We start from the raw sequence: 56,913 nt of genomic DNA on the forward strand, positions 1-56,913 counted from the left end.
GCGCACGTAGGTGCCGTTGTAGGACAGGTCGGTCAGCTGGAAGCTGCTGCCCTGCCGGTCGATGCGGGCGTGCGAGCGCGACACGCGCGCGTCGGTGATGCAGTAGGTGGCCTGCACGCTGCGCCCCAGCACGATGGGCATGGCGCCGATGTCGAACACGCGGTCCAGGTCCTGCCAGATCAGGCGCATGCCGTCGGGCTCGATGGAGCGCATGGGCTCGCCGAACTGCGTCGCGGCCGCGTCGGCGCCGGGCAGCGGCGCGGCGTCCAGGCGGTAGACGTGCACCGGCTCCGCGCGGCCGCGCACCGAGATGCGGTCCAGGCTGCGGAAGCGGCCCTTGGAGGCGTGGTGCAGGCCGGCGAGCACCTCGTCGGTGATCAGGGTCTCGCCGTCGCCGGCATGGTCGATGAGGCGGGCGGCCACGTTGACCGCGTCGCCGAAGCAGTCGCCGTTGAGCTCCACCACCTCGCCGCGCGCCAGCCCGACCTGCAGCCGCAGCGCCAGCAGCGCCGGGTGGTTCTGCCGCCGCGCGCGCTGCACGGTGCGCTCCAGCATGTCCTGCATGCGCTGGGCGGCGCGCACGCCGTCGCGCGGCGTCTCGAACGCGGCCATCAGGCCGTCGCCCAGCGTCTTGATCAGGTGGCCGCCGCTTTCCAGCACGGCTTCGCTGACCTGTCCCACGGTCTGCGTGACCATGGCGCTGGCCTCGGCGTTGCCGAGGGCCTCGTACAGCCCGGTGCTGCCACGCAGGTCAGCGAAGAGGACGGTGCGCTCGCGGATCGCGGTCATGGCAGAAGTTTAAGGGCGTGAAAAAGGCCGGCAGGGCCGGCCTTCATCACCGTCTTGTCCGCCGTTTGTGCCCCGCCTTGCTGCGCAAGTCGGGGCGCAAACTCCGTGCGGCCTGCAGGCAGCCCGCACCGCCTGGCGGCGGCCACGTCCCCGGCCAACCTTTACAGGTTGTCCAGGTACGTGCGGAGTTTGTCGCTGCGGCTCGGGTGCTTGAGCTTGCGGATCGCCTTGGCCTCGATCTGGCGGATGCGTTCGCGCGTCACGTCGAACTGCTTGCCCACTTCCTCCAGCGTGTGGTCGCTCTGCATCTCGATGCCGAAGCGCATGCGCAGCACCTTGGCCTCGCGCGGGGTCAGCGAGTCGAGGATGTCCTTCACCACGTCGCGCAGGCCGGCCTGCATTGCCGCCTCGATGGGCGCGGTGTTGTTGGTGTCCTCGATGAAGTCGCCCAGGTGGCTGTCGTCGTCGTCGCCGATCGGCGTTTCCATGGAGATCGGCTCCTTGGCGATCTTCATGATCTTGCGGATCTTGTCCTCGGGGATCTCCATCTTCTCGGCCAGCGTCGGCGCGTCCGGCTCGTAGCCGAACTCCTGCAGGTGCTGGCGCGAGATGCGGTTCATCTTGTTGATCGTCTCGATCATGTGCACCGGGATGCGGATGGTGCGCGCCTGGTCGGCGATCGAGCGCGTGATGGCCTGGCGGATCCACCAGGTCGCATAGGTCGAGAACTTGTAGCCGCGGCGGTACTCGAACTTGTCCACCGCCTTCATCAGGCCGATGTTGCCTTCCTGGATCAGGTCGAGGAACTGCAGGCCGCGGTTGGTGTACTTCTTCGCGATGGAGATCACCAGGCGCAGGTTGGCCTCGATCATTTCCTTCTTCGCGTCACGAGAGGCCTTCTCGCCCTCGTTCATCTTCTTGTTGATGTCCTTGAGGTCGTCCAGCGGCACGACGGCCTTGGCCTGGATGTCGATCAGCTTCTGCTGCAGCTCCTGCACCGGCGGCAGGTTGCGGCTCAGGATGGCGCTGTAGTGCTTGCCGGCCGCCACTTCCTTCTCGGCCCACTTCAGGTTCAGGGCGTTCGGCGGGAAGGTCTTGATGAAGTGTTCCTGCGGCATGCCGCACTTGTCGACGACGATCTTGCGCAGCTCGCGCTCGTAGCGGCGCACGTCGTCCACCTGGCTGCGCAGGATGTCGCACAGCTTCTCGATGGTCTTGACCGTGAAGCGGATCGTCATCAGCTCGCCGCTGATGGCCTGCTGCGCCTTGTTGTAGGCGGGCGACTTGTAGCCCTCCTTCTCGAACGCCTTGCGCATCTTGTCGAAGCTGGTGCTCATCGAGTCCAGCTTCACCAGCGCGGCGTTCTTCAGCTCTTCGAGCTTCTTGGTCAGCGCCTTGGAGCCGCCGTTGCCGTCGTCGTCGTCTTCCTCGTCGAACTCGTCGAAGTCTTCCTCGGCCACGTAGTCGTCGGCCTCGTCCTCGGCGACGAAGCCGTCCACCACGTCGGAGATCTGCATCTCGCCGGCGCGGATCTTGGTCGCGTACTCGAGGATGTGGGCGATGGTCGTCGGCGAAGCCGAGATCGCCAGCATCATGGCCTGCAGGCCGCCTTCGATGCGCTTGGCGATCTCGATCTCGCCTTCACGGGTCAGCAGCTCGACCGTGCCCATCTCGCGCATGTACATGCGCACCGGGTCGGTCGTGCGGCCGAACTCGGAGTCCACGGTGGACAGCGCGGCCTCGGCGGCTTCCTCGGCCTCTTCCTCGGTGGACGTGGCCGTCGTGTTGCCCTGGATCAGCAGCGTCGCGGCGTCGGGCGCCTGCTCGTAGACCGCGATGCCCATGTCGTTGAGCATGGAGATGATGGCCTCGAGGATTTCCTCGCTGACCAGCTTCTCGGGCAGGTGGTCGTTGATTTCCTGGTGCGTCAGGAAGCCACGCGTCTTGCCCATCTTGATCAGGGTCTTCAGCTCGGTGCGGCGCTTGAGGGCCTCCTCCTCGGTCAGCGCCGTTTCTTCCAGGCCGAACTCGCGCATCAGCGCGCGTTCCTTGGCGCGGCTGACCTTCATGCGCAGCGGCTTGGCCTTGACGACCTCTTCCGTGGTCGCTGCCGCCGCCGCCGGCTCTTCCGCTTCCGGCTCCTCGCCCTCGATCTCGGCGTCGATGTCGGAGAAGTCCTCGTCGTCCTCGGCGTCCTTCTTGCCGGCCTTCTTGGGCGTGGTTTCCGCCTTGGGCTTGCGGCCGCGCTTGGGCTTGTCGTCCTCGGCGGCCTTGGCCGTCTTGGCGGCCGGCTTGGCTGCCGCCGCCTTGGCGGTCTTGGCGGGCGCTTCGGCCGCGGCCTTGGCGGCCGGCTTCTTCTTGGGCTCTTCGGCGGCGGCGGGGCTGGCCTTGGTCGCGGTCTTCTTGGCGGTCATGCAGGTCCTTCGAGGGGGTTGCGCGGGTCAATTCGGAAATGCAGCAGCCACCGCGACCGGCCCGGGCCGGTCGTCAAGGCCGGCGGGGCGTGGTGGCGGTGGCTTTCGTCGCCAGGGTTTCGGTGAGGGACCCCGGCGTGGCGCGAACAAGCTGGCGTGATCGTTTGGCGTGCAGAGGTGGCGGATGTGGTGGCCTTCAAAACCTGTGCGGTTGCCCTGTGTCGCAGGGTGGCCGGGCCCGGCATCGCTCTGCCGTCACTCTTGTTGACGCGCGCGGAAAACGGCGGATTGTCTACCAGATCGACCCGCAGGTCAAAGCCGCCCCGGCGGCACGCCATGGCGCTCGCGCAGCCGGGCCAGCGCCTCCAGCGCGCGGCGGCGCTCGTCGTCGGTGGCGCCGTTGCCGTCCGGCAGCGCCGTGGGCGCGCGGCTGTGCAGCGCGGCGATGGCGCGGGCCAGGTCGCCGGCGGGGTCGTCCTCCTCGATGCCCAGGCCCTGCGTCGGCCGCACCAGGCGCTGCACGGCGTCGGCGAAGCCGTCCGCCGCCAGCCCGGCCTGCACCACGGCCCAGGGGCTGGCGCCATGGTGGGTGAGGTGGCGCTCCAGCCAGTGGACCAGGTCGCCGTGCGTGCCGGGCAGGTCGTGCAGCAGGCCGCGGTCCTCGTCGGCCAGCGTCTCCCACAGCGCGCTGTGCTGCAGCAGCAGGCGGACGGCGTGGTCGGTGGGCGTCGGCGGCGCCGTGCGCGGGCCGGCGGGGCGGGGGCCGTCGTCGCGGCCGCGGCGCTTCCAGTCCTGCCATTCCCCTTTGGGCTTCCAGGCCGTCCGGGGCTGCCAGCGCGGCCGGTCGGCCGGGGCCTCGGCGGGCGGCGCGGCGCCCGCCGGCTCGCCCAGCCACAGCGCTTGCAGCTCCGCCTCGGGCATCTGCCCCTGGCGGGCGATCTCGCCCAGCAGTTGGCGGCGCAGCAGGCCGTCCGGCAGCAGGCTCCACAGCGGGCGGGCCTGGTTGAGCATGCGGGCGCGGCCTTCCGGCGTGCCGAGGTCGCAGCCGTCGCCGGCCACGGCGATCAGCTGGCGCGACAGCGGCACGGCGCCGTCGATGCAGCGCTCGAAGGCCTCGGCGCCGAGCGCGCGGACATAGGAGTCGGGGTCGTGCTCGGGCGGCAGGAACAGGAAGCGCACGGTGCGCGTCTCGGTGGCATGGGGCAGGGCGGCCTCCAGCGCGCGGGCGGCGGCGCGGCGGCCGGCGGCGTCGCCGTCGAAGCTGAACACCACCGACTCGGTGAAGCGGAACAGCTTGTGTACATGCTCGGCCGTGCAGGCCGTGCCCAGCGTGGCCACCGCGTTGCCGAAGCCGTGCTGGGCCAGCGCGACGACGTCCATGTAGCCCTCCACGACCAGCGCATGGCCGCGCTGGCGCATCGCCTGGCGGGCCTCGAACAGGCCGTACAGCTCGCGGCCCTTGACGAACACCGGCGTCTCGGGCGAGTTCAGGTACTTGGGCTCGCCCCGGTCCAGCACGCGGCCGCCGAAGCCGATCACCTCGCCCTGCACGCTGCGGATGGGGAACATCACGCGGTCGCGGAAGCGGTCATACCTTTTCGCCCCCCGGCCGTCGGCGGGGTGCGGCCCGGTGCCCGGCGCGTGCCGCCCGTCCTCGCCGGGCTCGGCGTCCGGCGTGATGACGAGGCCGGCCTCGACCAGCTGCGGGTCGTCGTAGGCCGGGAAGCCGCTGGCCAGCGCGCGCCAGCCCTCGGGCGCATAGCCCAGGCCGAAGCGCGCGGCGATCTGGCCGGTCAGGCCGCGGCCCTTCAGGTAGGCGACGGCGCGCTCGGATTTGCGCAGCTGCGCCTTGTAGAAGTCCGCCGCGCGGGCCAGCACGTCGGTCAGGCTCTGCTGGCGGGCCTTCTCGGCCTTGGCGCGCTCGCGCTGCTCGGGGCTGCGCTCGTCCTGCGGCACCACCATGCCGACCTGCTGGGCCAGGTCTTCCACGGCCTCGATGAAGCCGGCGCCGGTGTGCTCCATCAGGAAGCCGATCGCGTTGCCGTGCACGCCGCAGCCGAAGCAGTGGTAGGTCTGGCGGCTCGGGCTGACGATGAAGCTGGGCGATTTCTCGCCGTGGAAGGGGCACAGGCCCTTGTGGTTGATGCCGGCCTTCTTCAGGTCCACGTGGCGGCCCACCACGTCGACGATGTCGACGCGGGCCAGCAGGTCGTGGATGAAGCCGGGCGGGATCACGCCGGCAGTTTAAGGAGGGGCGGGCGCGCGGGCCTGCAGCCGGGCCGCCCAGTCGCGCCGCGCGGGCCCGGCCAGCCAGTCCGCCAGCGCGTCGGGCGGCATGGCGGCGGCGATGCCGTGGCCCTGGCCCAGCCGGCAGCCCAGGCGCAGCAGCTCGCGGGCGTGGGCGCGGCTTTCCACGCCCTTGGCCAGCACGGCGCAGCCGATGTTGCGCGCCAGGCCGATGACGCTCTCCACCAGCGACAGGTCGCGCGCGTCGCCCAGCATGCCCTGCACATAGCTGCGGTCGAGCTTGAGGGTGTCGACGCTGAGCTGCTTCAGCGCCGCCAGCCGCGAGTAGCCGGCGCCGAAGTCGTCCAGCGCGACGCCCACGCCCAGCGCCTGGCAGCGCTGGATCAGGGCCTGCGCGGCGTCGGTCTCGGCCAGCGCGTCGGCCTCCGGCAGGTCCAGCTGCAGCAGCCGGGCCACCTCGGGCGGCTGGCGCTGCAGCAGCTCTTGCAGCCGCTGCGGGAAGTCCGGCCGGCGCAGCTGGCGGGCGCCGACGTTGACGCTGACCGGCAGGCCGTGGCCGTTCCCGCCGTCGATGCCGCGGCGCCGCCAGGCGGCCGCCTGCCCCAGCGCCTCCTCGATGACCCAGTCGCCCACCTGCACCGCCAGGCCGCTGCCGGCCATCGCCGGCAGGAAGTGCGCCGGCGTCAGCAGGCCGCGCTCCGGGTGCTGCCAGCGCAGCAGCGCCTCCACGCCGGCCACCTGGCCGGTGCGCAGGTCGATCTGCGGCTGGTAGTGCAGCAGCAGCTCGCCGCCGTCCAGCGCGCGCTGCAGGCGGGCCAGCGCGATCAGGTCGGCCTCGTCGCGCGGGGCCAGCGCCGGGTCGTGGAACTGCGCGCTGCCGCGCCGCGCGCCCTTGGCCCGGTACAGCGCATGGCCGGCGTGGCGCAGCAGGGTCTCGGGGTCGGCCTCGTCCTGCGGGTAGAGCGTGGCGCCGATGCTGGCGCCGATCTCCAGCACCAGGCCGTCGCCGACGCGGCTCTCGCGCAGCGCCACCGGCATGGACAGCACGGCCAGCAGCCGCGCGGTGGCGCGCTGCGCCTCCTCGGGCGTCTGCACGCGCATCAGCACCGCGAACTCGTCGCCGTGCAGCCGGGCGAGGTGGTCGGTCGCGTCGGGCCAGGCGCCGCGCGCGCCGCGCAGCGTGGCCTGCAGCCGGCTGCCGAGCTGCCGCAGCACGGCGTCGGCCACCGCCGGGCCGTGCGCGGCGTTGACGCCGGCGAAGTCGTCCAGGTCGACGATGGCCACGACCAGCCGGCAGCCGTCGCGGCTGGCGGCGGCGAGGGACTGCCGCAGCAGCCGCATGAACTCGTCGCGGTTGGGCAGGCCGGTGGCGGCGTCGAAGCGCAGGCTGCGCTGCAGCAGTTCCTGCTGGCGCCGCTGCTCGCCCAGGTCCGTCACGCTCAGCAGCCGCCAGCGCGGCGCGACGCCGTCCGGCTCGGGCACCGGGCTGAGGCGGGCGGCGAACACGTGCCGGCCGCCGTCGTCCAGCTCGGCATGCAGCTCGCCGTCCCAGGCCTGGCCAGCGCTCAGCCGCGCATGCAGCGCCGCCGGCTCGTGGCCGCTGCGCTGCAGGTTGGCGGCGCCCAGCGGCGCGGCGGTGCGGCCCACCAGCGCCTCCAGCGGGGTGTGCAGGATCTCGCAGTAGGCGGGGTTGGCCTCGACGACGCGCCACTGCATGTCCAGCAGCGCCAGGCCCTCGCTGGCCTGCCGGAACAGCGCGGCGGACAGGCGCTCGCGCTCCTCGGCGGCATGGCGCCAGCTGACGTCGGCCAGCGTGGCGACGAGGCCGCGGGCGCGGCCCCGGCGGTCGCGCCGCGGCACGTGGGCGCGCAGTTCGTGCCAGCGCCAGTCGCCGCCGTCGGCGGCCAGCCGCAGCGCCAGGCCGAGCTGGTCCTGCCCCGGCGTGGTGAGCAGCTCGCGCAGCGCGGCGCGCACCGCGCCGCGGTCGCGCGGGTGGGCCACGTGGACCCAGTCCAGCGGCGCGCCGCCGCCATGGCCGGCCCCGGCCACGGGCGCGGTCAGCGCCAGCCAGCGCGCCGAGGCATGGCGGTGGCCGTCCGGGAGGCGCCACTCGGCCAGCGCGAAGCCCTGCGCGTCGAGCGCGCGGCGCCAGCCGTTGTGGTCATCGGTCTGGCGGCGGCTCAGCGCGACGATGCACAGCGGCAGCACGGCCAGCGCCGCGCCGCTGGCCCAGGCGGCCGGCGACGCGGGCGCGGTCAGCGCCCACAGCGCCAGCAGCGCGGTGCCCAGGCGCGCGTTGCGGCGCGGCGCGGCCTGCAGCGCGTGCAGGCCCAGCAGCAGCGGCGGCGCCAGCAGCAGGTCGGCCTCGGGCCGCCAGGCCAGCGCCAGTTGCGCGGCGACGGCGGCGGCTGCGAGCAGCCGGCCGGCCCAGCGGCCACCGCGCCGCGGCGGCTGCGAGCTGGCCTGCAGCGCCGTGCCCGCGCTCAGCAGCGCCAGCGCCCAGGCGCCGGCCAGCGCCAGCGCGCCGCCGAGGGCGGCGCTGCGCGGCTGCCCGGCCAGCATCAGCAGGCCGAAGGCGAGCAGCCCGGCCAGCAGCGGCGCGGCGGCGCCCGCCAGCAGCGCGAAGCCCAGCCTGTCGCGCCAGTGGGCGAGCCGGCCGGTGAGGCCGAGCCGGCGCAGCAGCGTGCGGTTCAGCACCGCCGCCAGCAGCGGCAGCGCCAGCACGCCGGCCAGCGGCGCGGTGGCGCCGGCCAGGCCGGCCGATGCCAACCCGCCGCCCGGCAGCAGCGGCGCCAGGCCGCCCAGCAGCAGGCCGGCCATCAGCAGCGGCAGCGCCCAGGCGCCGAGTCGCCACAGGGTCGTCAGCCCGAGTGCCGCCACCAGCAGCGGGATGAACAGCGCGATGGCCGGCAGGGCGGCGGCGGGCTGCGGCAGGCGCAGCGGCGGCGGCAGCGCCGGGCCCGCCAGCGCCCAGGCGGCGGCGAGGCCGACACCCAGGCCGGCCAGCGCGGCCAGGCCGGCATGGCGCAGCCGGCGCCCGCCGCGGCGGGCCCGGATGCGGCGCGGGCCGGGCGGCTGCGTGGCCGGCGGCGGGGCGAGGGGATCGGGGGGCTGGAGGGCCGGGCGGCGGGGCCGCGCGGCGTCGCCGGCGTCGGGGCGCAGCGCCATCGGTCAGGCCGCGGCAGGAACGCCGCGGTGGCGGGGGCCGGACGGCAGGGCGGGGCGCATGCGCCGGAGTTTAGGCGGGTGCCTGTGCCAAAAGAAAAGGGCCACCCAGAAAGGGCGGCCCTGGTTTGCGGGGCGGCCGGCCGCTGCTGCGGCCGATTCCCGCCGGTGCGGGGTTCAGATGGTGAAGTCGGTCAGCTTGGCGCCGCCGGCAATCGCGGCCTTCAGCCATTTGGGTTGCAGGCCGCGGCCGCTCCAGGTTTCGCCGGTGGCCTGGTTGCGATACTTGGCCGCCACCTTGGACACCTTGGCAGGCTTGGCGGTGCGCATGCTGAGGTCGGCCACGGTCAGGCCATATTCGCTCATCAGCGCCTTGACCTTGGCGACCGCTTCGCCGCGCTCGCGCTCCTTGGTTTGGTTGATCTGCTGGTCGAGTGCTTCGCGCTGGGCCAGGAGTTCTTTCAGGGTGGACATGCTGCTATTCCTCTTGCGATTTGACCGGTGAGGCGCCCGACGTTGCGGCGGCGCGGCTCTGGAGACGGCCGGGCGGCTGCCCTGGATTATCTCCGCCCGGTAATTAAATCGCGGACCGGGGATTCAGGCAAGGGTTTTCGTCGGCCGCAGGCTACGGGTTTTCATCCGGTGCGGGCTATTTCAAGGCATTCGCGGGCCTCAGGCCGAGGGCGGCACGTAGCCCGCCACGGCCTCGGCGCCGGTGCCGAAGAAGAATTGCTCGGCCTGACGCATCAGATACTGGCGGGCGCGCAGGTCCGCGAGGTTGAGGCGGTTTTCATTGACCAGCATGGTCTGGTGCTTCATCCAGGCGGCCCAGGCTTCCTTGCTGACGTTTTCCCAGACCCGCTTGCCGAGTTCGGTATGGACGGGGTAGGGCGGGAAGTCCAGGCCCTCGGCTTCCTTCTTCAGATAGGCGCAGTGGATGGTGCGGGGCATGGCGGATCTCCTGGTCACGTGAACGATAAAACGGCCGGCACTGTAGCGTGCCGGCCGTATGGGTGGGCCCGGCGCGGGCTAGTTGAATCTCTTGACCAGCACGAGCGAGCGGCGGTCCCAGTTGTATTTGCGCTTGCGCTCCTCGGGCAGCCATTCGGGGTCGACTTGCTGGAAGCCGCGTTTGATGAACCAGTGCATGGTGCGGGTGGTCAGCACGAAGATGCTGTCCAGGCCCATGGCTTTGGCGCGCTGTTCGATTCGTTTGAGCAGCCGGTCGCCGTCGCCCTGGCCCTGCACTTCGGCGGACACGGTGAGTGCCGCCATTTCCGCGGTGCGGGCGTCGACATAGGGGTACAGCGCCGCGCAGCCGAATATGACGCCGTCGTGCTCGATGACGGTATAGAGCTCGGCGTCGCGCTCGATTTCGGTGCGGCTGCGCTTGACCAGCGTGCCGTCGCGCTCGAAGGGTTCGATCAGCTGGATGATGCCGGCCACGTCGTCCGAGGTGGCTTCGCGCAGGCTTTCCAGCTTCTCGTCCACGACCATGGTGCCGATGCCGTCGTGGGTGTAGACCTCCTGCAGCAGCGCGCCGTCCACCGCGAACGGGATGATGTGCGAGCGCTCCACGCCGGCGCGGCAGGCCTCGGCGCAGTGGCGCAGGTAGAAGGCCACTTCCGTGGGCTGCGGCGCCGGGCCGGCCTTGGCGAGCATGCGGTCGGCGTCGGCCACGGCGAGCTCGGTGTCGATGGGGCTGTCGGGGTCGTCCGGGTTCTCGGGCACGCCGGGCACCTCGCAGACGAACAGCAGCTTGTCGGCCTGCAGCGCGATCGCGGTGGAGGTGGCCACGTCTTCCATGCTCAGGTTGAAGGCCTCGCCGGTGGGTGAGAAGCCGAACGGCGACAGCAGCACGATGGCGCCGATGTCGATGGCGCGCTGGATGGCCGCGCCGTCCACCTTGCGCACCAGGCCGGAGTGCTGGAAGTCCACGCCGTCGACGATGCCCACCGGCCGGGCGGTCAGGAAGTTGCCGGAGACGACGCGCACGGTGGCGTTGGCCATCGGCGTGTTGGGCAGGCCCTGGCTGAACGCGGCCTCGATCTCGAAGCGCAGCTGGCCGGCGGCCTCCTGGGCGCAGTCCAGCGCGACGGCGTCGGTGATGCGGCGGCCGTGGCTGTAGCGCGGCGTCTGGCCCTTGGCGAGCAACTGCTCGTTGACCTGCGGGCGGAAGCCGTGCACCAGCACCAGCTTGATGCCCATGGCGTGCATGATGGCCAGGTCCTGCACGAAGCCGTTGAGCTTGCCGGCGGCGACCAATTCGCCCGGCATGCCGACGACGAAGGTCTCGCCGCGGTAGGCGTGGATATAGGGCGCCACCGAGCGGAACCAGGGCACGAAGGTGTGAGGGAAGACGAGGCCGGTCATGGCGCGGGATTCTCGGGCCTGCGGGACAATCTGGCCTCAATGAATTCAGAACTTCGTGAGAGCCGGCGCGCGCCGGCGCAGGGCCGCTCCCAAGGCGGCGCAGCCCCCTCGGGGGGCAGCTCATCGGCAGATGAGCGTGGGGGCCAACAAGTTCAGCAGCCGGCTCTTTCCATTTCCTTTCCCGAGTCGCTGCCGGTTTCTTCGCGCCGCGACGAAATCGCGCGGGCGCTGCGCGAGCACCAGGTCGTCATCGTCTGCGGCGAGACGGGCTCCGGCAAGACGACGCAGCTGCCCAAGATCGCGCTGGCGATGGGCCGGGGCCGGCTCAACGGCGGCGGGCTGATCGGCCACACCCAGCCGCGCCGCATCGCCGCCAGCAGCGTCGCCAAGCGCATCGCCGAGGAGTTGAAGACGCCGCTGGGCGAGGTGGTCGGCTACAAGGTGCGCTTCCAGGACCGGCTGTCCAAGGGCGCGTCGGTCAAGCTGATGACGGACGGCATCCTGCTGGCCGAGACGCAGAGCGACCCGCTGCTGCGCGCCTACGACACGCTCATCATCGACGAGGCTCACGAGCGCAGCCTGAACATCGACTTTTTGCTCGGCTATCTGCGCGAACTGCTGCCGCGCCGGCCGGACCTGAAGGTCATCGTCACGTCGGCCACGATCGACGCGGAACGCTTTGCGCAGCACTTCGCCTCCGGCAAGGGGCCGGCGCCGGTGCTGATGGTCAGTGGCCGGCTCTACCCGGTCGAGCAGCGCTACCGCCCGTTCGAGGAAAGCCGCGAGTACGACCTGAACAGCGCGATCACCGACGCGGTGGATGAACTCTGGCGCGAGGGTGGCGGCGACGTGCTGGTCTTCCTGCCCGGCGAGCGCGAGATCCGCGAGGCCGCCGAAGCCTTGAGGAAACACCACCCGCCCGGCGTCGAGGTGCTGCCGCTGTTCTCGCGGCTGTCCGAGGCCGAGCAGAACAAGGTGTTCGAGCCGCACGGCCAGCGCCGCATCGTGCTGGCGACCAACGTCGCCGAAACCTCGCTGACGGTGCCCGGCATCCGCTACGTCATCGACCCTGGCCTCGCGCGCGTGAAGCGCTACAGCTACCGCAACAAGGTCGAGCAGCTGCTGATCGAGAACATCAGCCAGGCGGCGGCCAACCAGCGCGCCGGCCGCTGCGGGCGGGTGTCCAACGGCATCTGCATCCGGCTCTACAGCGAGCAGGCGTTCAACGAGCGGCCGAAGTTCACCGACCCGGAAATCCTGCGCAGCAGCCTGGCCGGCGTGATCCTGCGCATGAAGTCGCTGCACCTGGGCGACGTGGAGCGCTTCCCCTTCATCGAGGCGCCGCGCCCCAAGGCCATCGCCGACGGCTATCAGCTGCTGGCCGAACTGGGCGCGGTGGACGACGCCAATGAACTGACCAGCCTGGGGCGCGAACTCTCGCGCCTGCCGCTGGACCCGCGCGTCGGCCGCATGATCCTGGAGGCGCGCTCGCGCCAGGCGCTGACGGAGGTGCTGGTCATCGCGTCCGCGCTGTCCGGCCAGGACGTGCGCGACCGCCCGCAGGAGCAGCAGCAGGCCGCCGACGAGAAGCACAAGAAGTTCGACGACGAGAAGTCGGAGTTCATGGGCTATCTCAAGCTGTGGAAATGGCTGGGCGAGTCGAAAGGCGAAGTTGTTGACCCCCAGGACGCCGCTGTGCGGCGTCCACCCCCCGAGGGGGCTGCGGCATCTCGGGGCGGCCCAGCGATGCCGCGCGGCCACAAGCTCTCGCACCGCAAGCACGAGCAATTGCTGCGCGAGAACTTCGTCAGCCCGCGCCGCGTGCGCGAGTGGCGCGACGTGCATTCGCAGCTGCACACCGTCGTCACCGAGCAGGGCTGGCGGCTCAACCAGAGCCCGGCCACCTACGAGCAGGTGCATTTGTCGATGCTCGCTGGCCTGCTCGGCAACATCGGCTGCAAGAGCGACGACGAGGACTGGTACCTCGGCGCGCGCGGCATCAAGTTCTGGCGCCACCCCGGCGCGCACCTGAGCAAGAAGCCGGGCCGCTGGATCGTCGCGGCCGAGCTGGTCGACACCTCGCGCCTGTATGGCCGCGGCCTGGCCAACATCGAGCCGCAGTGGCTGCCGCCCATCGCCGGCCACCTGATCAAGACGCAGCTGCTGGAGCCGCACTGGGAGAAGAAGGCCGCCGAGGTCGTCGCGCTGGAGCGGGCCACGCTCTACGGCCTCGTGCTGTATTCGGGCAAGCGCGTGAACTTCGGCCGCGTCGATGCGAAGACCGCGCGCGAGATCTTCATCCGCGAGGGCCTGGTCAACGACGAGCTGCCCGAAGACCTCGTGCGGCAACTGCCCTTCATCGCCCACAACCGGCGCCAGATCGCCAAGGTCGAGGCGCTGGAGCACAAGTCGCGCCGCCAGGACGTGCTGGTGGACGACGAGCTGATCCACGCCTTCTACGACCAGCACCTGCCGGCCGAGGTGTACTCCGGCACGACGCTGCTGAAGTGGTGGCGCGAGGCCAGCAAGGCCGAGCCGAAGCTGCTGCACCTGAGCCAGGACGAGCTGATGCGCCACGAGGCCGCGGGCGTCACCAGCGAGGCCTTCCCCAAGGTCATCCGCCTCGGCGGCGTGGATTGCGCGGCGGCCTATCTGCACGAGCCCGGCGACGCGCGCGACGGCCTGACGGTGGCGGTGCCGATCTTCGCGCTCAACCAGGTCAGCGAGGAGCGCGCCGAATGGCTGGTGCCCGGCATGCTGTCGGCCAAGGTCACGGCGCTGCTGAAGAGCCTGCACCAGAAGCCGCGCGCGCGGCTGACGCCGCTGCCGGACTTCGTCGCCGAGTTCATCGAACTGGCCCCCTTCGGCCAGGGCGCACTGGTCGAGGTGCTGCTGAAGGCCGTGCGCGAGCGCACGCAGCTGGCCGTGCAGCGCAACGACTTCAAGCTGGAGCAGCTGCCCGCCCACCTGTTCATGAACTTCCGCGTCGTCGACGAGCATGGCCGCCAGCTCGGCCAGGGCCGGCAGCTCGCCGCGCTGAAGGCGGAGCTGGGCGGGCAGGCGCGCTCGGCCTTCCAGGCGCTGGCGGCGCTGAAGCTGCCGGCCAAGGACGAAGCGCCCCGGCCGGCACCGGCGCCGGTGGCGGGCAAGGGCGTGCGGGCCGAGGTCGTCAAAAAGCCCGAGCCTGCCCGTGACGCGAGCGCCCCCTACACGGACTGGACCTTCGGCGAGCTGCCCGAGCTGCTGGAGGTGCGCAAGGGCGGCCAGACGCTGATCGGCTTCCCGGCGCTGATCGACAAGGGCGCGCACGTCGAGATCGAGGTCTTCGACGAGCCCGGGGTCGCCGCCGCGAAGCACCGCGCCGGCCTGCGCCGCCTCGTCGCGCTGCAGCTCAAGGAGCCGCTGAAGTTCCTGGAGAAGAACATCCCCGACCTGCAGCGCATGTCGGTGCTGTTCATGGGCCTGGGCACGGCCGAGGAGCTGCGCGACCAGGTCATCGCCGTCGCGCTGGAGCGCGCCTTCCTGGCCGACCCGCTGCCGACCGACGCGCCGTCGTTCCGCAAGCGCCTCGACGAGGGCCGCAGCCGCCTGAACCTGATCGCGCAGGAGGTGGCCCGCGCCGCGCACGCCGTGCTGCAGGAGTTCGCCAACGCCAGCCGCAAGCTCAAGGACGCACGCCCGGCCAAGGACGTGGCCGACGACATCGCCGCGCAGCTGCAGCGCCTGGTGCCCAAGCGCTTCGCGCTGGACACGCCGTGGCCGCAGCTGCAGCACCTGCCGCGCTACCTGAAGGCGGTCACCGGCCGGCTCGACAAGCTGCGCGCCGACCCGGCGCGCGACGCCCGGCTGATGGCCGAGGTGCGGCCGCTGGAGCAGCGCTACCTGCGCCGCCTGGCCGAGCTCAAGGGCGTCAGGGACGCGCGGCTGGACGACTTCCGCTGGCAGCTGGAGGAGCTGCGCGTCAGCCTGTTCGCGCAGGAGCTGCGCACGCCGCAGCCGGTCAGCGTGAAGCGGCTGGACAAGGTCTGGAGCCAGCTCAGCGGCTGACGCCGGAAGGCGCGGCGGCGGAAATCCGTCGCATTTCCGGCCCTGCACGCCCCTTCGGGGTGCGCCGGCCTGGGGTCCAATGCGCTTTCCGCCTGTTACAACCCGTCCGCCCCGCACCGTGCCCGAGACCCCGCCGCCCAAGCCGGCCCCGCCGTTGAGAGCCTTCGGCCGCTTCGAGCTGCGCGCCCTGCTGTCCAAGAGCGCGCGCAGCTTGGTCTGGTGCGTGTTCGACCCCGGCGCCGGCCAGGAGCTGCTGCTGTGCATGCCGCGCGAGCGGCCCGGCAGCGCCGCCGCGCTGGAGCAGTGGCTGCGCCAGGCCCGGGCCGGCGCGCGTGTGCAGCATCCCAACGTGGCCGCGGTGTTCGAGATCGGCCAGGTCGAGCACTGGCCCTACGTGGCCTATGAGCGCGCGCTCGGCGAGACGCTGGACGAGCGCCTGGCCCGCCAGCCCGCGCCGCTGCCGCTGGAGGCCGCCGGCTGGGTGGCCCAGTTGCTCGAAGGCCTGGCCTTCGCGCACGAGGCCGGCCAGGCGCACCGCGACCTGCAGGCCGCCGCGATGCTCATCGACGGCGGCGACAAGGTCCGGCTCATCGGCCTGGAGGTGGCGCAGGAAGCGCCCGCCGCCGGCTACGACACCGCCACCCGCCGCGCGGCGCGCGAGTCCGCCGAGGAGGACGTGCTGCGCGCGGGCCTGCTGCTGCACCGCCTGCTCAGCGGCAAGCCGGTGCTCGGGCAGCACGACCTGCACCGGGTCGTGCAGCAGAATCCAGCCCGACGCCCCGCAGGCGGTCCGCGAGATCGTGCGCCTCGGCTGGGAGACGCCCCACCCCATCCCCGACCCGCTGCGCGCCATCTGCAACCGCGCCACCGACCGCCAGCCGCGCCAGCGCTACCAGCTCGCGCGCAGCTTCTGGCGCGCGCTGGATGGCTGGCGCCAGTCCGCCGCCCACGACGACGGCGGCCCGCTGGTGCTGCTGCTGGACAGGCTGCAGCGCATCGGCCACCTGCCCACCACGCTGACCGGCCTGCACCGCTTCACCAGCGGCTCCGGCCTGGAGGCGCAGCACGCCAGCGCGCTGTCCGAGCTGGTGCTGCAGGACATGGCGCTGAGCCTGGAGCTGGTGCGCCGCGTCAACAACGCGCTGCGGCAAAGCGGCCACCAGTCCGGCGATGGCGGCGAGACGGTGCTGAACATGCAGCGCGCCATCCAGATGCTGGGCCTGGACGGTGTGCAGCTGGCTGCCAATGCGCTCAAGCCCTGGCCCGGGCCGCTGGCGCCGGACGCCGCCGCGATGCTGCGGCAGGCCATGGACCGCGTCACCCGGGCCGGGCAGGTCGCGCAGGCGCTGCGCCCGGCGGGCTATGACGCCGAGGTCGTGCAGTTCGTCGCCGTGATGCAGAACCTCGGCCGCCTGCTGCTGCACTACCACTTCCCGGACGATGCGCAGCAGATCCACCAGCTGATGCAGCCGCCCGAGCCCACCGCCGAGCAGCCCCACCCGGCGGCCCTGGGCGAGCAGGCCGCGGCCTACGCCGTGCTGGGCTGCGACCTGGACGCGCTGGGCCAGGCCGTGGCCCGCCACTGGGGCCTGGGCGACGAACTGCTGAAGATGGCCCGCCGCCAGCCGCCGGACGCGCCGGTCCATCCCCCGCGCAGCGACGCCGACAGCATCCGCCTGACCTGCAGCCTGGCCAACGACCTGGTGGACGCCCTCGGTCAGCCCGAACCCCAACGCCGTGCCGGCCTGGAGGCCGCCATGCGGCGCTACGCACGCGCGCTGGGGCTGGGGCCGCGCGAGGTGCTGGAGGCGCTGGAGCCGGGCCGCCAGGCCGCCGGCGCCGAGCCGCCCCAGGCCGACGCCGACGCTGCCGCCTGACCCGGCCGCCGCTGCATCCGCTGTAGGGCCAGTCCCACAACGCGCAGCGCCGCCGGCCGACCGGCGACCCGCCTGCCGTCCGACCGGCACCGGCCCGGGCGCCACGAATACTGCTGCGGCACGCTGCAAAGACCCCGAACCCGCGGCGGCGGGAACCGCCGCGGGCAACGACACAACAGAAGGAGCACCCATGACTTCACCCTGGAAGACCGGCCGCGCCGCACTGGCGCTCGTCGCCGTCGCCGTCGCCGCGCTGGCCGCCTGCGCCTCCACCGACGCGCCCCGCGAGCAGATGGCCGTGGCCAACGCTGCGGTCGAGCAGGCCACCGGCAGCGCCGCCGAGGCGCCCGTCGAGCTGGCCGCCGCGCGCGACAAGCTGACCCGCGCCAACGCCGCGATGGCCAGCAAGGACTATGCGCTGGCCCGCCAGCTCGCCGAGCAGGCCGCGGCCGATGCCGCGCTCGCCCAGGCCACGGCCCGCTCGGCCCGCTCGGCCCGCGCGCTGTCCGAGGTGCGCGACAGCATCCAGCAGCTGAAGACGCAGCTCAACACGCCCTCCTGACCGATGCTCGAAAGGAACCCCATGCGAACCACCGCCACCCTGACCACGCTGGCCGCGGCCGCGCTGCTGGCCGCCTGCGCGAGCACCCCCACCCTCACGCCGCAACTGCAGCAGGCCCGCGCCGCCGTGCGCAGCGCCGAGACCGACCCGGCCGTCGTCAAGTACGCGCCGCTGGAGCTGAAGAAGGCCGCCGACTCGCTGAACCGCGCCAATGACCTGAGCGCCAAGCGCGAAGCGCTGGCCGACATCGACTCTGCCGCCTACGTGGCCGCCGCCCAGGCCCGCACCGCCCAGGCCCTGGCCCGCGCGCAGACCGACGAGGACGCCATCCGGACCGCCGAGGCCGACCGCGAGCGCGCCCGCGCCGACGCCAACGCGCGCCGCGCCAGCGCCGCCCAGGCCCAGGCCGAGAGCGCCCGCGCCGCCGCCGCTGCGGCGAGTGCCGCCGCCAGCGCCGCGCGCCAGCAGGCCGCCAGCGCCAGCGCCGATGCCGACGCCGCGCGTCAACAGGCCGCCAGCGCCCAGGCCCAGGCCGCCGCGCTGCAGAAGGAACTGGCCGACCTGCAGGCCAAGCAGACCGACCGTGGCATGCTCGTCACCCTGGGCGACGTGCTGTTCGAGTTCGGCCGCGCCGAGATCAAGCCCGCCGCGCAGGCCTCCCTGGCCAAGCTGGCCGACTACCTGAAGCAGCACCCCGACCGCCGCGCGCTGATCGAGGGCTTCACGGACAGCGTCGGCAGCGACGCGGCCAACCTGGCGCTGTCCGAGCGCCGCGCGCAGTCCGTCGCCGATGCGCTGGTGGCGCTGGGCGTCGATGCGGGCCGCCTGGACAAGCGCGGCTACGGCAAGCAGTACCCGGTCGCCAGCAACGCCAGCACGTCGGACCGCGCGATGAACCGCCGCGTCGAGGTCTACATCTCGAACGACAACCAGCCGGTGCGCGCCCGCAGCTGACGCTGACGCGCGATACGCGCCAGAAGGACAAAGGGGTGGCTTGGCCGCCCCTTTTCTTGTTGGCGCCGCAGCAAACGGTGCGGGGCAGGGTCTGGCGGGAAGAGGGGGGTGACGAGCCTGACCCCGGCACTGGTCGCAACGCTTAGGGCTGCTTGGTTCCCCACCTGACCCGGTTGGGCGCGCTTCCATGCGGGAAGGCCCGTCGGGTGTGATTCTAGCCGGGCGCGGCGCGCCCCCGGCCGGCCGTTCAGCGCAGGTGCAGGTCGTCCTCGCTGAAGCGGATGCCCAGCGGCTCGATCAGCAGCTGCTTTTCGCCCGCTTCCACCGTGCCGGCCACCCAGGCCGGGATGCCGCAGTCGCGCGCGATCTGCGCGCTGCGCTCGGCATCGCCTGCCGCGACGAAGAGCGCGAAGCCGGCGCCCATGTTCAGCGTGGAGTAGGCCTCGCGGTCGTCCTGGCCGCACTGGCGCTGGATGAAGTCCAGCACCGCCGTCTTCGGCGGCACGGTGTGGATGCGGTAGGTCAGCGCCGACGGGTGGCGCAGCAGCTTGCGCCAGCCGTGGCCGGTGATGTTGGCGCAGTAGTGCGGCGCGATGCCGGCCTGCCACAGCGCCTCGGTCACGGGCGAGTACAGCGCGGTGGGCGCCAGCAGCGCCTCGCCGTAGCTGACGCCGGGTTCGATCTCGGTCAGGTAGCCGTTCGGCAGCCGCTCGGCGAGCTTGCGCGCCAGGCTCAGGCCGTTCGCGTGGATGCCGCTGGAGGCCAGCAGCACGATGGCGTCGCCGGGGGCCAGCTTGTCGCCGACCGACAGCCGTTCCTTGGGGTTGATGAGGCCGGTGCAGGAGGCGGCCAGGTCGATGCGGCCGTCCTCGACGATGCCGGCCAGCGCGGGCGTCTCGCCGCCGCCCCAGGCGACCCGGCAGGTGTCGCAGGCGGCCTGCCAGCCGGCCACCAGCGCCTGTGCGCGCTGCGCGTCGCCGAACCAGTCGCTGCCGCCGGCCGCCCAGTAGGCCTGCACGACCAGCGGCGTCGCGCCGACGGTGATCAGGTCGTTGACGGCCATCGCGATCGTGTCCTGCGCGATGCCGGCGAAGAAGCTGCGCCCGGTCAGACGGGCCATGTCGTCGGCCACCAGCGTCTTGGTGCCCAGGCATTCGACGATGGAGGCGATGTAGAACGGCCCCACGTCGACGACGTAGGCCGACTCGCCGCGCGAGGCCTTCACCTCGCTGAAACCGTGGCCGGCCAGGTGGGCCGCGGTGGCTGCGGCGGCACGCTGGGCGGTGATCTTCAGCGGGTCGATCAGGTCGTAGTTGACGCCGGCTTGGTCGTAGGTGAGGGGGGCTTGCGAGCTCATGGGCCGGGATTATCCCCGGGTGCCCACCCCTAGAATCCCGGCCCATGAGTTACCAGGTCCTGGCCCGCAAATACCGCCCGCAGAGTTTCGAGCAGCTCGTCGGCCAGGAGCATGTGGTGCAGGCGCTGGCCAATGCGCTGACGCAGGGCCGGCTGCACCACGCCTACCTGTTCACCGGCACGCGCGGCGTCGGCAAGACCACCGTGTCGCGCATCCTCGCCAAGAGCCTGAACTGCACCGGGCCGGACGGCGCCGGCGGCGTCACGGCCCGGCCCTGCGGCGTGTGCCCGGCCTGCCGCGACATCGACGCCGGCCGTTTCGTGGACTACGTGGAACTGGACGCGGCGTCCAACCGTGGCGTCGAGGAAATCTCGCAGCTGCTGGACCAGGCGGTCTACAAGCCGGTCGTCGGCCGCTTCAAGGTCTACATGATCGACGAAGTGCACATGCTGTCGAACACCGCGTTCAACGCGATGCTGAAGACGCTGGAGGAGCCGCCCGACTACCTGAAGTTCGTGCTCGCGACCACCGACCCGCAGAAGGTGCCGGTCACCGTGCTGTCGCGCTGCCTGCAGTTCAACCTGCGGCCGATGGCGGCGGCGGACGTGCAGAGCCACCTCGGCAATGTGCTGGGCGCCGAGAGCGTGCCGGCCGAGCCGGGCGCGCTGCGGCTGCTGTCGCGCGCGGCGCGCGGCTCGATGCGCGACGCGCTGTCGCTGACCGACCAGGCCATCGCCTTCGGCGCCGGCAGCCTGACGGAAGCCGGCGTGCGGCAGATGCTGGGCAGCGTGGACCGCGGCCACGTGACGGCCATCGTCGATGCGCTCGCGGCGGCCAGCGGCGAGGCCGTCGTCGCCCAGGCCGATGCGCTGCGCGGCGCGGGCCTGTCGGCCGCCGGCACGCTGGAAGACCTGGCCACGCTGTTCCAGCAGATGGCGCTGGCCCAGGCCGCGCCCGCGGCGCTGGACGACGCCGACCCCGAGACCGCCGAGGTCCGCCGCCTGGCCGCGCTGCTGCCGGCCGACGAGGTGCAGCTGATGTACAGCATGGCGCTGCACGGCCGCGCCGAGCTGCCGCTGGCGCCGGACGAATACGCCGGCCTGCTGATGGTGCTGCTGCGCATGCTGGCCTTCCGCCCGGCCGGCACGGCGCCGAAGCCGCTGAAGGCCGCCGCGCTGGTGCGCCCGCCGGCGGTGGCCAAGGCCGTCGTCGCGGTGCCGCTGCCCCGGGTCGCGCCGCCCGAACCCGTGCCCGTGCCCGTGCCCGTGCCAGCCCCCGCGCCGGCGCCGGCGCTGCGGGCCGACGTGCCGGCGCCCGTGCCGTCGCCCGCCGCGGCCGAGCCGGCCGCGCCACGGCTCAGCGACCGCCTGCGCCCCCGACCCGTCGAGCCCGGGCCCGACGCCGAGGACCCGGCCCCGTTCGACGGCGGCCCGCCGCCGGACGATGCGCCGCCGCCGTGGATGGAGGCCGACGACGCGCCCGCTGCGACGGCCGCCGACCGCGAGCCCGACGCGCCCCGGCGCGCCACGCTGCGCGAGACGCCGGAAGGCGCGCTTTGGGCCGAGCGCATCGCCGCGCTGAACCTGCCCGGCATGACCGGCGAGCTGGCCCGCCAGGCCCAGGCGCTGGCCCGCACCACGGCGGACGGCCGCGAGGCCTGGACGCTGCGCGTCGAGCGCGAATCGCTGCGCCAGCCGGCGCTGGTCGCCAAGCTCGAAGCGGCGCTGGGCGCCCGGCTGGACATCGAGGCCGGCGTGGCCGAGGACTCCATCGCGCTGCGCACCGTGGCCCGCGCCGAGGCGCAGCAGCGCGCGGCCGAGGACCTGGCCCGCCAGCACCCCATGACACGGACCCTGCTCGCGCAGTTCCCCTCGGCACGCATCCTGCCGGGGTCGGTCCAACCCCTGACCACCACCTGAGGAACACACCATGATGAAGGGCCAACTCGCCGGCTTGATGAAGCAGGCCCAGGCGATGCAGGACAACCTGAAGAAGGCGCAGGAAGAACTCGCCGGCATCGAGGTGGAGGGCCAGAGCGGCGCCGGGCTCGTGAAGGTCGTCATGACCTGCAAGAACGAGGTCCGCCGCGTGGCCATCGACCCCAGCCTGCTGGCCGACGACAAGGACATGCTGGAAGACCTGGTGGCCGCCGCGTTCAACGACGCCGTGCGCCGCGCCGAGGCCACCAGCGCCGAGAAGATGGGCAAGCTCACCGCCGGCATGCCGCTGCCGCCCGGCATGAAGTTTCCGTTTTGAGCCACCCCCGAAGCGCTTCTCGCCTGCGGCGGCGGTCGTTGGCTGACGGCGCGGTTTCGCCTTGAACGCGCTGGACACGCTCGTCGAGGCGCTCAAGCGCCTGCCCGGCGTGGGCCAGAAGTCGGCCCAGCGCATGGCCTACCACCTGCTGCAGCATGACCGCCAGGCCATGCCGAGGCTGGCCGGCGCGCTGACGGCCGCCGCAGAGGGCATCGGCCACTGCCAGCGCTGCCACACCTTCAGCGAGACGCCGGTCTGCGGCGTCTGCGCCGACCCGCAGCGCGACGCCCGGCTGCTGTGCGTCGTCGAGACGCCGGCCGACCAGGCCGCGCTGGAGCGCACCGGCTCCTACCGGGGCTGCTATTTCGTGCTGCTGGGCCGCCTGTCGCCGCTGGACGGCGTGGGCACGCGCCAGATCGGCGCGGCGGAGCTGCTGGCGCGCGCGTCGGAGGACGGCGTGGAGGAGGTCATCCTCGCCACCAGCTTCACCGCCGAGGGCGAGGCCACGGCCCATGTGCTGGGCGAGGCGCTGCGCGCGCGCGGCCTGAAGGCGACGCGCCTGGCGCGCGGCGTGCCGGTCGGCAGCGAGCTGGAATACGTGGACCTGGGCACCATCGCCCACGCCCTGTCGGACCGGCGATGAGCCGGCCCCCCGCAACCGTTGCACGAGCGACACCATCCCCTTCAGGAGCGCGCCCATGACCCTCGCCCAGATCTGCCTGCTGGTGGCCTGCCTGCTGCCCATCGCCACCGCCGCGCTGGCCAAGTCCGGCGGCGTCGGCAAGCGGCGGCGCGACGGCGGCTTCGACAACCACCAGCCACGCGCGTGGCTGGCCCGGCAGCAGGGCTGGCAGGCGCGCGCGAACGCGGCGCAGGCCAATGGCTGGGAGGCGCTGCCCGTCTTCGCCGCCGGCCTGTTCGTGGCCCACCAGCACCAGGCCGCGCAGGCCACGGTGGATGCGCTGGCGCTGGGCTTCGTCGCCGCGCGCCTGGCCTACGTCGGCCTGTACGTGGCGGACCGGGCCACGCTGCGCTCGCTGGTGTGGACGGCGGGCCTGGGCGCCAGCGTGGCGCTGTTCTTCGTGCGCTGACGGCGCGTCGTCCCGGTCAGCGCGCGGCGCTGGCGACGATGTTGCGGCCCTTGCCGCCGCGCTCCTTGGCGGCGGTGCGCGTCGGGGCGGACCGGGCCTTGGCCTTGCCCTTGGTGCTGCTGACGCTGGCCAGCTTCGTGGCCGCGGCCTTGCGGGTGGCGGCCGGGCGTGCCTTGGCCACGGCCGGCCCCGGCCGGTAGGCGGCGTAGACCACCACCGCCTGGCCCGGCTTGAAGCGCGCGCCGCGGCCCACGCGGTTCCACTGCGCCACCTGCGCGGCGCTGACCTTGTAGCGCGCGGCCACGGCCGCCACGGTGTCGCCGCGGCGGGCCTTCAGCGTCATGCGGCGCGCCGGCGGCGCATCGGGCGCGAGGCTGAGGCTGGCGGTGTCGGCCAGGCGCTCGGAGACGTCGTCGTGCACATGCGCGGCGCGCGGCACCAGCAGCGTGGAGCCGGCCTTCACCAGCATCTTGGGCGGGATGCGGTTGATCTCGCGCAGCGCCGGCTCGGCCATGCCGGTGCGCCGCGCGGCCTCGGCCGGGCTCATGGTCTTGGGCACCACCCAGGCGGTCCAGCTGGCCAGCGGGCCGTTGTGCCGGGCCAGGTTCTCCGCGAAGGCGCTGGCCTGGTCGTAGGGCAGCAGCACCTGTTCGGTGGCGGCGGCCAGGATGACCGGCTTGTTCATCTGCGGGTTGAACTGCTGGAAGGTCTCCAGCGACAGCCCGGCCAGGCGGGCGGCGAGTTCGACGTCGATGTCGCGCTCGATCTTCACGCTCAGGAAATAGGGGTGGTTGGCCACCGCCGGCAGGCTCAGCGCGAAGCGCTCGGGCGCGAGGACGATGTTCTTCACGGCCTGCAGCTTGGGCACGTAGTAGCGGGTCTCGTCCGGCATCTTCAGGCTGGCGTAGTCGGCGGGCAGGCCCAGGCGCTGGTTGCGCGCGACGGCCTTCTGCACGTTGCCGGGGCCCCAGTTGTAGGCGGCCAGCGCGAGGTGCCAGTCGCCGAACATCTTGTGGAGGCGGCCGAGGTAGTCCAGCGCGGCGCGGGTGGAGGCGAGCACGTCGCGGCGGTCGTCGCGGAAGATGTTCTGCTTCAGGTCGAAGTCGCGCCCGGTCGCGGGCATGAACTGCCACATGCCGGTGGCCTTGGCGCTGGAGACGGCGTGCGTGACGAAGGCGCTCTCGATGAAGGGCAGCAGCGCCAGCTCGCTGGGCATGCCGCGCTTCTCCACCTCCTCGAGGATGTGGAACAGGTAGCGGCTGCCGCGCGTGGCCATGCGCTCGACGTAGTCGGGCCGGGCGCCGTACCAGGCCTCGGCCTTGCGCACCCAGTCGTCGTCCAGGTCCTGCAGCTGGAAGCCGCCGCGCAGGCGGCCCCACAGGTCGGCGTTCACGTCGGGCGCGTCCAGGTCGATCTTCTCGCCGGGGCGCAGGTTGTCCTCCAGCAGTTCGGCGGCCATCGCGCGCACCGGGGCGGGCGCGGCGGCGGGCTCCGGTGCCGGCTCGGCAATGGCGGCCGGCGCGGCCGCGGGCAGGGCGGCATCGGCCGCGGGGGCCGGCGCGGGCGGGGCGGTGGTGGTGGCGCAGGCGGCCAGCAGCAGGGCCAGCGCGAGGGGGGTGAGGCGGGGCAGCAGGGTCATCGGAATGTGTTCTTCCATTCGCGCAGCGTGGCGAAGACGTCGACCGGGCTGGGCGCGGCCGGGGTGTTCAGGGGGGCGTGCCGGCGGGCGGCATCGCGCAGCGCCGGTTCGGCGCAGCGCAGGAAGGGGTTGACGCGGAGCTCGGTGTCCAGCCGGCCTGGCAGCGTCGGCCGGCCGGCGGCGCGTTCGGCCTCGCACCAGGCGGCGTAGGCGGCGAGCGCGGCGTTGCCGGGGTCCACCTCGCGCGCGAAGCGCAGGTTGGACAGCGTGTACTCGTGCGCGCAGCACAGGCGCGTGGCGGCCGGCAGCGCGGCCAGTGACTGCAGCGAGGCGTGCATCTGCGCCGGCGTGCCCTCGAACAGCCGGCCGCAGCCGGCGCTGAAGAGAGTGTCGCCGCAGAACAGCAGCGGATCCTGGCCGGGCACCTCGGCTGCGAAGTAGGCGACGTGTCCGGCCGTGTGGCCCGGCACGTCCAGCACCGCGAAGCGCAGGCCCAGCAGCTCGACGGTGTCGCCGCCCTGCACGGGCCGCACCGGGCCGGGCAGCCGCTCGCGGGCGGGGCCGCAGACGGGGCCCTGCAGGCGCGGGCGCAGCGCGGCCACGCCGCCGACGTGATCGCCGTGGTGGTGGGTCAATAGAATGCCGGCGAGCGTCAGGCGCCGCGCATCGAGCGCCGCCGCCACCGGTGCGGCGTCACCGGGATCGACCACCAGGGCCTCGCGGCCGTTGTCCAGCAGCCAGAGGTAGTTGTCGTCGAAAGCGGGGAGCGGCGTGAGCGTCAAACTGAGCGTCAAGGTGGCGCCAACCCATGACTGAGAAAGCGCCGAGTATAGATTTGGCGGCCTGGCTGCAGACCCCGCCGGGGCGCTACCTGCTGGACTGGGAGCAGGCCCAGGTGGATGCGGCGGTAGCCGACCTGTTCGGCTTCCATGCGCTGCAGCTGGGCCTGCCGGAGCTGGACGGCCTGCGCGCCAACCGCATGCCGCACCGCTGGCAGGCCGGGCGCGACCTGCACTGCGACCCCGAGCTGCTGCCCTTCGAGAGCGCGAGCCTGGACCTGCTGCTGCTGCCGCATGCGCTGGAGCAGGCCGGCGACGCGCACGCGCTGCTGCGCGAGGCCGAGCGGGTGCTGCGGCCGCAGGGGCGGCTGATCGTCTTCGGCCTGAACCCGGCGAGCCTGTGGGGCCTGCGCCAGAATGTCGGCCGCCTCGCGCCGCGCGGCGAGCCCTACCTGCCGCGCCGCGGCGAATTCCTGGGCTACTGGCGGCTGCGCGACTGGCTCAAGCTGCTGAGCTTCGACGTGGAGGCGGCGCGCTTCGGCGTCTACCGGCCGCCGCTGCGCAGCCAGGCCTGGCTGGACCGCTGGCAGTGGGTCGAGGGCGTGGGCTCGCGCTGGTGGCCGGTGCTGGGCGCCGTCTACTTCATCCAGGCGGTCAAGCGCGTGCCGGGCATGCGCATGATCGGCCTGGCCAGGCCGGCGCGCGCGGCGGCCACGGCGGCCCCCGCCGTCGCGCTGAACAACGCGGCCCCCTCCCGCGGGCGCCGCCAGCGGCCCTGCACGATCGAACGGCGGGAACGCCGAACAGCACCATCCCCCATCGCCATGACGGAAAAAACATCTTTGAGCATCAAGCGCCCGCAGGTCACCATCTACACCGACGGCGCCTGCAAGGGCAACCCCGGCCCCGGCGGCTGGGGCGCGTGGCTGTCCAGCGGCGGCCACGACAAGGAGCTGTTCGGCGGCGAGGCCGGCACGACGAACAACCGCATGGAGCTGACCGCGCCCATCGAGGCGCTGGCCTCGCTCAAGCGCAGCTGCGACGTGGTCATCTACCTGGACAGCGAGTACGTGCGCAAGGGCATCACCGAGTGGATCACCAACTGGCAGCGCCGCGGCTGGAAGACCGCCGACGGCAAGCCGGTCAAGAACGACGACCTGTGGAAGCGGCTGGACGCGCTGAGGAAGCTGCACCACGTGGAGTGGCGCTGGGTCAAGGGCCATGCCGGCGACCCCGGCAACGAGCGCGCCGACGCGCTGGCCAACCAGGGCGTGGCCTCGCTGGGTAAAGTGCGCGCCACCCCGTGAGGAGCACCAGGACATGAGCATCAAGAGCGACAAGTGGATCCGCCGCATGGCCGAGCAGCACGGCATGATCGAGCCCTTCGAGCCCGGCCAGGTGCGCGAGCAGGACGGCCGCCGCATCGTCAGCTACGGCACCAGCAGCTACGGCTACGACATCCGCTGCGCGCCCGAGTTCAAGGTCTTCACCAACATCCACTCGACGGTGGTGGACCCGAAGAACTTCGACGAGAACAGCTTCGTGGACGTCAACAAGGACGTCTGCATCATCCCGCCCAACAGCTTCGCGCTGGCGCGCACGGTGGAGTACTTCCGCATCCCGCGCAACGTGCTGACGGTCTGCCTGGGCAAGAGCACCTATGCGCGCTGCGGCATCATCGTCAACGTGACGCCGTTCGAGCCCGAGTGGGAGGGCTACGTGACGCTGGAGTTCAGCAACACGACGCCGCTGCCGGCCAAGATCTACGCGGGCGAGGGCTGCGCGCAGGTGCTGTTCTTCGAGAGCGACGAGGTCTGCGAGACCAGCTACAAGGACCGCGGCGGCAAGTACCAGGGCCAGGTGGGCGTGACGCTGCCCCGGGCCTGAAGGCTCTCAAGCTCTCAGTCCCACTTCCACTGCCAGATCAGGTCCAGCGCGTTGTCGTCGCCGCTCTGCGCGCGCAGCGTGAAGCGCTGGGCGATGCGGTAGATCAGCTGCCAGGAGCCGGTGGTCGCGTTCAGGCCGCGCTCGTAGCCCAGGTACCAGCGCCGCGAGATCTGCTTGCCCAGGCGCACGATGGTGGAGCGGGTCTCGCCGTCGCCCTGCGACAGCGACAGCTCGTCCAGCCCGAGCTGGCGCAGCGCGCGCCCGGTGGCGCCTTCGCCCTCGCCGCTGAGCAGCGCGACGGCCGCGCGCTGCAGCAGCGCCGTGTCGGTGCGGCCCAGGCCGTCGGGCTCGCGGCCCAGCAGCAGCCAGGACAGCTTGTCGGTGTCGCTCATCTCCGGCTCGGAGTACAGGTTCACGCGCGGCGCCTGCGCCGTGCCGCCCACGCGCACGCCGACGCGGATGTCCAGGTTGGGCCGCACGGCCAGCAGGTCCAGCGACGGGTTGTCCAGCGCGCCGGTGAAGGTGATGTCGCCGCGCTCGATCTCCATCTTCTGCCCGTAGGCCGCGTACTGGCCGCCGTCGGCGGCGAGCTTGCCGGCCATGCGCAGCGGGCCGTCCTGCTGCGTGATCAGCAGCTGGCCGCGCAGCGTCGTGGCCAGGCCCCGGCCGCGCACCTTGAAGTCGTCGCCGAAGTCCAGCGCGAGGTGGACCCTGGCGTTGCGCGCGGCCTGGGATGCGGGCGGCGCCGCCGGGCCGGCGTCGCGGCTGCTGCGCACCACGGTCACGTCGTCGGCCAGCGTCGGCGCGTCGCCGCGGCTGAAGTCGAACAGGCCTTCGTCGGCGCGCAGCCGGCCGGTGAGGGCCAGGCCCTGCTCGTCCAGGTCCAGCCGGGCCTCGCCGCTGGCGACGACGCGGCGGTCCACGCGTGACAGCACGCGCAGCTTGTCGGCCTTCAGTGCGATGTGCGCGACGGGCCGGGCACCCAGCTCGGCGCGGCCGGTGGCGCGCAGCCAGCCGTCGCCGCCGCGCGCCTCCAGCTGCGTCAGCTCGGCGTGCTGGCCCTGCAGCGCCAGCTGGAAGCGGCCCTCGGTCACGTCCACGCCGAACAGCAGGTTGCGCAGCGCCAGGCCGTCGCCCTCGACGGTGCCGGTCAGGTCGGGCGCACCGGCGCGGCCGGCCAACTGCACCGTGGCGGCCGCGCGGCCGCCCAGGCGCCAGCCGGCCGGCACCCAGGCGCCCCAGGTGGCCAGCTGCGCGACGTTGGCCTGCAGCACGCCCTGCACGGGGGTCTGCGCATCCGGCCACAGGCCGGTGGGCCGCAGCGTCAGCGCGCCGCCGAAGCTGCCCAGCTCGGCGCCGGCCAGGCCCTGCGCGAACTGCCACACGCCGTCGCGCACGTTGACGGCCAGGCGCAGGTCGGTCAGGCCCAGCGCGCGGGTGCCGAACTCGTCGGTGACCTGCAGGTCGCCGCCCTGGCGCTCGAGCATCAGCTCGGCGGTGAGCCGGTCGGTCAGCAGCAGCGAGGCGTGGCCGACGACGCGCAGGTCGCCGCCCCAGCCGAAGTCGGGCTGCCAGCGCGCCAGCAGCGGCGCGGCGGCCAGGTCTTCCAGCTGCAGCTCGGCGCGGGCCTCGGGCCGATCGCCGCCCTGCCAGCTCAGCGCCTGCCAGCGCACGAAGGCGCCGCCCACCTCGGCGCGGCCCGGCTCGGCGGACACGCGCAGCCCGCCCGCCGTGGCCACGCGCAGGGTCAGGCCGCTGGCCGCCAGCAGCGGCGGCGTGCCGGGGCGCAGCGGCGCCACGTCCAGCCGGGCGATGCGGCCGGTCCAGGCCTGGCCGTCCCAGCCGCCCTGGGCCTGCACGCCGGCGCCGAGGTTCAGCTGCTGCGCGCCGCGCGGCACGCGGCCGGCGAGCTGGGCGCTCAGGCTGTGCGCGCTGCGCCGGCCCTGCAGGTCCAGCTTGACGAGCTTGAGCTGCGCCTGCGGGTGCTTCACGCCGCTGGCCGCCAGCGCGAGGTTCAGTGGCGCGTCGCCGTCCGCGCCCGGCAGCGGCAGCGACCAGCTGGCCTGCGCGCGCTCCACCGCCACGCCCAGCGCGCTGGCGCCGGCCAGCGCCAGCCGGCCGCTGCCGCCCACGCGCCACCCGGCCGGCGTGGCGCGGTGTGCCAGCTGCAGCTCGCCGTCGCCATCGGCCTGGCCGGCGACGGGCGCCTGGCCGAACAGCGCCAGCAGCGGGTTCAGCTCGGCCAGCCGGGGCGCCTGCAGCGTGAACCGGGCCGTGGCGGCGGCCGGCCGGGCCTCGCCGCTGGCCTGCGCGTGGCTGCTGCCCAGGCGCGCGTCGGCGTCGAACGCGGCGGGGTCGGCCGCGCGCGGGCGGCTGAGCCTGAGCCGGCCCGCCAGCGGCAGGCCGGCGAGCTGGCTGGGCAGCACCTGCGCCTCGGCGCTGCCGGCCAGCGTGTCGAGGCCGGCGCCGCGCAGGTCCAGCTGCGCGTCGGCATTCAGCCGCGTCGCGGGCAGGCCGGCCCAGGCCGAGCCGGGCTCGCCGCGCCACAGCAGCCGCGGGTCGAACCGGCGCATGCGGGCCTGCAGCCGGGCGGCCAGGTCGGGCGTGCCGTGCGGGCGGTCGTGGAGGTCCACCTCGCCGCTGGCCTGCAGCTCGGCGTCGCCGCTGGCGAGCTGCGCGCGCTCGATGCGCCAGCTGCTGCCCTGCGCATGCCGCCGGCCCTGCAGCTGCGCGCGCAGCTGCAGCGGCCGCTGCTGCAGCGTGCCGCGCAGGTCCAGCCGGGCCGACAGCGGCTCGCCGGCCGCGCCGCCGGCCAGCGCCAGCGGGCCGTCCAGCCGCGCGGGCGCGGCGCGCGCGTCCAGCGCCTCGGGGCGCAGGCCGTGCACGCGGGCGTCGAGCTGCCAGCGGCCGTCGGCGTCATGCCGGCCCTGGCCGCTGATGCGGGCGCCGCCGCTGAGCTCGGCGTCCAGCGACGACAGGCGCAGGCGGGTCGGCTGGTCGGGCCGGCCGGCCACGGCCAGCGCCAGCCGCGTGACGGGCAGGGCGCCCTGGTCCCAGCGGCCGGCGGCGGCGTTCAGCAGGTCGGCGTGCAGCGTGGCCTCGGCGTCGTAGGCCGGGGCGCGCAGCGTCGCGGTGCCGGTCAGCGCGGTGCGCGGCAGGCCGGGCGCGAGGGCGGACAGCGCGGCGAGGTCGAAACGGTCGGCCCGCAGCGCCAGCGCGCCGACGGGCCAGGGCGCGAAGGGCTGCAGCTCGCCCTCGGCGGTCAGCGCCTGCCGCGCGGCCTGCAGTTCGGCCTGCACGGCGAGCCGGGCCAGCGGCCCGCGCGCGCGGAGCTCGGCGCGCCAGGGCAGGCCGGCGCCGGCCTGTTGCTGCACGCTGAACGTCGCGTCGGCCTGCAGCGGCGCGGCGCTCTGGACCCGGGCCTCGCCGGCCAGCAGCAGCTGCTGCCAGCGCGCGGCGGCGAGCCGGACGCGGTGGCTGCCGTGGCGCGGCAGGTCGATCTCGGCGTCGAGGCCTTGCAGCGGCGGCTGGTCGGCCGCCCAGCTGAGCCGGGCGATGGCGAGCCGGCCGATGCGCAGGCCCAGCGGCAGCGACAGCTCGGCCGGCGCCGCCATCGGCGTGGCGGGGCTGGCGGGCCGGGTGCGGATGTCGACCTCGTCCACCGCCAGCTCGCGTGCCGACAGCAGGCGGCGGCGCGCGCTCAGGTCCAGCCCGGTCCAGCGCAGGCCGCGCAGTTCGGCCTCGCCGCCGGCCCAGGCCAGCCGCAGCCGCCGGGCGCGGAAGTCGCCCAGCAGCGGGCCCTCGGGCGCCTCGACCTGCACGCCGGGCAGGCGGGCGAGCAGCCAGGCGCTGCCGGCGGCGCCGTGCAGCAGCCAGGCGACGAAGGCCGCCGCCGCGGCGGCGAGCGCGGCCAGCGCGATCGCGGCGTTGCGCAGCAGGCGAAGGGGGCGCAAGGGACGGCTCACAGCGTGATCCCGACCGAGAAGTGCAGCCGCCATTTGCCGGTCTCCTGCGCGCGGGCGAGGTCCACGCGCAGCGGGCCGACCGGGCTGCGCCAGCGCACGCCGGCGCCGTAGCCGAGCACCGGCCGGTAGTCCTGCCAGCGCGACGCGGCGTTGCCGGCGTCCACGAACACGGCGCCCCACAGGCTGGGGAAGCTGGCGACGATGGGCCGCGCGATCTCCAGGCTGCCGGTGGCCATCACCCGGCCGCCGACGGTCAGGCCGTTCTCCACCGGCCCGAGGCTGCGGTAGGCGTAGCCGCGCACGGACTCGTCGCCGCCGGCCAGGAACAGCAGCTTCTCCGGGACGCCGACGCGCTCGCGCGCGACGACCTGGGCCAGGTCCAGCCGCGCCGCGCCGAACCAGCCGCCCAGCGGCCGGTAGACGCCCAGCTTGAACTGCAGGCGGCCGAACGGGCCGCTGTCGTCGCTGCCGCTGCCGCTGCCGCTGCCGCTGCCGCTGCCGCTGCCGCGCACCTGGCCCACGCCCACCAGGGCCAGCGCCTGGTGGCCGTCGGTGGGCAGCAGCGTGCTGTCCAGCCGGCGGCGTATCCATTGCTGGTTGATGGAGACGGCCAGGTTGGTGTGGCTCTGGCCGGCCGCCGTCTCGCGGGCGCGCAGCAGCTCGACGTAGCTCAGCCGCTCGTCGCGCGTGGACTCGTAGAGCCGGCCCACGCGCAGGCCGAGGTTGGTGGCGATCCGGTCGCCGCTGCGGTCCTGCTCGAACTGCAGCGAGGCGAGGTTGCGGTGCAGGCCGGGCTGCGGGTGGGAGCTGAGCTCCAGCTCCAGGCCGCGCAGGTCGCGGCTGATCTGCAGCTTGGAGCGCGCGCGCATCGCGAGGCCGAACGGGCGGCGGTGCAGGTGCTCGACGCCGATGCTCTGGCCGTTGTTGGCGTGGTAGCCCACGGCGACGGTGGCCTGCTGCAGCGACGACTCGACCACGGTGACGCGCACGGGGCTGGTGCCGTCGGCCGCGACGACCTCGGGCAGCAGCTCCACGCGCACCGAGTCGAACAGCAGCGTCTTGGCCAGGCGCTCCTGGAACTCGGCCAGTTGCTGCTCGGTGTAGGGGTCGCCATGCTTGAAGCCGGTCAGGCGTTCGACGACGCTGGCGCCGTGGTGGGTCAGGCCGTCGATGCGCAGCTCGCCGAGCCGGGCGCGGTTGCCGCCGGCCATCACCAGGCGCAGCTCGGCGGCCTGGCTGCCGGCATCGACGCGGGCCGAGGTCTCGCCCCAGTGCGCCGCCGGGTAGCCGCCGGCGCGCGCGCGCACCAGCAGCTCGCTCTTGCCGGCGGCCCACTGCGCCTGCGTGAATGCGGCGCCTTCGCCCAGCGGCCAGGCGCGGCGCAGGCTGTCGCGCAGCGCGGCGGCGTCCTCGGCGGCCAGGCCGTCCCGGAACTCGATGTCGATCTGCGCCACCCGCGTCAGCGGCCCCGGGGTCACGACCAGGCGCAGCCGCGAGTTGTCCTCGCCGACGCGGCTGACGTCGGCGCTGGCGTTGAAATAGCCCTCGGTCTCCAGCAGCGCCTGGGCCTGCGCGGGCGCGGCCGCGGCCAGCCGGGCCAGCTCGACGCGGCTCAGCGCGGCCTCGCTGGCGCGGTAGCGGGCCAGGTCCAGGTGCTCGCGCAGCAGGGCCAGCAGGCGGCCATCGCGCGCGCCGTCGGCGAGCTCGATGTCCAGGCTGTAGGCGGCGGCCGCGTCGGGCGCGCCGGCTACCGGGCCGGGCGCGGCGGCGGGCGGCGTGGCGCAGCCGGCCAGCAGGGCCGACGCGGCCAGCAGCAGCGCGGCGAGGGCGGCCGGGCGCGTCATTTGCTCAGCAGCCGCATCGCGCCTTCGAGCCCGGAGAGGCTCAGCGGGAACATGCGCTGCTGCATCAGCTGCTGGATCAGCGCGATGCTCTGCCGGTACTGCCAGACGCCCTGCGGCTCGGGGTTGATCCAGGCGTAGCGCGGGAAGGCGTGGGTCAGGCGCTGCAGCCATTCGGCGCCGGCCTCGTCGTTGTTGTATTCGACGCTGCCGCCGGGCTGCAGGATCTCGTAGGGGCTCATCGTCGCGTCGCCGACGAAGATCAGCTTGTAGTCGCGGTTGTACTTGCGGATCAGGTCGAAGGTGCTGAGCTTCTCGGCGAAGCGGCGGCGGTTGTTCTTCCAGACGAAGTCGTAGACGCAGTTGTGGAAGTAATAGAACTCCAGGTGCTTGAACTCGCTCTTGGCGGCGCTGAACAGCTCCTCGACGCGGTGCACGTGCTCGTCCATCGTGCCGCCCACGTCCATCAGCAGCAGCACCTTGACCTTGTTGTGGCGCTCGGGCTGCATGCGGATGTCCAGCAGGCCGGCGTTGGCGGCCGTGCCGTGGATGGTGCCGTCCAGGTCCAGCTCCAGCGCAGAGCCCTCGCGCGCGAAGCGGCGCAGCCGGCGCAGCGCGACCTTGATGTTGCGGGTGCCGAGCTCCAGCGTGTCGTCGTAGTCGCGGTAGGCGCGCTGCTCCCAGACCTTGACGGCGCTCTTGCCGCCGCCCTGGCCGCCGATGCGCACGCCCTGCGGGTTGTAGCCCGAGTTGCCGAAGGGGCTGGTGCCGCCGGTGCCGATCCAGCGGTTGCCGCCCTCGTGGCGCTCTTTCTGCTCCTCGAAGCGCTTCTTGAGCGTCTGCATCAGCTCGTCCCAGCCCATCTTCTCGATGGCGGCCTTCTGCTCGGGCGTCAGCTGGAGTTCGAGGTTCTTCCGCAGCCATTCCAGCGGCACGTCGGCGCTGAAGTCGGTCAGCAGCTCCACGCCCTTGAAATAGGCGGCGAAGGCGCGGTCGAACTTGTCGTACTGGGTCTCGTCCTTGACCAGGCAGGCGCGGGCCAGGTGGTAGAAGTCGTCGAGGCGGGCGACGCCGCCGTCCTCCGCGCCGCCGATGACGCCGGCCCGCAGCGCCTCCAGCAGCGTCAGGTACTCGGGCACCGTCACCTTCAGCCGGGCGGCGCGCAGCGTGTAGAAGAACTGGATCAGCATGGCCGGCCGATTATCGAAGCGTCCGGCCGCCCGGCTTGCGGCCGGCCGGCCCGCCGTGGCGCCGCAGCCAGCCGAAGAACTCGCCGTACCACAGCCGGCTGTTGCGCGGCTTCAGCACCCAGTGGTTCTCGTCCGGGAACCACACCAGCCGCGCCGGCACGCCCAGCGACTTCAGCGTGTTGTAGTAGGCCAGGCCCTGGGCGTCGGGCACGCGGTAGTCCAGCGCGCCGTGGATCACCAGCGTGGGCGTGCGGAAGTTCGCGGCGAAGGCATGCGGGCTCTGCGCGGCGACGCGGGCCGGGTCTTCCCAGTAGGCGGCGCCCAGCTCCTTGCGGTGCCAGGCGTAGGCGTCGTCCGCGTACATGGCCTGCCAGTCGTAGCAGCCGGCGTGGCAGACGTAGGCCTGGTAGCGGCCGGGCGCCACGTGGCCGTTCATCCACGCGACCATGTAGCCGCCGTAGCTGCCGCCGGTGGCGGTGATGCGCTGGCGGTCCACCCAGCGCTGCTTCAGCAGCCAGTCGGTGCCGGCCTCGATGTCCTGCAGCTCGTACTCGCCCCAGTGGCCGGTGATGCTGTCCAGGAACTCGTGCCCGAAGCTCGACGAGCCGTGGTAGTTCACGCAGGCGACGACATGGCCCTGGCTGGCGAACACCTGGTGGTTCCAGCGCCAGTGCCAGCTGTCGCCGAAGGCGGTGTGCGGGCCGCCGTGGATGACGTGCATGGCGGGCCACTTCTGCTTCGCGTCGAAGCCGGGCGGGTAGACCAGCCACATCTGCACGTCGTCGCCGCGCGCGCCGGTGACGGTGAGCTCCTCGTGGCGGCCGAAGCGGTATGCGGCCAGGCGCGCGTCGTTCAGCGCCTCGATGCGGCGGGCGGGGCCGTCGCCGTCCAGCACCGACAGCCGCGGCGGGAATTGCACGCCGTCGTGGTTGACGACGGTGAAGCCCGCCGCCTGCGCGAAGCCGCCGACGTGGCCGCCCGCGAACACGATCTCCGCGCGCCGCTCGCCGAGCGCGAAGCGCCACAGGTGGCGGCGGCCGCGCTCCTCGGCGGCGAACAGCAGGTGCTGGTCGTCCTCGGCCCAGCGCAGCGGCGCGGCGGCCTCGCGGTCCCAGTCGGCGCTGAACACGGCCCAGCGGCCGTGCTGGTCCAGCACGGCGAGCCGGTCGGGCTGGTTGTGGCCCCGCGCCTGGTGGCTGGCGAGGAAGGCCAGGTGGGCGCCGGCATGGCTGTAGCGCGGCGCGCTGAAGTGCCAGTCGCCGTCCTGCAGCAGCGTCTGCGCGCGGCGCGTGCGCACGTCGATCTCGGCCAGCGCGAAGCGGGCGCCGAGCTGCTTCTGCGCGGCGGGGTCGAACGCGAAGGCGATACGCCGGCCGTCGGGGGCGATGTCGAAGCAGTCGGCGTCCGGCTCGGCGCGGCTGAGCTCCCAGGCGCTGCCCTCGAACAGGTCGCGCACGCGGCCGCTGTCCACGTCCAGCACGTGCAGGTGCGGCATGCGGCCCATGGGCAGGTTGTGGTCCCAGTAGCGGTACAGCGCCTCGTCGGTGACGTAGGCGGTTTCCTGGCGGGCCCGGGCCTCGCGCAGCGCCTGGCCCTGCGCGGCGGCCTTGAGGCCGGGCCAGACCCAGGACACGAAGGCGATGCGCCGTCCGTCCGGGAACCACTTGAAGGCCTGCACGCCGGTCGGCACCGTGGCCACGCGGCGTGCCTCGCCGCCGTCGGGCGCGATGACGTAGAGCTGCGGCTCGTCGTCCTTCGCGCCGCCCTGGGTGCGCCGGGCGGTGAAGGCGATCAGGTCGCCGCGCGGGCTCCATTGCGGGTTGCCGTCCTTGTCGCCGGCTTCGGTCAGCCGGCGCGGCGCGCCGCCCAGCGTGGAGAACAGCCACAGGCTGGCCCGCGCCTGGTTGTCGGCCATGTCGTGTCGGGTGACGCTGGCGACGGCCTGCGCGCCGTCGGGGCTGAGGCTGGGGTCGCCGATGCGGTTCAGGGCCCAGAGTGCGTCGACGTCGAAAGCGGCCTGGGCGGTGGGTTTCATGGTCGGGGTCGGGTCAGTTGCCAGTTCAGATGTGCCTTGACTTCGGGCCACTCGCCCGCCGCCAGGCTGTACATGACGGTGTCGCGCACGGTGCCGTCGCGGCGCAGCGCGTGGTGGCGCAGCACGCCGTCGCGCCGGGCGCCCAGGCGCTCGATGGCGCGCTGCGAGGCGTGGTTGTAGTTGTCGGTGCGCCAGCCCACCAGCTGCGCGCCCAGCGTCTCGAACGCATGCGTGAGCAGCAGCAGCTTGGCGGTGGTGTTGACGGCGCTGCGCTGCACGCGGCGGGCGTACCAGGTGTAGCCGATCTCGACGCGCGCGATGGCCGGCACGATGTCGTGGTAGCTGGTGCTGCCCAGCACCTCGCCGCTGGCGGCGTCCAGCACCGCGAACGGCAGCCGGTGGCCGGCCGCCTGGCCTTGCAGTGCCGCCTCCACGTAGCCGCGGGTCTCGTCGAACGCGGGCACGCTGGTGAAGCGCAGCGTCCAGAGCGCGCCGTCGGCGGCCGCGGCCTGCAGGCCGGGCACGTGGTCAAGCGCCAGCGGCACCAGGCGGATCGGGCCGGCCGCCAGCGTGACGGGCAGCACCGGCTTCACGGTCTGTCCCGCAGCATCAGCCGCCGCGCCGCGAAGCGGCCCACGCCGCAGCCGCCGACGATGAGCACCAGGCCGATGAGCTGGCGCGTGTTCCATTCGCTGGTGGCGATGAAGTCGATGCCGAACTGCCGGCCCAGCCACCAGCCGGCCAGCGCGCCGGCCACGAAGCCGACGGCGTCCGCCAGCGCCTCACGCATCGCGCGGTTGAAATCCTGGGCCATCAGCGGTTCGTGCGTTGCATGAAGACGAGCTTCTCGAACAGCGTCAGGTCCTGCTCGTTCTTCAGCAGCGCGCCCACCAGCGGCGGGATGCCGACCTTGTCGTCGCCGGCCTGCAGCGCGCTGACCGGCACGTCCTCGGCCACCAGCAGCTTGAGCCAGTCGATCAGCTCCGAGGTGCTGGGCTTTTTCTTGAGCCCGGGCAGGTTGCGCACCTCGTAGAAGTTCTTCAGCGCGGCGGCCAGCAGGTCCTGCTTGAGCGTCGGGAAGTGCACGTCGACGATCTTCCTCATCGTCCCGGCGTCCGGGAACTTGATGTAGTGGAAGAAGCAGCGGCGCAGGAAGGCGTCGGGCAGCTCCTTCTCGTTGTTGGAGGTGATGAAGACCAGCGGCCGGTGCCGCGCCTTGACGAGCTGGCGCGTCTCGTAGACGTGGAACTCCATGCGGTCGATCTCGCGCAGCAGGTCGTTCGGGAACTCGATGTCGGCCTTGTCGATCTCGTCGATCAGCAGTACCACCGGCCGCTCGGCCTCGAAGGCCTGCCACAGCACGCCCTTGACGATGTAGTTCTCGATGTGGCGCACGCGCTCGCTGCCCTCGACGGCGGCGAGCTGGCTGTCGCGCAGCCGGCTGACGGCGTCGTACTCGTACAAGCCCTGCTGCGCCTTCGTGGTGCTCTTGATGTGCCATTGCAGCAGCGGCATGTCCAGCGCGCGGGCGACCTCCTCGGCCAGCATGGTCTTGCCCGTGCCGGGCTCGCCCTTGATGAGCAGGGGGCGCTGCAGCGTGGCTGCGGCATTGACCGCGAGCATCAGGTCGGCGGTGGCGACGTACTGGTCGGAACCTTGGAATTTCATGGGGAAAACCGGGGCTGGAGGGAGGCGGAATCAGTATAGGAGCCCTCCTATAATCGCCGCCGCTCCAGAACCCGACACCCACCGAGACATGAAAAAACTGCTGCAGATCTCGCTCGCCCTGGCCGCCGCATCCGGCGCCGCCGCTGCCCAGGCGCAGGATGTCAAGGCGGGTGAAAAGAAGATCGCCATGTGCATCGGTTGCCACGGCATCCCGGGTTACCAGGCCAGCTTCCCCGAGATCCACAAGGTGCCGATGATCGCGGGGCAGAACGCCAAGTACATCGTCGCCGCGCTGCAGGGCTACGCCAAGGGCGACCGCCGGCACCCGACGATGCGCAGCATCTCCGCGTCGCTGAGCGAGCAGGACATGGCCGACATCGCCGCCTTCTACGCGCAGCAGGCCCAGCTGCCCGCCGCGCCCGAGAGCGTCCCCGCCGCGCCGGCCAACGTGGCCGAGCTGCTGACCAAGGGCGCCTGCGTGTCCTGCCACGGCGCCAACTTCAGCAAGCCCATCGACCCGACCTACCCCAAGATCGCCGGCCAGCACGCCGACTACCTGACCGTCGCGCTGAAGTCGTACAAGGTCGAGAAGAACGCCAACGTCGGCCGCAACAACGGCGTCATGCAGGGCCAGGTCAAGCAGTTCAGCAACGCCGAGCTGAAGGCCATCGCCGCCTACATCGGCAGCCTGCCGTCGGAGCTGGCCACCGTGCCGCAGAGCAAGCTGCGGCACTGACCGGCGGGCATCCGGCCCGGCACGACGAGCCGCCCCGCCGGGCGGCTTTTTTGCGCCCGCGCGCGAAAGCGTGGACAACTGCACGTCGCGGTGGCGGCCCCGCCAGGATGCGGCGCGGATACTCGGTGCAACGAAACTGCGCCGTCATGTTGAAGAAGATCTCCACCGCCGAGGTGAGGCTGGGCATGTACATCCAGTCCCTGGAGGGGACGTGGCTGTCCCACCCCTTCTGGAAGACCCGGTTCGTCATGAGCGACGCCGCCGACCTGGCGGCGCTGCGGGCCAGTGGCGTGCCGGCCGTGTGGATCGACACCGACAGGGGGCGTGACGTCGCGCCGGCCCCGGCCGTCCCGGCCGAGGTGGCCGAGCCCGCGCCGGCCGTCGTGGCGGCGCCCGCGCCGGACCCGCCGAAAGCGCCGCAGGCGCGCGTCAGCATGGAGGAGGAGCTGAGCCATGCCGCGCAGGTGCTGGGCCGTGCCAAGGTGGCGGTCATCGCGCTGTTCGGCGAGGCGCGGCTGGGCCGGGCCATCGACAGCGAGGGTTGTCTGCCCATCGTGGACGAGGTCACCTCGTCGCTGGCGCGCAACCCGGCCGCCTTCGTCAGCCTGGCCCGGCTGAAGACGCGGGACGACTACACCTACATGCACTCGGTCGCCGTCTGCGGCCTGATGGTGGCGCTGGGCCGCCACATGGGCCTGCCGGACGAGCAGGTGCGCGAGGCCGGCCTGGCCGGGCTGCTGCACGACGTGGGCAAGATGCTGATGCCGCTCGAGGTGCTGAACAAGCCCGGCGCGCTGACCGATGCCGAGTTCGCGGTGATGCGCACCCACCCGCGGCGCGGCTGGGACCTGCTGAAGGACGGCGCCAAGGTGCCGGCCTCGGTGCTGGACGTGTGCCTGCACCACCACGAGAAGATGGACGGCACCGGCTACCCGCACAAGCTGGCGGGCGAGCAGATCAGCCTGATGGCGCGCATGGGCGCGGTGTGCGACGTGTACGACGCCATCACCTCGGTGCGCCCCTACAAGAACGCCTGGGACCCGGCCGGTTCGCTGCAGCGCATGGCGCAGTGGAAGGGGCAGTTCGACCCGCTGGTGTTCCAGTCGTTCGTGAAGAGCATCGGCATCTACCCGAGCGGCACGCTGGTGCGGCTGCAGTCCGGCCGGCTCGCGGTGGTGGTGGACCAGAGCGCCGCCACGCTGGTCGCGCCGCGCGTGAAGGTCTTCTACTCGACGAAGTCCAACATGCCCATCCCGGTGCAACTGATCGATCTCTCCGCGCCCGGCGCCACCGACCGCATCGCCGGCCGCGAGCCGCTCGAAAACTGGAACTTCCAGCACCTGGAAGAGCTCTGGAACCCCGCCGCCCGGCGCTGACCAGGGGTTTTGCCCCGCGCTCCTAAACTGCCGCCCATTCGAGTCGACTGGGAGCCTGCGATGAAGCGATGGATGGGGGTGGCGGTGTTGGCGGTGGCCTGCGGCGCGTCGGCGCAGACGCTGCGCTGGGCCGGCCAGGGGGATCCGCAGACCATGGACCCGCACTCGCAGAACGAGACGCTGACGAACAACGTCAACGGCCAGATCTACGAGCGCCTGACGAACCGCAACGCCAGGCTGGAGCTGGTACCGGGCCTGGCCGCCGAATGGACGCAGGCCGGCCCGCTGACCTGGCGCTTCAAGCTGCGGCCGGGGGTGAAGTTCCACGACGGCACGCCGCTGACGGCCGACGACGTGGTGTTCTCCATCCAGCGCGCCAAGGAGGCGACCTCGCAGGTCGCCGTCTACGCCAACGCGGTGGGCGTGCCGCGGCGCATCGACGACCTGACGGTGGAGTTCCGGCTCGCCACCTTCAATCCGGTGTTCCTGCAGCACATCGACCAGCTCTGGATCATGAGCCGCAAATGGAGCGAGGCGCACCGCGTCACGCGGCCGCTGGACTTCAAGAGCAAGGAGGAGAGCTTCGCCGCCATCAACGCCAACGGCACCGGCCCCTACGTGCTGGTCAGCCGCCAGCCCGGCATCAGGACGGTGCTGCGGCGCAACGCGAACTGGTGGGGCCGCTTCCAGGGCAATGTGCAGGAGGTCGTCTACACGCCCGTCGCCAGCGACGCCACCCGCCTGGCCGCGCTGGTCTCGGGCGAGGTGGACCTGATGAACGACCCCGCGCCGCGCGACGTCACGCGGCTGCGCAACACGGCCGGCGTGAAGGTCATCGACGGGCCGGAGAACCGTCTGGTCTTCATCGGCATGGACCAGGCGCGCGACAGGCTGGCCTATGGCAACGTGCCCGGCCAGCGCAACCCGTTCAAGGACGTGCGCGTGCGCCGCGCGCTCTACCAGGCCATCGACATCGAGGCGCTGCGGACCAAACTGATGAGCGGCCTGGCCATTCCCACCGGCGGGCTGACGCCCTCGTCCAACGCCTCGTTCGACGACCCGGCGCTGCAGGCCCGCCTGCCCCACGACCTGGCCGCCGCGCGCAAGCTGATGGCCGACGCGGGCTTCGCCAACGGCTTCGAGGTGACGCTGGACTGCCCCAACGACCGCTACATCAACGACGAGCAGATCTGCGCGGCGCTGGCGGCGATGTGGGCGCAGCTCAAGGTCAGGGTCAAGGTCAACGCGATGCCGCGCGTGCTGTACTTCCCCAAGCTGGAGAAGCTGGACACCAGCCTGTTCCTGTACGGCTGGGGCGGCTCGGTGACGGACGCCGAGGCCATCCTGACGCCGGTGTACCGCCGCCGCGGCGACAAGGGCGTGGGCAACTACAACTTCGGCAATTTCCGCAACGACCGCGCCGACGCGCTGGCCGCGCAGAGCAGCGTCGAGCCGGACGCGAAGAAGCGCGAGCAGCAGATCCGCGGCGCGCTGGCCGAGCTGCGCGAGCAGGTCAACGTGATCCCGCTGCACCGCCAGGTCATCCCATGGGCGGCGCGCGCCGGCGTCACGGCCGTGCACCGGGCGGACAACTGGGTGGAGCTGGCCTGGGTGCAGGTGAAGTGACGGACTGAAGGCGCTGGGGGGCTGCCGGCGGGCGCATATCGGTCCTCGTTTTGCTTCGTTGGCCGCCGGGCGGTGCGGCCCTAGCCTTGCTCGGTTTTCGCATGAGAGCCGACATGAGCAGCCCTGTCCTCGATGAACCCCAAGCCCTCACCCAGGCCCGCGAGGCGGCACGCGCCGCGGGCCTGCCCCATGCCGGCTCCCTGAGCCCGCGCGATGCCTGGAACCTCGTCCAGGCCGGCCAGGCCGTGCTGGTCGACGTGCGCAGCAACGAAGAACGCCACTTCGTCGGCCAGGTGCCGGGCAGCCTGCACGTCGCCTGGGCCACCGGTACCGCGCTGAACCGCAACCCGCGCTTCGTCAGGGAGCTGGAGGCCAGGGTCGGCCCCAGGTCCGGCAACGAGCGGCCGGTGCTGCTGCTGTGCCGCAGCGGCAAGCGCTCGGCGCTGGCCGCCGAAGCCGCGGCCAAGGCGGGCCTCGCCAACGTCTTCAACATCCAGGAAGGCTTTGAAGGCGACAGCGATGACCACCAGCAGCGCGGCCACTTCAATGGCTGGCGCTTCCACGGCCTGCCCTGGGTGCAGGACTGATGGCCACCGCAGACGACCTCGGCGACGTGGTCGACGGCCTGCGCCAGGCACGCCGACGCTGGCGCGAAGCCCACCGGCGCTGGGACACCGGCGGCCGCGAGCTGCCGTCGCGCGAGCTGCTGGCGGGCGTGGTAGCGCAACTGGCCGGCGCCCTGTTTCCGATGCGCCTGGGCCCGCCCGACCTGCAGCCCGAGGGTGAAGACCACTACGTCGGCCACACGCTCGGCGTGGCCCTCACGCGGCTGCGCCAGCAGGCGCTGCTGGAGCTCGGCCACGAGGCCCGCCTGCGCGGTGCCGAGCCCCCTGCCGACACCGCCGCGGCAGAACTCGTCACCACCTTCGCCCGCCGGCTGCCGGTCGTGCGCGAGCTGCTGGACAGCGACGTCGTCGCCGCCTTCCAGGGCGACCCCGCCGCGCGCAGCGTGGACGAGGTGCTGCTGTGCTACCCGGGCCTGCACGCGCTGATCAGCCACCGCCTCGCGCACGAGCTGTATGTGCTCGGCCTGCCGCTGATCGCGCGGGTCGTCGCGGAGCTGGCGCATGCCGCGACCGGCATCGACATCCACCCCGGCGCCACCCTCGGCCCGGGCTGCTTCATCGACCACGGCACCGGCGTCGTCATCGGCGAGACCGCCATCCTCGGCCGTGGCGTGCGCCTCTACCAGAACGTCACGCTCGGAGCCAAGAGCTTTGCCGTCGACAGCGAGGGCCACCTCGTCAAGGGCCAGCCGCGCCATCCCATCGTCGAGGACGAGGCCGTCATCTACGCCGGCGCCACCGTGCTGGGCCGCATCACGATCGGCCGCGGCTCGGTGATCGGCGGCAACGTCTGGCTCACGCGCAGCGTGCCGCCCGGCAGCCGCATCTCGCAGGCCAATCTGCAGGCCGACCCGCAGGCCATCGAACCCGGCGCCGACGCCGTGCCGCCCGCGGCCGCCTGAGCGCTTGCGGCATCCCCCCTTTTCCCACCACCGCTCCAGGAGCCCCCGCCCCCATGGCTGAACGACTCGAACAACGCGCGCTCGGCGACGCCGCCGCGCGGCAGCTCGCCAACGCGACCAAGACCGTCCCGCAACTCTCCACCATCACGCCGCGCTGGCTGACCCATCTGCTGCAGTGGATCCCGGTCGAGGCCGGCATCTACCGCCTCAACAAGGTCGCCGACCCCGAGGCCGTCAAGGTCGCCTGCGCCAAGCGCGACGAGGCCGAACTGCCCGTCACCTTCGCCGACTACGACGCGCAGCCGCGCGAGTACTTCCTGAACGCGGTGGCTACCGTGCTGGACGTGCACACCCGCGTGTCCGACCTCTACAGCAGCCCGCACGACCAGATCAAGGAGCAGCTGCGCCTGGTCATCGAGACCATCAAGGAGCGCCAGGAGTCCGAGCTCATCAACAACCCCGACTACGGCCTGCTGGCCAACGTCGCGGACGCGCAGCGCCTGTCCACGATCACCGGCGCGCCCACGCCCGACGACCTCGACGACCTGCTGGCCAAGGTCTGGAAGGAGCCCGCCTTCTTCCTGGCCCACCCGCTCGCCATCGCCGCCTTCGGCCGCGAGTGCACCCGCCGCGGCGTGCCGCCGCCGACCATCATCCTGTTCGGCAGCCAGTTCCTGACCTGGCGCGGCCTCCCGCTGATCCCGAGCGACAAGCTGCCGGTCAACGACGGCAAGACCAGCATCCTGCTGCTGCGCGTAGGCGACAAGCGCCAGGGCGTCGTCGGCCTGTACCAGCCGGGCCTGCCGGGCGAGCAGGGGCCGGGGCTGTCAGTGCGCTTCATGGGCATCAACCGCAACGCGATCGCCTCCTACCTGATCAGCCTGTACTGCTCGCTGGCGGTGCACAGCGACGACGCGCTGGCCGTGCTCGAAGACGTGGAAGTGGGCAAATACCATGAATACCCTGACACCTACCGTTGACGGGGTGGAGAGCCCGTTCGACGTGGCCGCGCTGGGCCGGCTGGCCAATGAGTTGTTCGGCCGCCTGAACACGGGGAGTGTGCCGACGGCGCAGTCTGCCGGCGGCCTCGACGTGCCGGCCAACCCGCTGCCCGGCGGCGTGCCGGGCGGGCCGCTGCCACAGGCCACGACGACGCAGTTCGCCGGCCTCGGCGCCGCCGCGCCCGGCCTCAACCTCGCGCCCACCGGCCCCGACCAGGCCGCCGCGCTGGCCCGCCCGTCGCCCGCCCGCGCGCCGCATGCGCAGGCTGGCAATGGCGTGCCCGACGTGCTGCTGGCCAGCGTGCCCGGCCTCGACGGCCGCGTGGGAAGCCAGCTGATCGGCGTGCCGCAGGCCATCGCGCCGCCGGCCCGCGAAGCCGCAGCACCGGCGGGCTACTACTTCCTGGCGCCGGCTGCCGGTGCCACGCCGCAGCAGCCCTCGCTCTATGTGCTGGACCTGAACCGCCACCCCGGCGCCCACGGCCATCACGCGGGCGAGCTGCCGAACAAGCACCAGTTGCAAGGCCAGCGCCAGCCCTTCGACGTGCACGCCATCCGGCGCGACTTCCCCATCCTGGCGGAGCGCGTCAACGGCAGGCAACTCGTGTGGTTCGACAACGCCGCGACCACCCAGAAGCCCAAGGCCGTCATCGACCGGCTCACGCATTTCTACGCGCACGAGAACAGCAACATCCACCGCGCCGCCCACACGCTGGCGGCGCGCGCAACGGATGCCTACGAGAACGCCCGCAAAACGGTCGCGCGCTTCGTCAACGCCCGCTCGCCGGACGAAGTCATCTTCGTGCGCGGCGCGACCGAGGCCATCAACCTGGTGGCCAACACCTGGGGTGAGCAGCACGTCGGCGCGGGTGACGAGATCGTCGTCTCCCACCTGGAGCACCACGCCAACATCGTGCCCTGGCAGCAGCTCGCCGCCCGCAAGGGCGCGCAGCTGCGCGTGATCCCGGTGGACGACACGGGCCAGGTCATCCTCAGCGAGGCGACCAAGCTCATCGGCCCGCGCACCAAGCTGCTCGCGGTGACGGAGGTCAGTAATGCGCTGGGCACGGTGGTGCCGGCGCAGGAGCTGGTCGGCATCGCGCAACGCCAGGGCGTGACGACGCTGGTGGACGGTGCGCAATCGGTGTCCCACCTCGCAGTGGACGTTCAGGCCATCGGCTGCGACTTCTTCATCTTCAGCGGCCACAAGGTCTTCGGGCCCACGGGCATCGGCGCGGTCGTCGGCCGCAAAGAGGTGCTGGACGCCATCCCGCCGTGGCAGGGCGGCGGCAACATGATTGCCGACGTCACCTTCGAGCGCACCGTGTTCCAGCCGGCGCCGATGAAGTTCGAGGCCGGCACCGGCAACATCGCCGACGCGGCGGGCCTGGGCGCGGCGCTGGACTATGTGTCGCGCATCGGCCTGCACCACATCGCCCGCTACGAGCACGACCTGCTGGCCTATGCGACCGAGGCCATCCGTCCCATCCCGGGCGTGCGGCTCATCGGCACGGCGGCCGACAAGGCCAGCGTGCTGAGCTTCGTGCTCGCCGGCCACGACACGGCGGCCGTGGGCCGCGCGCTGGCGGAGGAGGGCATCGCGGTGCGCGCCGGCCACCACTGCGCCCAGCCCATCCTGCGCCGCTTCGGCGTGGAAGCCACCGTGCGGCCATCGTTCGCGTTCTACAACACCTGCGACGAGATCGACCACTTCGTGTCGGTGCTGCGCTGGCTGGCCCGGGCGTGAGGGAAGGGTGGCGGAAGCTGTGAGATTCGAACTCACGGGCCGTTTGACCGGCCGACGGTTTTCAAGACCGTTGGGTTAAACCACTCCCCCAAGCTTCCGAGGGCGCGCATTCTACGGGTCGGCGGCCTCAGCGGCCGGGCTTCTGGGCCTGGTCGCAGTCGACCTGGATGAACTCGCGCGCCAGGCCGTCCACGCGCGCGGCGGTCAGGCGGCCGCCCCAGACGCAGCCGGTGTCCAGCCCCAGCAGGTCGGGCCGGTCCAGCAGCCCCAGCGTGGACCAGTGGCCGAACGCGATGGGCACGCCGGCCGTGCGGCGGCCCGGCACGTCGAACCAGGGCTGGAAGCCGGGCGGCGCGGCGGCGGCGCCGTCCTTGGCCTTGAAGTCCATCGTGCCGTCGGCCGCGCAGAAGCGCATGCGCGTCAGCGCGTTGACGGTGAAGCGCAGCCGCGCGGTGCCGCTCAGCGCCGCGTCCCAGCGGGCCGGTTCGTTGCCGTACATCTCGTGCAGGAAGCCGGGCAGGTCGGGGCCGCGCAGCACGGCCTCCACCTCGGCGGCATGGGCCAGCGTGTCGTCGCGGCTCCATGACGGCGGGACGCCCGCGTGCACCATCAGCCAGCCGGCGCCGCTGACGGCCAGCCGCTGCCGGCGCAGCCAGTCCAGCAGCGCGGCGCGGTCCGGCGCCTCCAGCAGCGGCGCCAGCGTGTCGTGGCGGTGCGCGGGCCGCACGCCGTGGGCGACGGCCAGCAGGTGCAGGTCGTGGTTGCCGAGCAAGCAGGTCGCGGCATCGCCCAGCGCCTGCAGCCGCCGCAGCGTGGCCAGCGACTTCGGCCCGCGGTTGACGAGGTCGCCCAGCAGCCAGAGCCGGTCGCGCGAGGGCGAGAAGTGCAGGCGGGCCAGCAGGCGCTCGAAGGCATCGCAGCAGCCCTGGAGGTCGCCGATCAGGTAGTTCATCGCCCCGGATGCTAAGCGCCCGGCGCTGTCGGGATTCTTGACAGCGCCGCGCGCGCCGCCGGGAGCCGGCCGCCAAGCCGTTGTGGCGGAACGGGAATCCGCCCGTGGCGTGGAATTTGCGTCGGGGCCGGCGCCCCGGCCGCCGCGGGCGGGGCTTCACCATTCCAGGAGACACCCATGCACAACGACAACCCCGCGCCGCGCGCCCGGCTGCTGAGCCTGCTGGTGGCGGCGGCCTGTGGCGGCCTGTCCGCCACGGCGGCCGCCGACCCGGCGATCACGCTGACGGCCGCCTACGCGCTCAACGGCGTGGCCGTGCCCGATGCGCTGCCCGAAGGCTCGATCTTCGCGACGCCCGAGGGCGCCGACTTCTACCTGAACCGGGGCGAAGGCGGCTCCAGCGTCTTCTTCCACACCTACGGCTTCGTGGGCAGTCCGACCTACTTCGGCGCCCGCGCGTCCGGCGAGGGCCTGGACTTCTATGCGAAGACCAGCGCGCTCTACAGCGGCACCTACACCAACACCACCGGCAGCGCGGTGATGCTGAACTTCGGCTTCAACCTGGAAGGCGGCGAGGTCGCGCTGTGGGGCGACGGCGATGGCATGGCCAACCTGCGCCTGCAGATCCGCCGCAACGGCCAGGTCGTCAGCCAGGGCGACACGCTGGTCACGCAGTCGGGCGCGAACTTCAGCTGCTTGGAGAGCGACATCGGCGCGCTGGGCGCCTGGGCCGGCTGTGCGGCCGCGACGTCGAACCACGTCCACGGCGCGGGCGGCGCCTACTCGGTGGACATGGGCCTGGTCGCCGCCGGCGAGACCATCACCATCGACTACGACATCGTCTCCACCGTCAGCGGCCAGTACGTGGGCGGCGCGGTCGGCTCCGGCGACTGCTATGGCGGCTACGGCGGCTATGGCGAGGCGGTCGCGCTGGCCGAGGACACGCCCCACATGGCCTGCGTCATCTACAACGGCATCGCCCGCTCCGGCGACCCGTTCGACGGCAACGGCCTCGGCCCCAGCGCCGACTTCTCGCTGACCGCCACCGCCGTCGCGTTGCCCGAGCCCGGCAGCCTGGCGCTGCTGGCGGCGGCCGGTGGTGGCGGCTGGCTGGGCTGGCGCCGACGGCGCGGCGGCAGGCCCGGCTGAGCCCGGCGGCTTGCGTTCGGCGGCACCTGCGGGTGCCGCTTTTCGTTCCCCCTAGACTCGCGCGCCATGGCTCGCTACGCATTCATCTGGGAGCTCGGTGGCGCCTACGGCCACCTGGGCCGCATGATCCCCGTCGCCCGCGAGCTGCAGCGCCGCGGCCACGAGGTGGTCTTCATCATCCGCGAGCTGGTCGAGGCCGAGCGCCTGCTGGGGCCGCATGGCTTCCGGTGGTTCCAGGCGCCACTGTGGATGGGCCGGGTGATGCGCCTGCCCGACCCGCTCAGCCACGCCGAGCTGCTGATGGGCTTCGGCTTCCTGGACCCGCCGGCGCTGCTGGGCATCTGCCGCGCCTGGCGCCACCTGCTGGCGCTGCTGCGCGTGGACGCGCTGCTGGTCGACTACGCGCCCACGGCCGTGCTGGCCAGCCGCGGCCTGGGCCTGCCGTGCATCAACCTGGCCAACGGCTTCCAGCTGCCACCGGCCGCGCGCCCGCTGCCGCCGCTGCGCTGGTGGCAGAAGGCGCCGGCGGCGCGGCTGCTGGACTCCGAGCAGCAGGTGCTGCACGTGGCCAACCAGGTGCTGTACGAGCTGGGCGCGCCGCCGCTCGACGGCGTGCTGGACCTGCTGTCCGTCGGCGCCGACGTGCTGGCGACGCTGCCCGAGCTGGACCACTACCCGAACCGCGCCGGCGGCGATTTCGTCGGCCCCATCTTCGCGCTCGGCCGTGGTGACGACGTGCACTGGCCGGGCCGGGGCGCGCTGAAGGTGTTCGCCTACCTGAAGCCGGACTACGGCGCGCTGGACGCGCTGCTGGCCGTGCTGAAGGGGCTGGACGCCAGCGTGCTGGTGCACGTGCCGGGCGTGTCGCGCCGCACGGTGGAGGCCTTCAGCGGCGAGAACCTGCGCATCTCGCGCCAGCCGCTGGACATCGAGCAGGCGCGCCGCGGCTGCGACGTGGCCGTGCTGCACGCGGGCGTCAGCACGGTCTGCGCGCTGCTGCTGGCCGGCAAGCCGCTGCTGCTGTTCCCGCAGCAGCTGGAGCAGACGATGTTCGCGCGCGGCGTCGAGGCGCTGGGCGCCGCGGTGGCCCTCCCGGAGGCGGCCGCGGGCCAGTTCCCCCGGCTCGTCAAGCGGGCGCTGGCCGATGCGTCGCTCGGCGAGGCGGCCCGGCGCTTCGCGCAGAAGTACGCCGGCTTCGACCAGGCTGGCGCCATCCGCACCGTCGCCGACCGCTGCGAGGCGCTGCTCGCCCCGGCCTGACCGGACCCGGGAATGCGCGATGGGCGCGATCGCGGCCATCTGCTAGTCTCCCGGCCTTCGTTTTTGCCCCGCGCCGCCATGGCTCCTCCGTGGTCGGCGCCCTCGATGGATACCGCACTCGTTCTCTTTCTGATCCTTCTCAACGGCCTGTTCGCGATGTCGGAGATGGCCCTGACCGCCAGCCGCAAGGCGCGGCTGCAGGTGATGGTGGAAAGCGGCGAGGGCGGCGCGCAGGCGGCCATGGACCTGCACGACAACCCCACCAAGTTCCTCTCGACGGTGCAGATCGGCATCACCGGCATCGGCGTGCTGAACGGCATCGTCGGCGACGCGGCCTTCTCCGGCCCGCTGTCGCAATGGCTCAGCGAGACCTTCGGCCTGCATCCCAACGCCACGCAGATCGCCGCGACGGCGCTGGTCGTCGTCATCATCACGCTGCTGACCATCGTGTTCGGCGAGCTGGTGCCCAAGCGCATCGGCCAGATCTACCCCGAGACGGTGGCGCGCCTGGTGGCGCCGGCGATGAACTTCATCTCGCTGGTCGCCCGCCCGCTGGTGCGCGCGCTGAGCTTCCTGACCGAGGCCACGCTGCGCCTGCTGGGCCTGCGCAACAAGGGCGCGCGCGGCGTGACGGAAGAGGAGATCGCCGCCAGCCTGGAGGAGGGCCTGGACGCGGGCGTCATCGAGCAGCACGAGCACCAGATGGTGCGCAACGTGTTCCGCCTGGACGAGCGCCAGGTGGGCTCGATGATGATCCCGCGCGCCGAGATCGCCTGGCTGGACGTGGACGCGGCGCCCGCCGAGGTGCTGGCCGTGCTGCGCGAGCACGGCTTCAGCCGCTATCCGGTGTGCCGCGGCGGCCTGACCGAGGTGCTGGGCGTGGCCAATGCGCCCGCGCTGCTGGCCGGCATGCTGGAGGGCCAGCCGCTGGACCTGACGGCCGGCCTGGAGGCGCCGCTGTTCGTGCCGGAGACGCTGTCGGGCATGGAGTTGCTGGAGCATTTCCGCGTGTCGGACGCGCCGCTGGTCTTCGTCGTCGACGAGTACGGCGAGGTGCAGGGCGTGATCACCGTGCGCGACGTGCTGGAGGCCATCGCCGGGGAGTTCAACGCCCCCAGCGACGGCGACGCCTGGGCGGTGCAGCGCGAGGACGGGAACTGGCTGATCGACGGCCTGATCCCCGTGCCCGAGCTGAAGGACCGCCTGGGCCTGAAGGAACTGCCCGAGGAAGACCGTGGGCGCTACAACACCCTGGCCGGCATGATCATGCTGCTGCTGGGGCGCTTGCCGCGCACGGCCGATGTGGTGGAGTGGGACGCGTGGAGATTCGAGGTCGTGGACCTCGACGGCAAGCGTGTGGACAAAGTGCTGGCCAGTCGCCTGGCCGAACCTGGAGAGAAGGAATCATGAGCAACCCCCCGATGTACGGCGAACTGCAGCCGCTGGACCGCGAAGTCCACAAGAACCTGAAGCTGGACACCGCCCGGGCCGTCGTCAGCCGCGTGGCCGACCAGAACTCCGTGTTCCTGGCCGCCGTCGAATTCGGCGATGCGTGCAAGGAATACCCCATCGTCTTCGTGCGCGCGGGCGAGCCGGCCGCCGACGGCAAGCAGGCCGTCGCGCCGCTGGCCGTGCTGGGCCTGAAGCCGGGCTCCAACCTGTATGTGGACGGCGGGAAGTGGACCGGCAACTACGTGCCGGCCTATGTGCGCCGCTACCCGTTCGCGATGGCGCGCCTGGACGGCAACGCCAACAACCTGGCCGTCTGCTACGACAGCCGCTGGGAGGGCTTCAACGATGCCACCGGCGAGGCGCTGTTCAAGGACGGCGAGCCGACCGAGTTCCTGATGAACGCCAAGGCCTTCCTGGAGAACTTCGAGCAGGAAGCCGAGCGCACCCGCCTGATCTGCAACCTGCTGGCCGAGATGGACCTGCTGCAGGACATGCGCTTCGAGGCCACGCTGCCGGACGGCCAGAAGCTGGACGTCGAGGGCTTCCTGGCGCTGGACGAGAAGAAATACGCCGAGCTGCCGGACGACAAGGTGCTGCAACTGCACCGCAACGGCCTGATCGCGCTGGTCGAGATGCACCGCCTGTCGCTGGGCAACATGAACCGCCTGGCCGGCCGCTACGCCGCCTGACCCGGCGCTGCCGGCGCCCCGCAGGCCACGCATCGCGTGGCCTTTTTTGCGGATTGCGGGCGGCCGCCGTCACTCGTTTGGGTGACGGCCGAGGCCCGCGAGTGCGGGATTTCACATGTATCGGTTGGTGACGATTGGGGAAAAGTCACATTCCAATCCCTAGACTTCGCCGTTCGCGTGCCAGACGCCCAAGGAAACCGCTTTCATGTTCTCCACCGCCAAGAAGTCCAGTCACACGCCGCCCCTTCCCTTTGGCGGCCCGCCGCTGGAACTGAACAGTGATTTCGGCGGGCTGGAGGGCGAGGCGCTGGACCTGGTCGAGCGCCGCTACAACGACCGCGGCCTGGCCGTGGCCCGCGAGCGCTACAGCAGCCGCAACGAGGCGGGCGACATCGTCTGCTCCGCGCGCGACGGGGAGCGCATCGTCGGCACCCTGTCCGTGCGCTTCGACGGCACGGGCGGCCTGCACGCCGACGCGCTGTTCGAGGCGGAGCTGGCCGAATGGCGGGCCGGCGGCGTCAAGCTCTGCGAGTTCGGCGGGCTGGCCGTCGACAAGCACTCCCACAACCCCAAGCGCGTGCTGGCGCAGCTCTACCACCTGGGCTACCTGCACGCCCACCGCCGCGCGGCCTGCGAGCGCCTGGTCATCGAGGTGAACCCGCGGCACGTCGCCTTCTACCGCCGCTGGCTGGGCTTGCTGCCGTACACGGCGGCCCGCCACAACGCCCGCGTCAACGCGCCGGCCGTGCTGATGAGCGTGGACTTCGCCACCGTGCGCGAGCAGATCGCGCTGTGGGGCGGCCGGCCCGAGCTGCTGGCCTCGGCGCGCAGCCTGTATCCGCTGGCCTGGGACCCGCTGACCGAGGCCGAGATGCTGGCCCGCATTCCCTGAGCCCATGGCGTCAGTGCCCCAGCCGGCGCGACAGCAGCCCGGCGGCTTCCCGCAGCGCGCGGGCCGGCAGGCCGTCCGCCGCGGTGTCGAAGCTGGCGCTCGGGCCGATGGCCGTCAGCGCCAGCACCAGCCGGCCTGAGGCCTCGAACACCGGCGCCGCTGCGGCGCTGACGCCCGGCACCACGCCGTCGCGCGAGATCGCCAGCCCGGCGCCGGCCACGGCGGCGGTCGTGGCCGCGTCGGGCAGCGGCTCGCCGAGCGCCGCAGCCTCGCCGGCCCGGTAGGCCGCGAACAGCCGGCCCGACGCCGTGCCCGCCAGGCTCATCACCGTGCCGTGCCGCATGCTGACGTGGACCGGCGTCGGCCCCTCGGCCACGCGCACGATGGTGGGGCCGCGCGTGCCCCAGACGGCGATCGCCACGGTGTGCCCCAGCCGCAGCGCCAGCTCCTCGATGACGGGCGTGGCCAGCCGCACCGGGTCGTACTGCTGCAGGCTGATGAGGCCCAGCTGCAGCGCCAGCGGCCCCAGCCCGTAGGGGCCGCTGCCGCCGTCCTGCTCCACCAGCCCCAGCTTGATGAAGCTCACCAGGTAGGGGTGGGCCTTGGCGGGCGTCATGCCGGCCTCGCGGGCCAGGTCCTTCAGCGCCATCGGCCGGCCGTGGTGGGCCAGCGCCAGCAGCAGCTGGCCGCCGACTTCGATGCTCTGGATGCCGCGGGGCTCCTTGCTGGCGGGCTTGGCGTCGTTCATGCGGGAAATTCTATATTGCTGAATCAATTCTGTTTAGGATAAATTCCGGACCTGCCGTCGAGGAGACCCCCTGCATGACCACCAAAGCCTTTGCCTCCCAAGCCGACCTGGACGAAAAACAGGTCACGTTCGAGCGTCTGTCCGAGCACGCCTGGGCGTACACGGCCGAGGGCGACCCCAACACCGGCATCGTCATCGGCCGCGACGCGGCGATGGTGATCGACACGCAGGCCACGCCGGTGATGGCGGCGGACGTGATCCGGCGCATCCGCGAGGTGAGCGCCGTGCCGATCAAGTACGTGCTGCTGAGCCACTACCACGCGGTGCGCGTGCTGGGTGCCAGCGCCTTCCAGGCCGAGGGGCTGGAGCAGGTGATTGCCAGCGAGGGCACGCTGGCGCTGATCCGTGAGCGCGGCGAGCAGGACAAGGCCAGCGAGATCGGCCGCTTCCCGCGACTGTTCCGCAACGTCGAGTCGGTGCCGGCGGGCCTGACCTGGCCGACGCTGACCTTCTCCGGCCGGCTGACGCTGGACCTGGGCGGCGTCCAGGTCGAGATGTTCTCGCCCGGCCGCGGCCACACGGCGGGCGACACGGTGGCCTGGCTGCCCGGGGAGCGGGTGCTGTTCAGCGGCGACCTGGTCGAGTTCGACGCCACGCCCTACTGCGGCGACGCGCACTTCGCCGACTGGCCGGCCACGCTGGACGCCATCGCCGCGCTGGACGCCGCCGCGCTGGTGCCGGGCCGCGGCCCGGCGCTGAAGGGCGCGGCGCAGGTGGCCGCCGGCCTGGACGGCACGCGCGCCTTCGTCAGCGAGCTGTACGCGGCCGTGCAGGCCGGCGTGCAGGCGGGCGAGCCGCTGAAGGCCGTCTACCAGCGCACGATGGCGGCGCTGCGGCCCCGATACGGCCACTGGGTCATCTTCGACCACTGCATGCCCTTCGACGTGACCCGCGCCTACGACGAGGCCGGCGGCACCTCGCACCCGCGCATCTGGACGGCGGAGCGCGACGTCGAGATGTGGAAGGCGCTCGAAGGCGTTTGAGATGGCGCCCCCCGTCCGGTCTGGCCCCGCTGAACGCGGGCCAACCCGGCCGGCCCCCCGAGGGGGCGGCGATGCGCGCGGGGCTTGCCCCGCTCGCACATCGCCAGGCGGGCCGGCTTGGGAGCGGCCCGGCGCTCGGCCCGCACTTGTGCACGACGTGATCGAAGAGTTGTGATGGACCTGCCCCGCTATCCCTACCACCAGAGCCTGGAACAGCGCTCCGGCCAGCCGCAGCGCCGGCCGGTGGTCATCGTCGGCGCCGGCCCGGTCGGGCTGACGCTGGCGCTGGACCTGGCCAGGCGCGAGCTGCCGGTGGTCGTCATCGACGACAGCGACCGCATCGGCGAGGGCTCGCGCGCCGTCTGCTGGGCGAAGAAGACGCTGGAGGTGTTCGACCGCCTCGGCGTCGGCGAGGCCGTCGCGCGCGAGGGCGTGCGCTGGCAGCTGGGCCGGGTGTTCCACGGCGAGCGCGAGGCCTACCGCTTCGACCTGCTGCCCGAGGCGCAGCACAAGATGCCGGCCATGGTCAACCTGCAGCAGGACCAGGTGGAGGCCCGGCTGGTGCGCGCGGTGCAGCTGGACGGGCGCATCGAGCTGCGCGGCCGCCACGAGCTGGCCGGGCTGGCGCAGGACGGCGAGGGCGTGACGCTGAAGGTCCGCACGCCGGACGGCCTGTTCGACATGCGCGCCGACTGGGTGGTCGCCTGCGACGGCGCGCGCAGCCCGACGCGCACGATGCTGGGCCTGGGCTTCCAGGGCCAGGTGTTCGAGGACCGCTTCCTGATCGCCGACGTGCGCCTGGCTCCCGGCGCGCGCCCGCGCGGGCTGGACCCGGCCCGGCCCGAGCGCTGGTTCTGGTTCGACCCGCCCTTCCACCGCGGCCAGTCCGTGCTGCTGCACGCGCAGGCCGACGGGCTGTGGCGCATCGACTTCCAGCTCGGCCGCCACGCCGACGCCGAGGCCGAGCGCGACCCCGGGCGCATCCGCGCCCGCGTCGCCGCGATGCTGGGCACCGAGGGCTTCGAGCTGGCGTGGTCGTCCATCTACCAGTTCTGCTGCCGCCGGGCGGAGCGCTTCCGCGTCGGCCGCGTGCTGCTGGCCGGCGACGCGGCGCACCAGGTCTCGCCCTTCGGCGCGCGCGGCGCCAACAGCGGCGTGCAGGACGCCGACAACCTCGGCTGGAAGCTGGCCGCCGTGCTGCGCGGCGAGGGCGGCGACGCGCTGCTCGACAGCTACGAGCAGGAACGCATCGCCGCCGCCGACGACAACATCGGCCACTCCACCCGCGCCACCGACTTCATCAGCCCCAAGAGCGCGCTGAGCCTGCGGCTGCGCAAGGCGGCGCTGGACCTGGCCGCGCACACCGGGTTCGCCAAGCCGCTGGTCAACAGCGGCCGGCTGTCGCTGCCCACCGAGGTGCGCGATTCGCCGCTCAACACGCCCGACGGCGACGCCTGGGCCGGCGGCCCCGCGCCCGGCTGCCCGGCGCCCGACGCGCCGCTGGACGGCGGCTGGCTCGGCGAGCGGCTGGGCGGCGAGTTCGCGCTGCTGGCCTTCGGCGCGGCGGCCGCGGACTGCGGCGTCCGCGTGCTGGCGCTGCCGGCCGACGGCCTCGCCGCGCAGCGCTACGGCGCGCCGCCGGGCAGCGTCTACCTGATCCGGCCGGACGCGGTGGTCGCCGCGCGCTGGCAGCGCTGCGACGCGGCGGCGGTGCAGGCCGCCATCGCCCGCGCCCATGGGAGGCCCGCATGAATAAATTGACTCTGACCCCAAATTTCGGCGGCGATGCGGACGGCTTCTACGCCGAGCTGATCGCCGCCCAGGCGGGGCTGGACGACGAGGCCGCCGCCGACTGGCTCGCGCGGCTGGCGCTGATTCTTTGCAACCACATCGGCGACCGCGAGGTGCTGAGGCAAGCCTTCGCACTCGCCCGCCACGAACGCCATGACTGAACCGACCTCGCTTCACTACCTGACCGGCTTCGGCAACCAGCACAGCAGCGAGGCCGTGCCGGGCGCGCTGCCCATCGGCCGCAACAGCCCGCAGCGCGCGCCGCACGGGCTGTACGCCGAGCTGCTGTCCGGCAGCGCCTTCACCGCCCCGCGCGTGGACAACCAGCGCACCTGGCTGTACCGGCGCCGTCCGTCCGTCGTCGTCGGCGGCTACGCGCCGCTGGCGCAGCCGCACTGGAAGAGCGGCGCCGCGCAGGGCGAGGCCGTGCCGCCCGACCCGCTGCGCTGGGGCCCGACGCCGCTGCACGGCGACGGCGATTTCGTCGACGGCCTGCGCACCTACGCGGTCAACGGCGAGCCGGGCATCGGCGGCATGGGCGCGCACGCCTACGTCGCCACCCGCGCGATGGGCCGGCGCGCGCTGGTGAACGCCGACGCCGAGATGCTGCTCGTGCCGCAGCAGGGCCGGCTGCTCGTGACGACCGAGCTGGGCCGGCTGGCGGTGGCGCCCGGTTCCATCGCGCTGCTGCCGCGCGGCATGGCCTTCAAGGTGGACCCGCTGGACGGCCCGGCGCGCGGCTACGTCTGCGAGAACTTCGGCGCCGCCTTCCGGCTGCCGGAGCTGG

General features: G+C 72.8%; 44 protein-coding genes, 1 tRNA gene, 1 other RNA gene and 3 pseudogenes (2 of these 49 cut by a window edge). 28 read left to right on the forward strand and 21 right to left on the reverse strand.

Going from position 1 to position 56,913, the window contains the following annotated elements:
- The 7 genes from QM788_RS04240 to argA all read right to left on the reverse strand — a co-directional run.
- Positions 1–789 carry the 5' portion of an adenylate/guanylate cyclase domain-containing protein gene (locus QM788_RS04240; RefSeq protein WP_415660206.1) on the reverse strand. 180 nt of this gene lie to the left of the window's left edge, so only the first 789 of its 969 coding nucleotides appear in the window; its start codon is at positions 787–789; its stop codon lies off the left edge, out of view.
- A 161-nt stretch (positions 790–950) separates the two neighbouring features.
- A complete protein-coding gene (gene rpoD, locus QM788_RS04245; RefSeq protein ID WP_415660207.1) occupies positions 951–3,203 on the reverse strand; it encodes an RNA polymerase sigma factor RpoD in 2,253 nt (750 codons plus the stop codon).
- A gap of 312 nt (positions 3,204–3,515) precedes the next feature.
- Positions 3,516–5,438 (reverse strand): DNA primase, encoded by a 1,923-nt coding sequence (locus QM788_RS04250; protein ID WP_415660208.1) that lies wholly within the window; start codon positions 5,436–5,438, stop codon positions 3,516–3,518.
- 9 nt (positions 5,439–5,447) lie between these two features.
- The gene (locus tag QM788_RS04255) at positions 5,448–8,618 is read right to left on the reverse strand and encodes a putative bifunctional diguanylate cyclase/phosphodiesterase (protein ID WP_415660209.1); all 3,171 of its coding nucleotides are present in this window, start codon (positions 8,616–8,618) and stop codon (positions 5,448–5,450) included.
- 174 nt (positions 8,619–8,792) lie between these two features.
- The gene (locus QM788_RS04260) at positions 8,793–9,089 is read right to left on the reverse strand and encodes an H-NS family nucleoid-associated regulatory protein (protein WP_415660210.1); all 297 of its coding nucleotides are present in this window, start codon (positions 9,087–9,089) and stop codon (positions 8,793–8,795) included.
- 198 nt (positions 9,090–9,287) lie between these two features.
- Positions 9,288–9,566, reverse strand: a complete 279-nt coding sequence (locus QM788_RS04265; RefSeq protein ID WP_415660211.1) for an oxidative damage protection protein — start codon at positions 9,564–9,566, stop codon at positions 9,288–9,290.
- A gap of 78 nt (positions 9,567–9,644) precedes the next feature.
- Positions 9,645–10,988 carry an amino-acid N-acetyltransferase gene (gene argA, locus QM788_RS04270; protein WP_415660212.1) on the reverse strand — a complete coding sequence of 448 codons (1,344 nt, stop codon included), beginning with the start codon at positions 10,986–10,988 and terminating at the stop codon, positions 9,645–9,647.
- Positions 10,989–11,027: 39 nt separating this feature from the next.
- Between argA and hrpA the strand changes: the two genes are divergently transcribed.
- From hrpA to QM788_RS04295, 5 genes and pseudogenes are all read left to right on the forward strand, one after another.
- Positions 11,028–15,035: an ATP-dependent RNA helicase HrpA gene (gene hrpA, locus QM788_RS04275; RefSeq protein ID WP_415660213.1), complete on the forward strand. Its 4,008-nt coding sequence runs from the start codon at positions 11,028–11,030 to the stop codon at positions 15,033–15,035.
- Positions 15,036–15,297: 262 nt separating this feature from the next.
- Positions 15,298–15,603, forward strand: a pseudogene (locus tag QM788_RS04280) (protein kinase domain-containing protein); the annotation flags it as partial.
- Positions 15,604–15,835: 232 nt separating this feature from the next.
- Positions 15,836–16,912 (forward strand): HDOD domain-containing protein, encoded by a 1,077-nt coding sequence (locus QM788_RS04285; protein ID WP_415660214.1) that lies wholly within the window; start codon positions 15,836–15,838, stop codon positions 16,910–16,912.
- A gap of 190 nt (positions 16,913–17,102) precedes the next feature.
- Complete coding sequence (locus QM788_RS04290) at positions 17,103–17,474, forward strand: DUF4398 domain-containing protein (protein ID WP_415660215.1); 372 nt, start codon at positions 17,103–17,105, stop codon at positions 17,472–17,474.
- Between the two features lie 21 nt (positions 17,475–17,495).
- Positions 17,496–18,428: an OmpA family protein gene (locus tag QM788_RS04295; RefSeq protein WP_415660216.1), complete on the forward strand. Its 933-nt coding sequence runs from the start codon at positions 17,496–17,498 to the stop codon at positions 18,426–18,428.
- A gap of 107 nt (positions 18,429–18,535) precedes the next feature.
- On the opposite strand, the gene ffs is transcribed toward QM788_RS04295, so the two are convergent.
- Positions 18,536–18,632: signal recognition particle sRNA small type (gene ffs, locus QM788_RS04300), an RNA gene on the reverse strand.
- Positions 18,633–18,675: 43 nt separating this feature from the next.
- Positions 18,676–19,785 carry an AIR synthase-related protein gene (locus QM788_RS04305; RefSeq protein WP_415660217.1) on the reverse strand — a complete coding sequence of 370 codons (1,110 nt, stop codon included), beginning with the start codon at positions 19,783–19,785 and terminating at the stop codon, positions 18,676–18,678.
- A gap of 44 nt (positions 19,786–19,829) precedes the next feature.
- Between QM788_RS04305 and dnaX the strand changes: the two genes are divergently transcribed.
- The 4 genes from dnaX (at position 19,830) to QM788_RS04325 (ending at position 23,132) form a co-directional block, all read left to right on the forward strand.
- Positions 19,830–21,704 carry a DNA polymerase III subunit gamma/tau gene (gene dnaX / locus QM788_RS04310; RefSeq protein WP_415660218.1) on the forward strand — a complete coding sequence of 625 codons (1,875 nt, stop codon included), beginning with the start codon at positions 19,830–19,832 and terminating at the stop codon, positions 21,702–21,704.
- Positions 21,705–21,714: 10 nt separating this feature from the next.
- Positions 21,715–22,041 (forward strand): YbaB/EbfC family nucleoid-associated protein, encoded by a 327-nt coding sequence (locus QM788_RS04315; protein ID WP_415660219.1) that lies wholly within the window; start codon positions 21,715–21,717, stop codon positions 22,039–22,041.
- Positions 22,042–22,102: 61 nt separating this feature from the next.
- On the forward strand, positions 22,103–22,684 hold the full coding sequence (recR, locus tag QM788_RS04320; protein WP_415660220.1) for a recombination mediator RecR: 582 nt from the start codon (positions 22,103–22,105) through the stop codon (positions 22,682–22,684).
- Positions 22,685–22,739: 55 nt separating this feature from the next.
- Positions 22,740–23,132: an MAPEG family protein gene (locus QM788_RS04325; protein ID WP_415660221.1), complete on the forward strand. Its 393-nt coding sequence runs from the start codon at positions 22,740–22,742 to the stop codon at positions 23,130–23,132.
- 16 nt (positions 23,133–23,148) lie between these two features.
- Here the strand turns inward: QM788_RS04325 and QM788_RS04330 are convergent, their stop codons facing one another.
- Entirely contained in the window at positions 23,149–24,771 is a 1,623-nt protein-coding gene (locus tag QM788_RS04330) for a transglycosylase SLT domain-containing protein (protein ID WP_415660222.1), read from the reverse strand.
- Positions 24,768–25,553 (reverse strand): hydroxyacylglutathione hydrolase, encoded by a 786-nt coding sequence (gene gloB, locus QM788_RS04335; protein WP_415660320.1) that lies wholly within the window; start codon positions 25,551–25,553, stop codon positions 24,768–24,770. Before gloB ends, QM788_RS04330 begins: the two co-directional genes overlap by 4 nt.
- A gap of 53 nt (positions 25,554–25,606) precedes the next feature.
- Between gloB and QM788_RS04340 the strand changes: the two are divergent.
- The 3 genes and pseudogenes from QM788_RS04340 to dcd form a co-directional block, all read left to right on the forward strand.
- Positions 25,607–26,290: pseudogene (locus QM788_RS04340) on the forward strand (class I SAM-dependent methyltransferase); the annotation flags it as partial.
- A gap of 129 nt (positions 26,291–26,419) precedes the next feature.
- Positions 26,420–26,857: pseudogene (rnhA, locus tag QM788_RS04345) on the forward strand (ribonuclease HI); the annotation flags it as partial.
- A 13-nt stretch (positions 26,858–26,870) separates the two neighbouring features.
- Positions 26,871–27,437, forward strand: a complete 567-nt coding sequence (gene dcd, locus QM788_RS04350; protein WP_415660223.1) for a dCTP deaminase — start codon at positions 26,871–26,873, stop codon at positions 27,435–27,437.
- Positions 27,438–27,451: 14 nt separating this feature from the next.
- Here the strand turns inward: dcd and QM788_RS04355 are convergent, their stop codons facing one another.
- Genes QM788_RS04355 through QM788_RS04385 form a run of 7 tightly spaced genes read right to left on the reverse strand, consistent with a single transcriptional unit; the run spans position 27,452 to position 38,136 of the window.
- Positions 27,452–31,390 (reverse strand): translocation/assembly module TamB domain-containing protein, encoded by a 3,939-nt coding sequence (locus tag QM788_RS04355; protein ID WP_415660224.1) that lies wholly within the window; start codon positions 31,388–31,390, stop codon positions 27,452–27,454.
- Positions 31,391–31,398: 8 nt separating this feature from the next.
- Positions 31,399–33,246, reverse strand: a complete 1,848-nt coding sequence (locus tag QM788_RS04360; protein ID WP_415660225.1) for an autotransporter assembly complex protein TamA — start codon at positions 33,244–33,246, stop codon at positions 31,399–31,401.
- The gene (locus tag QM788_RS04365; RefSeq protein ID WP_415660226.1) at positions 33,243–34,433 is read right to left on the reverse strand and encodes a vWA domain-containing protein; all 1,191 of its coding nucleotides are present in this window, start codon (positions 34,431–34,433) and stop codon (positions 33,243–33,245) included. Before QM788_RS04365 ends, QM788_RS04360 begins: the two co-directional genes overlap by 4 nt.
- A gap of 10 nt (positions 34,434–34,443) precedes the next feature.
- Entirely contained in the window at positions 34,444–36,468 is a 2,025-nt protein-coding gene (locus tag QM788_RS04370) for a S9 family peptidase (RefSeq protein WP_415660227.1), read from the reverse strand.
- The gene (locus tag QM788_RS04375; RefSeq protein ID WP_415660228.1) at positions 36,465–37,061 is read right to left on the reverse strand and encodes a GNAT family N-acetyltransferase; all 597 of its coding nucleotides are present in this window, start codon (positions 37,059–37,061) and stop codon (positions 36,465–36,467) included. Before QM788_RS04375 ends, QM788_RS04370 begins: the two co-directional genes overlap by 4 nt.
- Positions 37,058–37,282 (reverse strand): hypothetical protein, encoded by a 225-nt coding sequence (locus tag QM788_RS04380; protein WP_415660229.1) that lies wholly within the window; start codon positions 37,280–37,282, stop codon positions 37,058–37,060. Before QM788_RS04380 ends, QM788_RS04375 begins: the two co-directional genes overlap by 4 nt.
- Positions 37,282–38,136, reverse strand: coding sequence for an AAA family ATPase (locus QM788_RS04385; RefSeq protein WP_415660230.1), 855 nt, complete (start codon positions 38,134–38,136; stop codon positions 37,282–37,284). Before QM788_RS04385 ends, QM788_RS04380 begins: the two co-directional genes overlap by 1 nt.
- Before the next feature lie 88 nt (positions 38,137–38,224).
- On the opposite strand from QM788_RS04385, the gene QM788_RS04390 reads away from it, so the two are divergent.
- From QM788_RS04390 to QM788_RS04420, 7 genes are all read left to right on the forward strand, one after another.
- A complete protein-coding gene (locus QM788_RS04390; protein WP_415660231.1) occupies positions 38,225–38,872 on the forward strand; it encodes a c-type cytochrome in 648 nt (215 codons plus the stop codon).
- Between the two features lie 146 nt (positions 38,873–39,018).
- Positions 39,019–40,248, forward strand: coding sequence for an HD-GYP domain-containing protein (locus QM788_RS04395; protein ID WP_415660232.1), 1,230 nt, complete (start codon positions 39,019–39,021; stop codon positions 40,246–40,248).
- A gap of 60 nt (positions 40,249–40,308) precedes the next feature.
- Positions 40,309–41,874, forward strand: a complete 1,566-nt coding sequence (locus tag QM788_RS04400; protein ID WP_415660233.1) for an ABC transporter substrate-binding protein — start codon at positions 40,309–40,311, stop codon at positions 41,872–41,874.
- Positions 41,875–41,987: 113 nt separating this feature from the next.
- Entirely contained in the window at positions 41,988–42,461 is a 474-nt protein-coding gene (locus tag QM788_RS04405; protein ID WP_415660234.1) for a rhodanese-like domain-containing protein, read from the forward strand.
- Complete coding sequence (gene epsC, locus QM788_RS04410) at positions 42,461–43,402, forward strand: serine O-acetyltransferase EpsC (protein ID WP_415660235.1); 942 nt, start codon at positions 42,461–42,463, stop codon at positions 43,400–43,402. The genes QM788_RS04405 and epsC overlap by 1 nt, the downstream gene beginning before the upstream one ends.
- A 53-nt stretch (positions 43,403–43,455) precedes the next feature.
- Positions 43,456–44,382, forward strand: coding sequence for a family 2A encapsulin nanocompartment shell protein (locus QM788_RS04415; RefSeq protein WP_415660236.1), 927 nt, complete (start codon positions 43,456–43,458; stop codon positions 44,380–44,382).
- Positions 44,357–46,150 (forward strand): family 2A encapsulin nanocompartment cargo protein cysteine desulfurase, encoded by a 1,794-nt coding sequence (locus QM788_RS04420; RefSeq protein ID WP_415660237.1) that lies wholly within the window; start codon positions 44,357–44,359, stop codon positions 46,148–46,150. Before QM788_RS04415 ends, QM788_RS04420 begins: the two co-directional genes overlap by 26 nt.
- Before the next feature lie 8 nt (positions 46,151–46,158).
- Here the strand turns inward: QM788_RS04420 and QM788_RS04425 are convergent.
- Both QM788_RS04425 and QM788_RS04430 read right to left on the reverse strand, forming a co-directional pair.
- Positions 46,159–46,248 (reverse strand) — tRNA-Ser (locus QM788_RS04425).
- A 29-nt stretch (positions 46,249–46,277) separates the two neighbouring features.
- Complete coding sequence (locus QM788_RS04430; protein WP_415660238.1) at positions 46,278–47,102, reverse strand: symmetrical bis(5'-nucleosyl)-tetraphosphatase; 825 nt, start codon at positions 47,100–47,102, stop codon at positions 46,278–46,280.
- A gap of 177 nt (positions 47,103–47,279) precedes the next feature.
- Here QM788_RS04430 and QM788_RS04435 point away from each other — a divergent pair, with 177 nt between their 5' ends.
- The 5 genes from QM788_RS04435 (at position 47,280) to QM788_RS04455 (ending at position 52,544) form a co-directional block, all read left to right on the forward strand.
- Positions 47,280–48,251, forward strand: coding sequence for a PEP-CTERM sorting domain-containing protein (locus QM788_RS04435; RefSeq protein WP_415660239.1), 972 nt, complete (start codon positions 47,280–47,282; stop codon positions 48,249–48,251).
- Between the two features lie 66 nt (positions 48,252–48,317).
- Positions 48,318–49,511: a glycosyltransferase gene (locus QM788_RS04440; protein ID WP_415660240.1), complete on the forward strand. Its 1,194-nt coding sequence runs from the start codon at positions 48,318–48,320 to the stop codon at positions 49,509–49,511.
- 105 nt (positions 49,512–49,616) lie between these two features.
- On the forward strand, positions 49,617–50,921 hold the full coding sequence (locus QM788_RS04445) for a hemolysin family protein (RefSeq protein ID WP_415660241.1): 1,305 nt from the start codon (positions 49,617–49,619) through the stop codon (positions 50,919–50,921).
- Positions 50,918–51,652 carry a SapC family protein gene (locus tag QM788_RS04450; RefSeq protein WP_415660242.1) on the forward strand — a complete coding sequence of 245 codons (735 nt, stop codon included), beginning with the start codon at positions 50,918–50,920 and terminating at the stop codon, positions 51,650–51,652. The genes QM788_RS04445 and QM788_RS04450 overlap by 4 nt, the downstream gene beginning before the upstream one ends.
- 205 nt (positions 51,653–51,857) lie before the next feature.
- On the forward strand, positions 51,858–52,544 hold the full coding sequence (locus QM788_RS04455) for an N-acyl amino acid synthase FeeM domain-containing protein (RefSeq protein ID WP_415660243.1): 687 nt from the start codon (positions 51,858–51,860) through the stop codon (positions 52,542–52,544).
- A 10-nt stretch (positions 52,545–52,554) separates the two neighbouring features.
- Here QM788_RS04455 and QM788_RS04460 read toward each other — a convergent pair whose 3' ends face one another.
- On the reverse strand, positions 52,555–53,292 hold the full coding sequence (locus tag QM788_RS04460; RefSeq protein WP_415660244.1) for an IclR family transcriptional regulator: 738 nt from the start codon (positions 53,290–53,292) through the stop codon (positions 52,555–52,557).
- A gap of 74 nt (positions 53,293–53,366) precedes the next feature.
- Between QM788_RS04460 and QM788_RS04465 the strand changes: the two genes are divergently transcribed.
- The 4 genes from QM788_RS04465 to hmgA form a co-directional block, all read left to right on the forward strand.
- Positions 53,367–54,335, forward strand: a complete 969-nt coding sequence (locus QM788_RS04465) for an MBL fold metallo-hydrolase (protein ID WP_415660245.1) — start codon at positions 53,367–53,369, stop codon at positions 54,333–54,335.
- Between the two features lie 174 nt (positions 54,336–54,509).
- A complete protein-coding gene (locus QM788_RS04470; RefSeq protein WP_415660246.1) occupies positions 54,510–56,087 on the forward strand; it encodes an FAD-dependent oxidoreductase in 1,578 nt (525 codons plus the stop codon).
- Positions 56,084–56,287 (forward strand): DUF2783 domain-containing protein, encoded by a 204-nt coding sequence (locus QM788_RS04475; RefSeq protein WP_415660247.1) that lies wholly within the window; start codon positions 56,084–56,086, stop codon positions 56,285–56,287. Before QM788_RS04470 ends, QM788_RS04475 begins: the two co-directional genes overlap by 4 nt.
- On the forward strand, positions 56,280–56,913 hold the start of the coding sequence (gene hmgA / locus QM788_RS04480) for a homogentisate 1,2-dioxygenase (RefSeq protein WP_415660248.1). It continues 659 nt past the right edge of the window; the window shows 634 of its 1,293 coding nt (coding positions 1–634); it begins with the start codon at positions 56,280–56,282; its stop codon lies beyond the right edge, outside the window. The genes QM788_RS04475 and hmgA overlap by 8 nt, the downstream gene beginning before the upstream one ends.

It is taken from the genome of Roseateles sp., assembly GCF_047654785.1.
Lineage (GTDB): Bacteria > Pseudomonadota > Gammaproteobacteria > Burkholderiales > Burkholderiaceae_C > Pelomonas.

Bases quoted from the DNA above. Each gene is read 5' to 3' on its own strand.
- rpoD (WP_415660207.1), bottom strand. From the start codon at position 3,203: ATGACCGCCAAGAAGACCGCGACCAAGGCCAGCCCCGCCGCCGCCGAA.
- QM788_RS04255 (WP_415660209.1), bottom strand. From the start codon at position 8,618: ATGGCGCTGCGCCCCGACGCCGGCGACGCCGCGCGGCCCCGCCGCCCG.
- QM788_RS04260 (WP_415660210.1), bottom strand. From the start codon at position 9,089: ATGTCCACCCTGAAAGAACTCCTGGCCCAGCGCGAAGCACTCGACCAG.
- QM788_RS04265 (WP_415660211.1), bottom strand. From the start codon at position 9,566: ATGCCCCGCACCATCCACTGCGCCTATCTGAAGAAGGAAGCCGAGGGC.
- argA (WP_415660212.1), bottom strand. From the start codon at position 10,988: ATGACCGGCCTCGTCTTCCCTCACACCTTCGTGCCCTGGTTCCGCTCG.
- hrpA (WP_415660213.1), top strand. From the start codon at position 11,028: ATGAATTCAGAACTTCGTGAGAGCCGGCGCGCGCCGGCGCAGGGCCGC.
- QM788_RS04290 (WP_415660215.1), top strand. From the start codon at position 17,103: ATGACTTCACCCTGGAAGACCGGCCGCGCCGCACTGGCGCTCGTCGCC.
- QM788_RS04295 (WP_415660216.1), top strand. From the start codon at position 17,496: ATGCGAACCACCGCCACCCTGACCACGCTGGCCGCGGCCGCGCTGCTG.
- QM788_RS04305 (WP_415660217.1), bottom strand. From the start codon at position 19,785: ATGAGCTCGCAAGCCCCCCTCACCTACGACCAAGCCGGCGTCAACTAC.
- dnaX (WP_415660218.1), top strand. From the start codon at position 19,830: ATGAGTTACCAGGTCCTGGCCCGCAAATACCGCCCGCAGAGTTTCGAG.
- QM788_RS04315 (WP_415660219.1), top strand. From the start codon at position 21,715: ATGATGAAGGGCCAACTCGCCGGCTTGATGAAGCAGGCCCAGGCGATG.
- QM788_RS04325 (WP_415660221.1), top strand. From the start codon at position 22,740: ATGACCCTCGCCCAGATCTGCCTGCTGGTGGCCTGCCTGCTGCCCATC.
- QM788_RS04330 (WP_415660222.1), bottom strand. From the start codon at position 24,771: ATGACCCTGCTGCCCCGCCTCACCCCCCTCGCGCTGGCCCTGCTGCTG.
- dcd (WP_415660223.1), top strand. From the start codon at position 26,871: ATGAGCATCAAGAGCGACAAGTGGATCCGCCGCATGGCCGAGCAGCAC.
- QM788_RS04360 (WP_415660225.1), bottom strand. From the start codon at position 33,246: ATGACGCGCCCGGCCGCCCTCGCCGCGCTGCTGCTGGCCGCGTCGGCC.
- QM788_RS04365 (WP_415660226.1), bottom strand. From the start codon at position 34,433: ATGCTGATCCAGTTCTTCTACACGCTGCGCGCCGCCCGGCTGAAGGTG.
- QM788_RS04370 (WP_415660227.1), bottom strand. From the start codon at position 36,468: ATGAAACCCACCGCCCAGGCCGCTTTCGACGTCGACGCACTCTGGGCC.
- QM788_RS04380 (WP_415660229.1), bottom strand. From the start codon at position 37,282: ATGGCCCAGGATTTCAACCGCGCGATGCGTGAGGCGCTGGCGGACGCC.
- QM788_RS04385 (WP_415660230.1), bottom strand. From the start codon at position 38,136: ATGAAATTCCAAGGTTCCGACCAGTACGTCGCCACCGCCGACCTGATG.
- QM788_RS04390 (WP_415660231.1), top strand. From the start codon at position 38,225: ATGAAAAAACTGCTGCAGATCTCGCTCGCCCTGGCCGCCGCATCCGGC.
- QM788_RS04395 (WP_415660232.1), top strand. From the start codon at position 39,019: ATGTTGAAGAAGATCTCCACCGCCGAGGTGAGGCTGGGCATGTACATC.
- QM788_RS04400 (WP_415660233.1), top strand. From the start codon at position 40,309: ATGAAGCGATGGATGGGGGTGGCGGTGTTGGCGGTGGCCTGCGGCGCG.
- QM788_RS04405 (WP_415660234.1), top strand. From the start codon at position 41,988: ATGAGCAGCCCTGTCCTCGATGAACCCCAAGCCCTCACCCAGGCCCGC.
- epsC (WP_415660235.1), top strand. From the start codon at position 42,461: ATGGCCACCGCAGACGACCTCGGCGACGTGGTCGACGGCCTGCGCCAG.
- QM788_RS04415 (WP_415660236.1), top strand. From the start codon at position 43,456: ATGGCTGAACGACTCGAACAACGCGCGCTCGGCGACGCCGCCGCGCGG.
- QM788_RS04420 (WP_415660237.1), top strand. From the start codon at position 44,357: ATGAATACCCTGACACCTACCGTTGACGGGGTGGAGAGCCCGTTCGAC.
- QM788_RS04430 (WP_415660238.1), bottom strand. From the start codon at position 47,102: ATGAACTACCTGATCGGCGACCTCCAGGGCTGCTGCGATGCCTTCGAG.
- QM788_RS04435 (WP_415660239.1), top strand. From the start codon at position 47,280: ATGCACAACGACAACCCCGCGCCGCGCGCCCGGCTGCTGAGCCTGCTG.
- QM788_RS04440 (WP_415660240.1), top strand. From the start codon at position 48,318: ATGGCTCGCTACGCATTCATCTGGGAGCTCGGTGGCGCCTACGGCCAC.
- QM788_RS04445 (WP_415660241.1), top strand. From the start codon at position 49,617: ATGGATACCGCACTCGTTCTCTTTCTGATCCTTCTCAACGGCCTGTTC.
- QM788_RS04450 (WP_415660242.1), top strand. From the start codon at position 50,918: ATGAGCAACCCCCCGATGTACGGCGAACTGCAGCCGCTGGACCGCGAA.
- QM788_RS04455 (WP_415660243.1), top strand. From the start codon at position 51,858: ATGTTCTCCACCGCCAAGAAGTCCAGTCACACGCCGCCCCTTCCCTTT.
- QM788_RS04460 (WP_415660244.1), bottom strand. From the start codon at position 53,292: ATGAACGACGCCAAGCCCGCCAGCAAGGAGCCCCGCGGCATCCAGAGC.
- QM788_RS04465 (WP_415660245.1), top strand. From the start codon at position 53,367: ATGACCACCAAAGCCTTTGCCTCCCAAGCCGACCTGGACGAAAAACAG.
- QM788_RS04470 (WP_415660246.1), top strand. From the start codon at position 54,510: ATGGACCTGCCCCGCTATCCCTACCACCAGAGCCTGGAACAGCGCTCC.
- QM788_RS04475 (WP_415660247.1), top strand. From the start codon at position 56,084: ATGAATAAATTGACTCTGACCCCAAATTTCGGCGGCGATGCGGACGGC.